Source organism: Aestuariivirga sp. (assembly GCF_020252395.1).
In the GTDB taxonomy this organism is placed as follows: domain Bacteria; phylum Pseudomonadota; class Alphaproteobacteria; order Rhizobiales; family Aestuariivirgaceae; genus Aestuariivirga.
Genome location: NZ_JADCDB010000028.1, coordinates 1 through 56812, shown reverse-complemented (window position 1 = coordinate 56812; position 56812 = coordinate 1). Strand labels below are relative to the sequence as shown.

The following is a 56812-nucleotide window of genomic DNA, read 5'->3' as shown; positions in this document are numbered from 1 at the left end:
CCAAGTTCCAGCGTAGTAGGCGTCCAAGATCTTTGACTGCGCCGCGCTGTAGGCGGGAGTTTCCGCGCGCCGGTGCTGCAGGTCCGAGGGGTTGGCGATCATCGCCGCGACGTTCTGCTGGAAGGCACAGCCGAAGTTGGGACCTGAAAGGTTCCGCTGATTGCCACGCAGATTCTCCGAGAAGTCCCCGCAAGGCTTGGTCTCCGCAACCTTGGTCCCAAAGGCGAGGGTGACCACATTTCCGGGGCTGTCCTGCGGCGTCACGAGAATGGACGGCCGCGCCACGCCCTGCCGGGCGAGAACCTGGGCAGCCTGGTTGGCGGCCAGATGCGCCGGTTTGCTGCGGGCCGCATAGGCGACGGTGACCGGCGTATTGGCGCGCGAGGACGCCTGTTGCGCAAAAGACGTGACCTGGTCGAAGTCAGAGGGGCGCAGACCGCCAGGCGCAGCATCGAAGGTGAGCTTGACAGGCCGCTCGGCCACCTTGATAGGATAATTTTCGCCCACGCTGTCCGGCACATGAACGTCATCGAAGCTCGCAAGCTCGGTCGACGCGCATCCGGCGCTCAGGACTGCCGCGGCAGCGAGCAGCGCCGCGCCGAGCGGCCGCCGCCACTGCGGCTTAATCCGGGAATGCTTCATATCGCTGTGCACCTTCATTCGATGATGTGTCCGATTTCGCCATGATAGCTGCCTGCCGGGTTCCCTTCGCTGCCGGGGGGGCCGAAAACACGGTTAAGGCGCCCAAGGAAGATTTGCTGCAGATCGGTGGCGTGGTTGAAGCGGTCGATCGGCGTGGCCATTTGATCCGCGTTGGCGGCGCCGACCACATAGGGCGTCACGATGACCACCAGTTCGCTCTGGTTGCGCTGGAAGCTCTGGCTCGAGAACAGCGCGCCCAGAACGGGAAGCGCACGGAGACCAGGCGTTGAGTTGATTTTCTGCAGCGAGACGTTCTTGATCAGACCGGCAAGCATCATGGAGCCGCCGGACGGAAGTTCGATCGACGTCGATGCGTTGCGGAAGTCGATGACCGGCTGCGCGCCCGGCCCGCCGTACGGATTGTCCGCCAGATCGCTGACTTCGGTGAAGATGTTGAGGGCAATCCGCCCTTCCGACAGCACTGTTGGAGTGAAGTCGAGCGTTATGCCGTATGGCTGGAACTGCACGTTGCAGATATAGCTTAGCGTGGTCGTGTCCGGCAGGTTGCACTCGGAATAGGGATATTGGCCACCGGCATGGAACTTGGCCTTTGCGCCCGAAAGGGCGGTGAGGGTGGGTTCCGCCAGAACCGTCGCCAAGCCGCTCGCTTCCAGCGCGCGGACGGTGGCGTCGATGGTGACAGGCCCGCCGGGAATATTCAGTAATCCATCGAGCGTCCGTTGACTGCTGATCGGATAGGTGTTGTTGACCCACTTGAAATTCACCGGGCCGGCAGTGATGCTGCCGTCGAGGTTAATGCCGAGCTGCTTTAGGATCGTTCGCTTGAGCTCGACGACGCGAACCTTGAGCATCACCTGATTGCTTTCCGTGATCGTGAGCAGATTGACCACGGAGTCAGCTCCGCCTTCGTAGGTGGTCATGAAGCGCGCGGCGAGATTCTCCGCCGTCTTGCCCTGCTGAGCATCGGCCACGGTGCCCCTAAGCACAATGTTGCGGCCGCTGCTGTCGACGGTGATTGCGCTGCCGGGCAGTGAGCGCTCAAGCAACGATTTCAGGCTCGACGTATCGAGTGTGACCTCGAGATTGAGCTGCAGAAGCTGGCGCCCGGCTTCGTCCAGAAAGAACACGTTGGTCTGGCCGGACGACCGGGCGAAGAGATAGGCCGTGTTACGGTTCTTGAGAACAACATCGACCATGTCGGGGTTGCCGACAATCACATCCTTCACCACGGTGGGAAGCTTCAGAACCGCGCTCTTGGACAGCCCCAGCCGCAATGATCGCACCGCTTGCGGACTGCTGAGGTCGATTTCACTTCCGGTTTCATTGGCATGCCCAATCCCGGTCAGTGAGCCGGTCAGACAAAGCTGACCGAACATGAACGCAGCGGCCAGCAGGGTGCGGAGCATGCGGCGCGGATGCCTTTTACAGAAATGTCTAAAATGGGGATGAGTATTGTGCATCATCTCTCTTTTCACCGGGAAGGTACCGTGCGTTCGACGCCGTAGCGGATCACCAGCGTACCGCTTGCGTTACGAGGCGTGAGAAAGCTGTCCGAGATCGTCGGGCGGTCGTCCGCCATTCCCTCAGACCCGCCCTCGGCCAGCGACCGAAGAACCAGCGTCAGCGTGCCGGATGAAATGAGGCCGGTGACGATTTCCGTCTGCAGCGGATCGAGTTCGAGAACGGCGGTGCGTCCGGCAGGAATCGCGGCTTGGTCATCCCCGGCGCTCATCGATTGATTGATAGCCAGAACCTTGACATTGTTGAGCACGGTTTCGGAATACGAAACCTTTTCTCCCGAGGCCGGGTCAGTCAACTGGCGGGCCAGGAGAACATCCACCCGGTCATTCGGCAGAACGAAGCCACTCACACTTGTGGTTTCGCCAATCGGCACGGCAACCGCGCGCATGCCTTGCGGCAGAATTGCGCTCATGAAGCTCCGGTCGCCGGGCCGCACAATCTTGGCGGATACGATCAGCTCTCCTGCAACTATCGGCAGTTTGGCGCGGGCCTGCTGCATCTGATCCAACGCATCGGGCATCGACTCCTTGGTGATCATTTGCGGAGTAATGCCATTCTTCGGCCAAGACCGCCATTCCAAAGAAAAACCTCCAAGCTGTTCGCCCTGCGCCAAATCCTTCGCGGCGACAAGAACGTCCACCGTGTCGTTGTTCTGAATAACGACAGGTCCAGGCGCCTGGGGCGCAGGCTGGCGTGACAGGATGACGGTTGAAAGATACGCAGCAACAAACGCCGTTACGAGCGCCACTGTCAGGAGAATGAGCCGCGTTCTGTTCATTAATCAGGTCCCAGAGCAAACCAAAATGACAACAAGGCCATCATGGGGCGAAATCGTCAAATTTGCGTTAACTATGTTTGCCCCGCAGCGGCCACAGTCATCCAACTGTAAGGAGTGGCGAGAATAGCGCCGGCAGCAAAAGCAAATCCATAAGGCACGTCGGGAGCGACCCGGCTTAACATCCGGTCTGCCGTACGACTCCTCATACCGATCTCACCGCGTGCCATGAACCAGCACCCGATAGCTGCCGCAAGAACGCCGCCGCAAAGCGTCGTGAAAAGTGTAAAAACGACTGACGGCAGCGGACCGAGCCAAAGCCCGGCCGCTGCCATCAACTTTGCATCTCCCCCGCCCATGAAGCCAAGAGAAAAAAGACCGTAGCCCAACAACAACAGCACACACGATGCGAGCATATGCTGAAGTAATTCCCAGCCCGTCAACCCACTTGAAGGAGCCAAGAGCAGGAAACCGAGAACCATCCCTAATGTCAACGCATTCGGAATACGCCTTGAAAAAACATCTTCCGCACCCGCCAAAATCAAAGCGAATGTGAAAAGAAGTACTGGTAGTTCTCCAATCGGCAAATTGGCCATGTCTGCAGGAAATCCGAAATTCTATCCTACAGAGCGCAAACGAACCCTGCTGCTTAGGTTGCGTTGATCGCGTTCGCGATCGCCGAGAACTTCGAATTGAGTGTGTTTCCGAGAAGCCTGACAGACGTGATGATCACGACTGCAATAAGGGCCGCCAGGAGACCGTATTCAATCGCGGTGGCCCCCGACTCGTCTTTGAGGAATCTTACGATGTTGTTCATATCGAACTCCGTTCAGTTATGACATGGTCCAGAATACCGGACGTTAGCCCTTATCCGAAACCACCATTTGCATATTCGCGGTCATCTTTTAAGGAGAAATGAAGCCGTCCGTCAAGTGAACTTAGCGAGAGAATCGACGCGAACGGGCACGCGGGGATTTCAATTTACTTTAATACTCACAACATCCCCTCCGGATATGGCAATAAATCCACTTATATACTGCCCTATACGCGCATACCCATGATGGAAATAAATAGTACAGCATCAATTGCAAACAACAATTTCATTAATTTTCGATCTAATTGCTGTTTCGGGATTCTATTATATTTCAGTCCATGTTTTCAGTACGTGATCTTACAAGATTCTACTTGCTTATGTCTCCCAAGGGCAGGGACTATTCATTCACGAAGATGAGGAAGTGGATGTTGGTGTAGCCTGAGGGCGCTTAAGGGAAGATTCACCGGTTCCCTGTTATGGGTTAGACAACCGTAGGACGAGGATTTGTCATGTTTAGTCTGCTGCGTTATCGATTTCATCGGACATTGTCATTCGTCGCCCTCGGCATGGCCACCTCAATCTCCGCTGCGTCGGCCGTGCACGCGGCGCAGGAAATCGTACTGATCGCCGATCAGTCGAAGATTGTAACCCTGCCCGAAGCTCCGGCAACGGTGGTCATCGGAAATCCTTCAGTGGCTGACGTCACTATGGACGGCCAGTCTCTGTTCTTTCATCCCAGGGCCTGGGGTCTGACCAATGTCGTCGCGCTGGACGCCAAGGGCAGGAAACTCGGAGACTACTTGGTGCGGGTAATCTTCGAGGACCGCTACAGCGTCTCGATGTATTCGCCGGCCGGGCGAAAGACCTATACCTGCCCGAGGGACTGCGAACCGGCTCTGCGGATCGGCGACTCAGCTGAGTTTTCCGGAAACTACGTCGGCCAAGCCGGTCAAAAGTCCGGCCTCGCGTTGGGTCAAGTCATTGGCGACGCTATGACGGCGCAACAAACGGGTGCACAACAAGTAACTACTCAACCCATGGTTACGCAACCGGTGGTGACACAGCCAACAGTAACAACGATCACCATTCCAACATCCCCCCTCCCTCAGTAAGGATCTTGTCCTTCCTTTAATCATTGCTCTGCACCGAAATGCTCTGTAGAAGTCATATCCGGTTATCGGATTGGCTGAAGCGGAGTCCAATTAATGGCAAACTTGGCGCGGTCATTATCACCGGGGAGGTTGCGGCGGGGCGAGGCGGGCGTCACCGCCATCGAATTTGCCATCGTCGCCCCCATTCTCATACTGTTGTTCGGCGCGATCTTCGAGATCGGCACATTTATCTTCATGCAGAACCGGCTTCAATTCGCAACGGAGAAGGCCGCGCGGAGCATTTGGCTTTTGAAAGTAGGGCCGCCCGATAACACAAATAACACGCCACAGATGAACATCTCCGCTTTCAAGACCTTGGTTTGCTCGGGAATGCAAATGACAACCTGCACGGACCTCAGTGTGGACGTCCGGAACGGCAAGAAATTTGCAGACATCAAAACAGCCATTCCCAATCCGGCGACAGGTGTTGGAAAAACGAATAACCAAGCGGGATATACCGAGACATACGAACCGGGTGGGCCAGGCATGGCGGGGTCTCTGATCGTCACCTACGACTGGAAATTCGCCTTTCCCGGACCTGCGCTTTTATTCGGCAATGTTAGCACATATCCAGGCATCAGGCGTCTTGTGGCAACCGCCGTTTTCAAAAACGAGGGACAGCAATGACGGTCGCAGCCACTCGTCACACCCGGACAAGGTCACGCGGGGACCGGGGCGTCGCTGCAATTGAGTTTATCATCGTCTTCCCGATGCTGCTGTTGCTGTTCATCGGCACGATCAACATAACTAAGTTTATGAATGTAAACCTAAAGGTGAAGGCGGCGGCGGAACTGGCCGCAGATCTTGTCACCCGTCATAAAGACACAATTAAAACCTCGGACATCGACGACTACTTCACCGCCGCCGAGTTGTCACTCCGGCCAATCGACGCCACGAACGTCCGGGTCGACGTATACAATTTTTATCTAAAAAACAAGACAGACACGCAGGCGACCCTACGCTGGAGCAAGTCGTCGTCAAATGGCACGGCCTGTAGTGAGCCCGATACCTCCAGTACCTCTCCTATCAGCAAACTGGTTGTTGCCGGACAGACCACCGACGTGGTGCTGGCCGTCGTGTGCGTGCCATTCTCCATGCCCGGTATTCCGTGGTTGGGCACTGCGTTCAATAACAAGGTTATCGAAAGGCAGATGTTCATGGCACTTCGTGAGTCGCAAACGCTTTGCATTTTGACCCCATGTCCATGAACTGACGACCGAAGCGCAGTCTGCCGGGCTTGGAGCATCGTGAGAGCAAGTGTAATTGCTTGCGAAGCGAAAGATGCTCCCGATTTCAAAGCGACAGATCGGCGAGAGCGAGGATTTCCTGTTCGGTGAGGCCGGAGAAGCCTTTCACTGCTGGCTTTGCCCCTTCACTCTGGCCATCAGGCTGGAATTATTCCGAAATATGGCCCAGCCCCGCTTCCGGATGACCCTGCAATTGCTTGTTTAAACCAGACAAACCGCAGAGCTCGAGCGCGGCTTCGGACTTCAGGTCGGCGTCGATGGAGACCGGCACGCCGCCTTCATTCATCATCATCATGGCGGCCAGCGGATCGCCGGTCGTCATGGCCTTCCACAGGGGATCGCCATGGTCGAGCTGCGCCACGAACTGCTGCCCGCGGTGCGCCTTAAGGCCGAGGAAACCCAAACCGAAGCCGCTGTCGCTTGAAAAAATGTGCGAAAGAATCTGGACACTACCCCCGTTCGTCAGTTCTCGTCCATCTTGAGGGCGGAGATGAAGGCCTCCTGCGGGATATCGACCTTGCCGAACTGCCGCATCTTCTTCTTGCCCTCCTTCTGCTTGTCCAGAAGCTTCCTCTTGCGGCTGATGTCGCCGCCGTAGCACTTGCTGGTGACGTCCTTGCGCAGCGCCGAGAGCGTCTCGCGCGCAACGATCTTGCCGCCGATCGCCGCCTGAATCGGTATCTGGAACATGTGGCGCGGGATCAGCTCCTTCAGCTTCTCGCACATCGCGCGGCCGCGCTGTTCGGCGCGGTTCCTGTGCACGATCATCGCCAGCGCATCGACCGGCTCGGCATTAACAAGGATTCCCAAGCGCACGAGGTCGCCCTTTTCATAGCCGGTCATCCTGTAGTCGAAAGAGGCATAGCCGCGGGAAACGGACTTCAGGCGGTCGTAGAAGTCGAACACCACCTCGTTGAGCGGCAATTCATAGACCACCATGGCGCGCGAGCCGGCATAGGTAAGCTGCTTTTGACGGCCGCGGCGGTCCTCGCAGAGCTTGAGGATGGAACCGAGGTAGTCGTCGGGCACGAGGATCGTGGCCTCGATCCACGGCTCCTCTACCGATTCGATCAGCGTCTGGTCGGGCAGGTCGGCCGGGTTGTGCAGGTCGATATGCGTGCCGTCGCGCATGTTGACCTTGTAGATGACCGACGGCGCTGTGGTGATGATATCGACGTTGAACTCGCGCTCGATCCGCTCGCGGACGATTTCGAGGTGGAGAAGGCCGAGGAAGCCGCAGCGGAACCCGAAGCCGAGCGCCGCGGAGGTTTCCATGTCATAGGTGAAGCTCGCGTCGTTGAGGCGGAGCCTGCCCATCGCCTCGCGCAGCTCCTCGAAGCGCGCCGCGTCGACAGGGAAGAAGCCCGCGAACACGACGGACTGCGCGGGCCGGAAGCCCGGCAACGGCACGACGTCCATGTTCTTCTCGTCGACGACGGTGTCGCCGACGCGCGTGTCGGCCACCTGCTTGATCGAGGCGGTGAAGAAGCCGATTTCGCCGGGGCCAAGTTCGTCCACATTCTCCTTCTTTGGCCTCGATACGCCCACGCGGTCGAGCTGGTAGACGGCGTTGGTGGAGACGAGGCGGACCTTCTGGCCTTTCCTCATCACCCCATCGACGATGCGCACCAGCACGACCACGCCGAGATAGGAATCGTACCAGGAGTCAACGAGGAGCGCCTTGAGGGGTTTGCCGCGGTCGCCCTTGGGCGCCGGCAGGCGGTGCACGATGGCTTCCAGCACATCGGGCACGCCCACGCCCGTCTTGGCGGAGATCGGAATCGCATCGGAGGCATCGATGCCGATCACGTCCTCGATCTGCTGGCGCACGCGGTCGGCATCGGCAGCCGGCAGGTCCACCTTGTTGAGGACCGGCACGATCTCGTGGTTGTTGTTGATCGCCTGGTAAACGTTGGCGAGCGTCTGAGCCTCGACGCCCTGGCTGGCGTCGACCACCAGCAGCGAGCCCTCGCAGGCGGCGAGCGAGCGGGAGACTTCGTAGGCGAAATCGACGTGGCCGGGCGTGTCGATGAGGTTCAAAACGTATTTCTCGCCGTTCTTCGCGGTGTAGTCGAGGCGGACGGTGTTGGCCTTGATGGTGATGCCGCGCTCGCGCTCGATGTCCATCGAGTCGAGGATCTGGTCCACCATCTCGCGGTCGGAGACGGCGCCGCAGAGCTGGATCAACCGGTCGGCAAGAGTCGATTTGCCGTGGTCGATGTGGGCGATGATGGAGAAATTCCGGATGTGCGCGGTGTCGATCATGATTGCGGGCTGTTTGGCATTGGGGGTGGGCAAGGTCAAGCTTTGCCGGGTCGCAGGCACGGAGCCGACTTTGCGGAGTTGGAGATGGCCCCCCGAGGGTCGAAAGCGGAGGCGCGGGCGCTGCCCGGCGCGGGGGCCGCAATGCTCACGGGTCTCACTCCCGGCTCCGGGGAGTGCGGACTACATTGAGCCACACCCGCAGGCCTGCCCTCCACCCCGCCCGAGCTCACCGTGGCGAGCAGGACATAGATGGAAGGAGTGGTAAATGCGCATCATAGATCAGGAATAAAGGCACGCCTAAAATTCCTGGGAGTGTTTGGGTGGACCGCGCCTTTTCATCGCCGGCATGACGGTTGCCGCGGATACGACGGCTGCAAGGGGTATGATGACGGGTTTAAGAGGGATGCCGGCCGCAAGGGGGCATGACAGTCGAAGGGCGTGTTCCTCAAGCCAACTCATCGCCCTCCTCCACGATCCGGAGCCACGGCCACCTGGCGCGGTAGCTCTGCGCTTTCGTCTGCCATTTGCCTGGCTGCGGGATGAGCGGGTTGATGCGGAGGATGCCGGCCGCGAGGTCGGCGAAGCCGTCAGGAGCGAAAACCTCGCCCGTCGCCACATCGATGCCGGCACAGGTGCAGCGCACGAGGTAGCGGGAGATGCCATCCCGCGCCGAATGGAGCTGCGGGTAATCGCCGCCGAAGCGTTGACGGTACCAAAGGTGGACGCGGGCCTGGTTCTTCACCTCGACCGGCAGGCCGAGCCGTTCAGCGAGCGGCGCCACGCGGCGGATGACAGCGTCCTCCGCCTCCCACGAGAGGTCTCCGCCATCGAAATAGAAAACATCATAGTCCTTGATGTTCTCGGGCGGCGGGCGGCTGGAGAGGACGTTCCACAGGGTTTGGAACAGGCAGCCGGCGGTGAGGTGGCACTGCGGCAGGGCGAGTTCCGCAAGGCCTTCGAGGAGCCGGCGATTGTGCGGGTTCGAGAGAGCGATCTCACGGAAGGCAGCGGCATCGAGCATGGGGCGAAGTTAGAGTGAGTCGCGGTGCAAGGGAATGAGACAGGGCCAGCGTCCCCGTCACCTCATCGGACAGCCGGGGCCGGCCCCGGCTGTCACCGCGACGGGGATGATCCGAGTAGCGCCGCCTCGCGCGCCAGCTTTTCGATCCCTGCCCAGTCCTTCGCCTCGACGAGTTTCCTCGGCGCCATCCACGAGCCGCCCACGGTGATGACGTTGGAGAGCTCCAGGTAGGACACCGCCTTCTCCGGCGTGATCCCGCCTGTCGGGCAGAAGCGGATGCGCGGCAGCGGTGAAGCGAGAGACGAAAGATAAGCCGTCCCGCCCGCGGGTTCCGCGGGGAAGAACTTCTGGATGGAGTATCCCCACTCCAGCAGCGCCATGCATTCGGAGGCCGTCGCACCACCGGGCAGCAGCGCGATGTCGTAGTCTTCCGCGGCGCCCAGCAGCCGGCCGGTGGACCCCGGCGAGACCGCGAACTTGCAGCCCAGCCGGTCGCAGTCGCGCAATTGCTCCGGCGCCAGCACCGTTCCGCAGCCGACGATGGCGCCCTCGACTTCCGCGACGATGGCGCGGATGCAGTCCATCGCTTTCTCGGTGCGCAGGGTGATCTCGAGAACGGGGAGCCCGCCCTTCACCAGCGCGCGTGCCAGCGGCACGGCGTCCTCCACCTTCTCGATCACCAGCACCGGAACGGCCGGCGCCAGCGCCAGCGCCTCGGCGAGGCCCTTTTGATAGACTTTGCTCATCACGCAGCCTCGCTCATCACACAGCCTCGCTTATCACACAGCCTCGAAAATGGATGCGCCCTGGTCGGCGCGGCCCGCATTGCGGCGGAACATCTGGAACAGCTCGCGCCCGGTGCCCTGATTGTTGGCGGAAAGATCGGCCTTCACCGCCTCGCGCGCCGAGAGATCGGTCAGCACCTCCAGAGTGCCTTGATCGGCATCGAGGCGGATCAAGTCGCCATCGCGGATCTTGGCAATGGGGCCGCCGTCGGCCGCTTCCGGTGTTAGGTGAATGGCCGCCGGCACCTTGCCCGATGCGCCCGACATGCGGCCGTCGGTGACGAGCGCCACCTTCAGGCCGCGCTCCTGCAGCACGGCGAGCGGCGGCGTGAGGCGGTGCAGTTCCGGCATGCCATTGGCTTTCGGCCCCTGGAAGCGCACGACGGCCACTACATCGCGGTTCAGCTCGCCCGCCTTGAAGGCCGCCTGCAGCTCTTCCTGCGAATGGAACACTTTCGCAGGCGCCTCGATCACATGGCGATCCGCCGGGATGGAGGAGGTCTTGATCACCGAAGTGCCGAGATTGCCGGTAAGCACGTTGAGGCCGCCCGCTGGCTGGAAGGGATTGGCCGCCCCGCGCAAGACGGCCTCGTCCTGCGAGGCAGTGACGGCATCGGCAAAGACCAGTTCGCCGCCAGCTCCGAGCCTTGCTTCTCTGGTATAGCCGGAAAGCCCGGTGCCCATGATGGTGGATACATCCTCATGCAGCAGGCCGGCGCCCAGAAGCTCGCGGATCAGGAAGCCCATGCCGCCCGCCGCATTGAAATGGTTCACGTCGGCCTTGCCATTGGGATAGATGCGCGTCATCAGCGGCACAACGCGGGAGAGTTGGGCGAGGTCTTCCCAGGTCAGCGAGATTCCCGCCGCCGCCGCCATGGCGATCAGGTGCATGGTATGGTTGGTGGAGCCGCCAGTCGCCAAAAGGCCCACAACACCGTTCACCACCGCCTTCTCGTCATAGATCCGGCCGATGGGACGGTAGTCGTTGCCGAGTGCAGTGATGGCCAGCGCGCGCTTCGCCGACTCGCGCGTGATCGCGTCGCGCAAGGGCGTTCCGGGATTGACGAAGGTCGAGCCCGGCAGGTGCAGGCCCATGATCTCCATCAGCATCTGGTTGGAATTGGCCGTGCCGTAGAAAGTGCAGGTGCCAGGGCCGTGGTAGGAGCGGGCCTCAGCTTCGAGAAGCTGGCCGCGCCCCACTTTCCCTTCCGCATAGAGCTGGCGGATCTTGGCCTTCTCGTCGTTCGGCATGCCGCTGGTCATCGGGCCCGCCGGAATGAAAACCGCCGGCAGGTGCCCGAAGGAAAGTGCGCCGATGATGAGGCCCGGCACGATCTTATCGCAAACGCCGAGATAGACCGCGGCATCGAACATCTGATGCGAGAGGGCAACCGCGGCCGAGAGCGCGATCACGTCGCGCGAGAACAGCGAGAGTTCCATGCCCGTCTCGCCCTGGGTCACGCCATCGCACATGGCGGGAACCCCGCCCGCCACTTGCGCCGTGCCGCCCGCGGCACGCGCCGCCTCGCGGATCGTCTCAGGATAATGCTCGAAGGGCTGGTGCGCCGAGAGCATGTCATTGAAAGCGGTGACGATGGCAAGGTTCGGCGCATTGCCGTTCCTCAGCGCGTTCTTGTCATGCGGGCTGCAGGCGGCGAAGCCATGCGCGATGTTGGCGCAGCCCAGCGCCTTACGCTTCGGCGTCAGCGCGATCGCCGCGTCAATCTTGTCGAGATAGCGACGGCGTGGCACGCGGCTGCGCTGGATGATCTTCTCGGTGACGGCGGAAATCGTCTCGTTCACGGCCATGGATCTATCTCAAGGGCACCAGTAGAGTGTCACGGGAGTCGCACTGCGCAGCACCGCGCGCACCGGCATGTCTTCTTGCGGGCCATCGCCCAGAGCATGCTTCAGCACCTGCTTCTTCTCGGCCCCTTCGATGTGGAGCGCAAGCCTGGCGGCGGATTCGAGCACGGGCAGCGTGAAAGTGAGGCGCGGCTCGCCTGCCCCCGGCGCACTGATGGCAATGAGGCGCTTGCTTGTCCCGGGATCAATGGCCTCGGCCAGCGTGTCGCCGCCGGGGAAGAAAGAGGCCGTGTGGCCGTCATTACCCATGCCCAGCACGGCAACGTCGAAGGCCGGCAGCTTCTCGGCATCCGGGTTGCCTACCAGCGGCACGAAGCGCGCGGCGGCCGCCTTGTTCTGCAGGAGATGTGCGCGCACCAGCCGGGCGTTGGAACGCCCGGAGCTCTCCGGCACCTGGCGCTCGTCGACCAGCGTCACCGACACGCGGCTCCACGGAATATCGATCTGCGACAGCTTTTCGAAGAACAGCTTTGGCGTCGTGCCGCCGGAGACGGCCAACGTCGCCTTGCCCTTGGCCTCGATGGCGCGGGCCAGTTCCTCGCCCACGTCGCGGGCAAGCCCTTCGGCCAGAGCCTCGCGGGCTTCGAAGATACGTTCGGCTTCAATCAATGTCCTGGTCCTCGTACCATGTGCGGCCGTCGCGCTCGATCAGCGCCACGGCGGAAGAGGGGCCCCATGTGCCCGCAGTATAGGGCTTCGGCGTCTCGCTGGAAGCGGCCCAGGCTTCGAGCACCGGATCGATCCAGGCCCATGCCGCCTCGACCTCGTCGCGGCGCATGAACAGCGCCTGGTTGCCACGCACGACATCCATGATGAGGCGCTCATAGGCATCCGGATTGCGCACGTTGAAGGCATCCGCGAAGCTCATGTCGAGCGGCACGTTGGAGAGCCGCATGCCGCCCGGACCGGGGTCCTTGATCATCAGCCACAGCTTCACGCCCTCGTCGGGCTGGAGGCGGATGACGAGGCGGTTGGGCGCAATCGGCCCCGCCTGCCCGTCGAAAACCGAATGCGGGATGGGCTTGAAGGTGACGACAATCTCGGACACGCGCGAGGGCAGCCGCTTGCCGGTGCGGAGATAGAAGGGCACACCCGACCAGCGCCAGTTGTTGATCTCAGCCTTCAGCGCCACGAAGGTTTCGGTCCTGGATATCGAAGAGCCCAGCTCCTCGAGATAGCCCTTCACCGCCCCGCCATTGGCCGCACCGGCGCGGTACTGGCCGCGCACGGTGACGTTGGGCACGGCCTCCGCGGTGACCGGCTTCAGCGACTTCAGAACTTTGAGCTTCTCGTCGCGCAGCGCGTCGGCCTGGGTCGACGTCGGCGGTTCCATGGCGACCAGACACAAAAGCTGCAGCATGTGGTTCTGCACCATGTCGCGCAGCGCGCCCGCAGTGTCGTAGTAGCCCGCGCGGCCCTCGACACCCAGCGTCTCCGCCACGGTGATCTGCACATGGTCGACGTGGCCGGAGTTCCACACGGGCTCGAACAGCGCGTTGGCGAAGCGCAGCGCCATCAGGTTCTGCACCGTCTCCTTCCCAAGGTAATGGTCGATGCGGTAGATCTGCGGTTCCTTGAACACTTTGCCGACTTGCTCGTTCAGCGCATGTGCGGACGCGCCCGACTTGCCGAGCGGCTTCTCGATGACGACGCGCGTCTGCGGGGTGACGAGGTTACAGGCGCCCAGCCTGTCGCAGATCGGCCCGAACAGGTCCGGCCCAACGGCCAGATAAAAGACACGGATGCGATGCGACTCGGGTCTCAGGACCTTGCCGAGTTCGGCCCAGCCGGCATCCCGCGCGGCATCCGCCGTCACATAGCTCACCCGCTCGAGGAAGCGGGCCATCACGTCGGCGGGTCGATCGGTCTCCGGCACGTGGTCTTCGATGGCCCTGCGGGCAAAGGCCTGGAACTCTTCACTGGTCATGGCCCGGCGCGAGCAGCCGATGATGCGCGAGCCGGGCGGGATCTGGCCCTGCAGATCGCGGTGGAACAGTGCGGGCAGCAGCTTGCGCTGGGAAAGGTCGCCCGTGGCGCCGAAGACCACGAGGTCGAACAGCTCCACCGGGATAATGCGCGGGGTCATTGAAAATCTTTTCGCCGAGTTTGATGTGCGCCACTCAAATAGCGGCTTCCAATAGTGAGTCAATGGAGGCGTCAATACGTCAGGGCAAGTGATTTATTGCAATCCTCAACGAAACGGCTCATGATTCCTGAAAAATCAGCAGGTTGGGAGGGTGGCATGATCCTGTGTTGCGGCGAGGCCTTGATCGATTTCCTGCCTGGAAAAGCGGCAGATGGGTCGGCTGTCTATGAACCGGTCTGCGGCGGCTCCGTCTACAACACGGCGATCGCACTTGGCCGCCTCGGCGTGTCGGTGGGCCTGTTCACCGGGTTGTCGACCGATTTCTTCGGCGACATGCTGCGCGATGGCCTCAAGGCCTCGAAGGTAAGCCTCGCCTTCATCAAGGAACGGGACAAGCCCTCGACGCTGGCCTTCGTCAAGCTCAGCAAGGGCCACGCCCGTTATTCCTTCTTCGACGACAATTCAGCGGGCCGGATGCTGACCAAGCGCGACCTGCCGAAGCTTGAGAAGAAGATCCAGGCGCTGCACTTCGGCTCGATCAGCCTGATCCCGGAGCCGGGCGGCGGCACGCTGGAACAGATGATGAAGCGCGAGGCGAAATCGCGCGTCATCTGCCTCGACCCCAACATCCGCCCGGGCATGATCAAGGACAGGCGGAAGCACATGGCGCGCCTCACCCGCATGATCGCTATGGCCGACATCTTGAAGGTCTCGGACGAGGACGTGGCCTGGATGACGGCTAAGGACGATGCCGCGGCCGCAGCCAGGAAGTGGCTGAAGCTCGGCGCCAAACTGGTCGTCGTCACCCGCGGCGCAAAGGGTGTAGAGGCCTTCACCGCGCAAGGGTCCATGAGCATGGCGGCGCAGAAAGTGAAGGTCGCCGATACGGTGGGCGCGGGTGACACCTTCACCGCGGGCCTCCTCACGGCACTCCGCGCCATGAAGCTGCTGGACAAAAGGAAGCTCACGGCACTCAAGGCCGAAGACCTTGCTCTGGCGCTGGGCTTTGCCGCCAAGGCTGCGGCGATCACCTGCTCCAGGCCGGGTGCCAACCCGCCCTGGGCGCGGGAGATGGTGTAACGCATCAATCACCTGACCCCACTTTCTTATCAAATCCTCATCATCATCGCCGGGCTTGTCCCGGCGATCCTTTTTGGTGGTCTGGCAAGGATGCCCGGGACATGCCCGGGCATGATGAGGCAGCGCGGGAAGGGAGGGCGGCACAAGAGGTATGCACACATCAAATCACCCTCCCTTGACATTCCTGCGCGCTCCGCCGACGTGATCCCCCCATGGATTTCCCCGTCGACCAAATCATCCCGCAGCTCTTGGACGCCCTCGCCAAGGGGCCCGCAGCGCTCCTCGTCGCCGAGCCCGGCGCGGGCAAGACCACGCGCGTGCCGCCGAAGCTGCTCGATGCACCTTGGCTCGGACGCAGCAAGATCGTGATGCTCGAACCCCGCCGCCTCGCCGCGCGCAATGCCGCGCACCGCATGGCGGAGACGCTGGGCGAGAAGGTGGGCGAGACCGTGGGTTACACCGTCCGCCTCGAGCGCCGCGTCTCGGCCAGGACGCGCATCGAGGTCGTCACCGAAGGCATTCTCACGCGCCGTTTGCAGCAGGACCCGGAACTCGCGGGCACCGGCCTCGTCATCTTCGACGAATTCCACGAACGCTCCCTCGACGCCGATTTAGGGCTAGCGCTTACCCTCGACATCCAGCGGGGCTTGCGCGACGACCTGAAGATCCTTGTCATGTCAGCGACACTCGATGCCGCGCGCGTTGCGGCACACTTAGGTGACGCCCCAATCATCGATGCGCCGGGCGGCGTCTTCCCCGTGGAGACGCGTTACCTTGACAAGGCGCAGCGCCAGACCATCTCGGCCGATGCCGTCCGCGCTGTGCAGCGCGCGCTGGACGAGACGGACAAATCGATCCTCGTCTTTCTGCCCGGCGAGGCTGAAATCCGCCGCACCAAGGACGCGCTCAACAATTCGAATCTGCCGCGCAACACCGTCGTGCGCCCGCTCTATGGCGCCATGAGCTTCGCCGAGCAGGACGCGGCGATAAGGCCGTCGCCTGCGGGCGAGCGCAAGGTGGTGCTCGCCACGACGATCGCCGAAACCAGCCTCACCATCGACGGCATCGGCGCCGTCATCGACACCGGCTTCAAGCGCGTGCCGCGCTTCGATCCGGCCTCGGGCATGACAGCACTCGAAACCGTGCGCGTGTCGCTCGCCTCCGCCGACCAGCGCCGAGGCCGCGCGGGCCGCCTGGGGCCGGGCATTGGCTATCGCCTGTGGCCCGAGTCTGAATCGCGCGCCCTGAAACCGCATGACGAGCCAGAGATATTCGTCGCCGACCTGGCGCCCCTGGTGCTGGAACTCGCCGCCTGGGGCGTCACCGATCCGAAATCGCTGCCCTGGCTCGACCTGCCGCCAGCCGCCCCTTTTGCGCAAGCCCAGGACCTGCTGCGGCGTCTCGAAGCGCTCGATCAGGAGAACAAGATCACCGCCATGGGCAAGCAGATGGTGCGCCTGCCGCTCCACCCGCGTTTGGCCCACATGGTGGTGAAGGGCAACAATGCGCTCGCCGCCGACCTCGCCGCCATGCTGTCGGAGCGCGATGGCCTGCCGCGCGATGTGGGCGTCGACATCACGTCCCGCCTCGCGCATCTCCGCGGCGGCGCACGCGACCGCATGCGCCAGTCTGCAAGGCAGATCCGCCAGATCGCCGGCATCAAGGATGAGGCGAGCGACGTCAGCCCCGGCGTGCTCGTCGCCTACGCCTTCCCGGACCGTATTGCGCAGGCGCGCAGCGGCGACCGCCGCTATCGCCTGTCGGGCGGTGGCGGCGCGGTGCTGCCCGAGCATGATGCACTGGTCACGCAGGATTTTCTTGCGGTGGCAACGACAGACGGCGCCTCGGGCGACCAGAAGATCTTCCTCGCGGCTCCGCTGTCGCTGAAGGAAATTGAGGAGCATTTCAAGGATCAGATCGAGGCGCGCGACGGCGTGTTCTGGGACAGCCGCGCGAAGGCCGTCAGCGCGTCGAAATCCCGCCGCCTCGGCGCGCTGGTGCTGGAGGAGAAGCCGTCCACCAACGCCGACCCCACGCTCATCGCCGAAGCCATGACGCAAGGTGTGCGCGAGATGGGCTTTGCATCGCTGCCATGGACGGAAGCTTCGAAAATCCTCCGCGCCCGCGTCCTCTTCCTCCGCCGCCTGTTCCCGGAAGACGGCTGGCCGGACCTCTCCGACGAAGCGTTACTCGCTAATCTTTCCGAGTGGCTCACGCCCTACCTCGCCGCCATCAGCCGCAAAGCCCATCTCGACCGCCTGGACATGCACCAGATCATCCAGTCGCTGATCCCGCACGAGCTGGCCCGCAAGATGGATCGCCTCGCCCCCGTCCGCATCGAGGTGCCTTCCGGCGCCGCCGTCCGTATCGACTATGAGACGGAAGGCGATCCCGTTTTGCGCGTGAGGCTGCAGGAAATGTTCGGCCTCGCCAAGACCCCCGCCATCGCCGAAGGCCGCAGCCCTTTGCGTATCGAGTTGCTGTCACCTGCAGGCCGCCCCGTCGCCGTCACCCAGTCGCTCGAAACCTTCTGGACCAACGGCTACCCAAGCGTTCGCTCCGACATGCGCGGCCGCTACCCCAAGCACGCCTGGCCCGAGGACCCGCTGGACGCCGAGCCGGTGAAGCCCAGAAGACTGAGATAAAGAGGCCAGGATCCAGATTTCATCGCGTCCGCTCCAACCCGCAACGCCGTCATGTCAGCGAAAGCTGGCGCCCGGCTTTCCGCGTCGCCAATGCCCGAGGTTGGGTGCCCCCGGACTTCGCCAGGGTGACGTGATGTCAGGGTGCGGTTTTCGCATCATCCAGTCAGCAACCGTCGGCGTTCATGCCCTTCGCCCATCCCTTCAGGGCGGGAAAAGGACTTGCGGCAGTTACCCCTTCACGCTCTTCAGCACGTCCACATATCTCGCGATCGCCACCGCCGTCGGCGAGAAGAGCTGGCGGTAGTAGAGCAGCGCGGTGATGACCAGCGTCGCGGCGATGCAGGCCCAGGGGCCAGCGAAGAGGAACAGCGCCGCCACGGCATAGTAATAGCCGCGGATGCCGGTGTTGATCGAGCGCACGGCCTCCGTCAGGACCACCGCTGACTGTTCGCCCATGATGCGGGCCTGCGGTGAATCCGCCTTGGTCGACTGCAATCCGCCCAACATGGCGAAGGTATAGGCCATCTTGCGCAGCGCATAGGTGAACGAGAAGAAGCACTGTGCCAGGATGGCGGTGAGCAGGAAGACGCAGAGCGTGAAGAGCTGCAGCGACATGGAATGGTCGGTAAAGGCGAGGCCGCGGGTTAACAGGAAGACATTGTTGACGTTGGCCAGCGCACCGACGAGGCCCGCCAGCACCAGCAGCGTGCCCGAGCCGAAATAGGAAATCGAGTTCGAGATGTGGCCAAGCAGGATTGCGTCGAAGACGCGGTGCTCACGATCCGTATCCTGATGGACCTCGAACCAGCGGAGCCGCACAGAGTGGAGCTGCGAGTTGAGCGAGCCGCGGCCGAGAAGCCCGAGGATGGGCGTATAGAAGCCCCACAGCGCGAGGATCAGCACGATGGCCGCGGCGTGGGCGAAGCCAAACCCCAGGGGCAAGTACTCGGCGGCCAGCGCGGTCATTGCGGCTTGTGCATCTCCTTGATCTCGGTCGTGCGGATCTCCGGTGCGCGCTCGAGCGTGTAGTTCAGGTTGAAGGCCGATTGCGCCATGAAGACCGGGTCGCCATCAAGGTCATGGGCGATCGAGAAGCGATTGTTGGTAATGAACTCGTCGAGCTTCTTCGCGTCGTCGCAGAAGATCCAGCGCATCACCTCATAGCGCGCCGGCTCGAAGCTGACGGGCACCCCATATTCATTGGCCAGCCGGTCCGCCAGCACGTCGAGCTGCAGGGCGCCGACGACGCCGACGATAGCCGGCGAGCCATCGGCCGGGATGAAGAGCTGCACGACCCCCTCTTCCGCCAGCTGCTCCAGCGCCTCGCGCAGCTTCTTGGCCTTCATCGGGTCGCCGAGCTTCACGCGCCTCAGGATTTCCGGCGCGAAGCTGGGAACGCCGGTGAAGACCACGTCTTCGCCCTCCGTCAGCGTGTCGCCGATGCGCAGCAGGCCATGGTTCGGAATGCCGACAACGTCGCCTGCGAAGGCCTCATCCGCGATCGAGCGGTCCTGCGCGAAGAAGAATTGCGGCGCGTTGAGCGCCACCGTCTTGCCGGTGCGCACGAGCTTGGCTTTCATGCCGCGCGTGAGCTTGCCCGAGGCAAGGCGCATGAAGGCGATGCGGTCGCGGTGGTTCGGGTCCATGTTGGCCTGGATCTTGAAGACGATGCCGGTCATCTTCGGCTCGGTGGCATGCACAACGCGGCCAGCCGCCTGCTGATCACGCGGCGGGGGCGCATAAGCGATCAAGGCCTCCAGCAGATCGCGCACGCCGAAATTCTTGAGCGCCGAACCGAAATAGACGGGCGAGAGATGGCCTTCGAGAAAGGCCTGCCGGTCGAAGCTGGTGCAGAGGTCCTTCACCAGCTCGATCTCGTCGCGCCACTTGGCGAAAGTGTCCGGTTTGATGAGTGTGGGGATCAGCGGATCGTCGGGGCCGGAGACGGGAACCCCCTCGGGGTCCTGCTCGAGCTGGCGGACGCGCGGAGCGTTGAGGTCATAGGTGCCGGCGAAGTCCTTGCCCTGGCCAATGGGCCAGACCATGGGAGCAACACTGAGCGCCAAACCCTTCTCGATCTCGTCGAGCAAGTCCAGCGGGTCGCGCGCCTCGCGGTCCATCTTGTTGACGAAAGTGATGATCGGAATGTCCCGCAGGCGGCAGATCTCGAACAGCTTGCGGGTGCGCGCCTCGATGCCCTTGGCGGCGTCGATGACCATGACGGCGGCGTCGACCGCGGTGAGGGTGCGGTAGGTGTCTTCCGAGAAGTCCTCGTGGCCCGGCGTGTCGAGCAGGTTGAAGACCGTGCCGTCATATTCGAAGGTCATGACGGAGGTGACGACCGAGATGCCGCGGGCGCGCTCGATCGACATCCAGTCGGAGCGGGTGCGGCGGCGGTCGCCCTTGGCGCGCACCTGGCCGGCAAGCTGGATGGCGCCGCCAAACAGCAGCAGCTTTTCGGTCAGCGTGGTCTTGCCGGCGTCCGGGTGGGAGATGATTGCGAAGGTGCGCCGGCGCGCCACTTCCTGTTCGAGCGGGTTGGTCACTTGAAACCTGAAAAATGAAGGGTGAGGCGCTTCCTAGACGGCTTTTGTGGCAGGGTAAAGCTTGCCGAAAACGCGCCTTCATGGCAGTTGAGGGGCCGGGGGAAAAGCCATGACGGAACTGGCACTTGTCGGCGATATCGGAGGCACCAATTCGCGCTTCGGGCTGGTTGAGCCCGGAACCACGCGGGTGGCTGAGGTCGCCGTGCAGAAGAACGACAATTTCGCCTCTTTGGAGGACTCGATTGCCGCCTATGTGATGGCCAAGGGCGTTTCAAACCTGGCGGGCGCTGCTATCGCCGTGGCCGGTCCGGTCGAGGGCGAGGTGGTGCACCTCACCAACCGCAACTGGAGCTTCACCCGGGAGTCGCTCCGCAAAGCGGCGGACGCACGCCAGTTCCGCCTGCTCAATGATTTCGAAGCGCTGGCTTTGGCGCTCCCTCATCTCGATGGCGAGGACGTGGTGCAAATCGGTGGCGAACTGCCGCAGAAGCCGGCGGTGAAGATCGTGCTGGGCCCCGGCACCGGGCTTGGCATGGCCACACTGGCGCCGCTGCCGCAAGGCGGCTGGATGGCGCTGCCGGGCGAGGTGGGCCATATCACCCTGCCCGTCGTCACGCAGGAAGAGTTCGACTGGCGCGAGAAGATGTCGAAGCCCGGCGTGCTGTTCGAGTCGGAAGATGCGATCACGGGTGGCGGGCTCTTACGCATGTACCGCGCCGCTACCGAAAGGCCCGTGCTGGAGACGCCCGAGGCCGTGCTGCAGGCCGCCCTTGCCGGAACCGATCAGGCCGCGGTGAAGACGCTGGACCAATTCATCGTGTGGCTCGCGCGCGTGGCGGGCGATGCAGCCATGACCATGCAGGCCAAGGGTGGGGTCTATCTCGCGGGCGGCATTGCACCTTCAATCGTGGGCAAGTTGAAATCCGGACCCTTCAGGTCCATCTTCGAGGAGAAGGGACGGCTGGCCTTCGTGATGAAGCCGATCCCGATCTATGTTATCGTCGACAAGTTCCCGGCCTTCAAGGGCTGTGCCGCCGCCATTGCCGGCATGAGGTGAAGCCATGTGGAAAGACACCGACATCCTTCTGGTCATCGACGTGCAAAACGACTTCTGTCCGGGTGGCAAGCTGGCGGTTCCCGGCGGCAACGAAGTGGTGCCGCTGATCAACCGGCTGGCCAAGGGCTTCCGCCACGTGGTGCTGACGCAGGACTGGCACCCCGCCGAACACAAGTCCTTCGCGACCCAGCACCCCGCCAAGAACCCATTCGAGACAGCCATGATGCATTACGGCCATCAGACGCTGTGGCCCGACCACTGCATCCAGGACACGCCGGGTGCTGCCTTCCACAAAGACTTGCACATTCCCAACGCCGAGCTGATCATCCGCAAGGGGTTCCGCGAGGAGATCGACAGCTATTCGGCCTTCTTCGAGAATGACCGTAAGACGCCCACCGGGCTCGGCGGTTACCTCAAGGAGCGGGGTATCGAGAAGGTGGTCTGCGCCGGCCTCGCCTTCGACTATTGCGTGCGCTTCTCGGCCGAGGATGCCAGGCGGCTGGGCTTCGAGACGGAGGTGATCGAGGCGGCCTGCCGGTCGATCGATTTGGACGGCTCGGCGGCGGCCGCGCGCAAGAGTTTCGCCGAACACGGCATCGCCCTGGCCTAAGGCCCGGTCTCACCCCCCATGCGTGCCGCGCAGGTAGGCTCGCGGCGAAGACGGATGCGCATGCGGCCGCTTCGCGCTAAGCGCAGGTCATGACACCACGCCTTACAGGCATCCTACTGATGGTGACCTCCATGGTCTTCTTCACGCTGCTCGATGCCACCGCCAAGCACCTGGTGCAGAGCCTGCCGCCCGTGGTGGCGGTGTTCGGCCGATACATCGTGGCGCTGGGCCTGTCGCTCGCTGTCATCCTGCGGAAAGGGAACATGCAGCTGATGATCACCGGCTATCCGGTGCTGCAGGTGCTGCGCGGGCTGCTGCTGGTGACCTCAACTCTGCTCAATTTCGTGGCCATCATGTATCTGCAACTCGCCCAGACGGCGGCGATCTTCTTCTCCATTCCGCTGTGGGTCTGCGCGCTCTCCGTGCCGATCCTCGGCGAGAAGGTGGGCTTGCGCCGCTGGATCGCGGTGGCCGTCGGCTTCTGCGGCGTGCTGTTGATCATGCGGCCGGGCACGGGCTCGTTTCACTGGGCCATGATCCTGTCAGTCTCCGCCTCGCTGTGCGGCGCCGTCTACAACATTGTGACGCGCAAGGTGGGCGGGCGCGACCGGGCGGAGACCTCGCTCTTCTACGTGGGCTTCGTCGGCGCGCTCGCCGCCGCCACGCCGCTGCCCTTCCTGTGGAAAACGCCTGACGGCCTGCAATGGGTGATGCTCGGCTTCATGGGACTGGCTGGGACGATCGGCCACTTCATGCTGATCCAGGCGCATCGGCTGGCGCCCGCCAGCGCGCTGGCGCCTTACATGTATACGCAGATCGTGTGGATGATCGCGGCCGGCTACCTGTTCTTCGGCCACCTGCCGGACCTGTGGACGCTTGTGGGCGCGGCCATCGTGGTGGCGAGCGGACTCTTCGTCTTCGCGGGCGAGGCGGGGGCATTCAAGGCCCGCGCCCCTGCTGCGTGATCAGGCCTGCGTATAGGCCGTCTTGACGGCGGTGTAGAACTCCGCCGCAAAGCGGCCCTGCTCGCGTGCGCCGTAGCTCGAACCTTTGCGGCCGCCGAAGGGCACGTGATAGTCCACACCCGCGGTGGCGAGGTTCACCATCACCATGCCCGCCGCCGACTTCTTGCGGAAGTCGGAGGCATGATTGAGCGAGGTGGTGACGATGCCCGAGGACAGGCCGAAGGCCGTGTCGTTGGCCACGCTCAGCGCCTCGTCATAGCTGTCGACCTTGATCACCGAGGCGACGGGGCCGAAGACCTCTTCGCGGTTGATGCGCATGCCGTTCTTCGTGCCCACGAAGAGCGCGGGGCTGAGGTAGAAGCCCTTGGTATCGCGGTTCAGCCGCTCGCCGCCCCAGACGAGTTCGCCGCCCTCGCCGCGCGCGATCTGGATATAGCGCTCGTCCTGCGCCATCTGGTTCTCGTCGACGACGGGGCCGATCACCGTGCCCTCCTTCAGCGCGTGATCGACCTTCAGTTTCTTCATGCCCTCCACCATGCGCTCGACAAAGGCATCGTGAACCTTCGACTGCACGATGAGGCGGGAGGAGGCCGTGCAGCGCTGGCCGGTCTGGTAGAAGGCGCCGTCAAGCGCTGCCGCCACCGCGATGTCGAGGTCGGCGTCGTCCAGCACCACGAGCGGGTTCTTGCCGCCCATTTCGAGCTGGAACTTGGCGCCGCGCGCGGCACAGGCCATGGCAACCTTGCTGCCAGTCTCGACCGAGCCCGTGAAGGAGATGGCGTGCACGTCCGCTGAATCGAGCAGCGTCTGGCCCACCACCGAGCCGCGGCCCATCACCAGGTTGAACACGCCCTTGGGAACGCCGGAGCGCGAGATGATCTCGGAGAGCGCCCAGGCCGAGCCTGGAACGAGATCGGCGGGCTTGAACACCACGGCGTTACCGAAGGCCAGCGCCGGCGCCATTTTCCAGGCGGGAATGGCGATCGGGAAGTTCCATGGGCAGATGAGCCCCACCACGCCCAGGGGCTCGCGCGTGATCGTCACATCGACGCCGGGGCGGATGGAGGAGATCGCAACGCCTTCGACGCGCAGCGCCTCCTGCGCGAAGAACTTGAAGATCTGTGCGGCGCGCATGGTTTCCGCGATGCCGTTGGCGAGGGGTTTTCCCTCCTCGCGCGACAGCAGCCGGCCGATTTCGTCCTTGCGGGCCAGAAGCTCAACACCGATGAACTCCAGCGCGTCAGCACGCAGCTGGGGCGTGGCGGCAGCCCAGGCGGGTTGCGCGGCGCGTGCCGCGGCGATAGCGGCCTCGGTCTGCGCCTCGCCGGCCTGGGCATATTCACCGACGATATCGCTGAGGTCGGAGGGATTGACGTTCTCGCGGACCCCTTTGCCTTCCAGCCATTCACCATTGATGAAATTGCGGTGCAGCGCCATGATGCGGATAACTCCCTGATTTTCGGGGCGGACCATAAGGACGCGGGACCGTTGAGGCAAGCATGCATGTCGGGCTGATCGGGGCGGGGATGATGGGCCATGGCATGGCAGCCAACTTGCTGAGGGCTGGACATCGGGTGACGGTGATCGCGCATCGCAACCGGGCGCCTGTCGAGGATCTCGTGGCGAAAGGCGCCGTCGAGGCAAAGACACTGGCGGAGATCGCGCAGGCCGAGGCGATCTTGCTCTGCGTCACGACGTCGAAGGTGGTGGAGCACACCATTCGACAGCTTAGGTTTCATCTGCGGCCGGGCCAGATCATCATGGATGCCGGCACCTCCGCTCCCGCCGCCACCAAGAAGCTGGCGCATGAGCTGGAGGGGCTGGGCGTCGCCTTTGCCGACATTCCGCTCACCGGCGGGCCGGAACAGGCGGAACAGGGCGTGCTCGGCGTGTTGTGCGGGGCCAGCCCCGAGACCTTCGTGCGGATCGAGGCTTTGCTCTCTTGCTTTGCCACCACCATCCGGCATGTGGGGCCGCCGGGATCGGGACACACGGCAAAGCTCATCTCCAACTATCTCGTCACCGGCATGGTGGCGCTTGTGGCGGAGGCCTTCGGCGCCGCGCGGCGCGCCGGGATCGGCTGGAAGGACCTGTACGAGGCGATGCTCAATGGTTCCGGCAATTCCGGCGTGCTGCGCAAGATGGTGGAGCCCGCCTTGAGGGGCGATTTCGACGGCTACCGTTTTGCAGTTGCGAATGCGGCGAAGGACATCGGCTATTACGCCGAACTGGCGGAAGGGCTGGGTTGCAGTTCCCAACTGACGGAAACCGTTGCGGAGATCTTCGCCCGCGCCGTAGAAACAGGCCATGGCGGACGAAACGTCAGCCACCTGCTTGACCCTGCAATCGACGATGTGAGCTGATGCTGAAAATCAATCCTGCCGTGGCGGCGATCGAAGAAGAGACCGCCTTCACCGTCCTCGACCGCGCCAACGCGCTGAAGGCCAAGGGCCATCCGGTCATCAATCTGGGGATCGGCCAGCCGGACTTCACGCCGCCGAAACACATCCTCGAGGCAGCCGGCAAAGCGGTGCGCGACGGGCCGCATGGCTATACCAGCCCGCAAGGCCTGCCCGTGCTGCGCGACGCGGTTGCGCAATATGTGGGCGGACGCTTCAAGGCGCCGGTCTCGGGCGATGAGGTGGTGATCGTGCCGGGCGGCAAGGTGACCTTCTATTTCGCCTGCCAGATATTCGGCGGGCCCGGAGCGGAAATCCTCTACCCCGATCCGGGCTTCCCGCCCTATCGCGATGCCGCGCGCTCGAGCGGGGCGAAGGCGGTGGCCTACCCGATCCGCGAGGAGAAGGACTTCGGCTTCGACGCGGAGGAAGTGTTGTCGCTGATCACGCCGGCGACGCGCCTCATCATCATCAACTCGCCCGCCAATCCGACGGGCGGGGTCGTCTCGCGCGCGGAGATCACCAAGCTTGCCCACGGGCTGGCAAGGCATCCGGACGTTGCGGTGCTCTCGGACGAGATTTACAGCCACCAGGTCTATGACGGGGTCGACTTCGTAAGCTTCCTCTCCTTCCCGGAGCTCAGGGACCGCACCATCATCCTCGACGGCTGGTCCAAGACATTTGCGATGACGGGCTGGCGTCTGGGCTTCGGGATCTGGCCCAGGCATTTGATCGATTATGTGAAAAAGCTGATCACCGTCGATCATTCCTGCACCAGCGTTGCCACCCAGATGGCGGGGCTTGCCGCCATCACCGGGCCGATGGACGAGATCGAGGGTTTCCGACAGAGCTTCCAGCGGCGGCGGAATATGGTGGTCAAGGGGCTCAATGACATCAAGGGCGTGCGCTGCCGCGTGCCCGGCGGCGCCTTCTATGCCTTCCCCAACATCTCGGGCACCGGCTGGCAGTCGCGCGATCTGGCGCGCGAACTGCTCGACAAGGCCTATGTGGCGCTGATCTTTGGCGACAGTTTCGGCGTTAACGGCAAGGGCTTCATGCGCCTTTCCTATGCGGCGAGCGAGGCTGATATTACGGAAGCGCTGAGGCGCATGAAGGCCTTCATAGAGGCATGAGCGGCGGGAATCTCTACCTCCGCTTCGAGCAGGCCTTCGCGGCTCATGCGGAGCGCATAGCCATCCGCACCGCCGATGGGCGCGAGTGCCTCACCTTCGGCGAACTGGCCCGCGGTGCTGCGCGCTATGCCAATGCGCTCGCGGCGCTGGGCGTCACGCCCGGCGACCGGGTGACGGTACAGGTCGAGAAATCCGTGGCCAATGTGTTGCTCTATCTCGCCGTGATGAAGGCGGGCGCGGTCTACCAGCCGCTCAACACGGCCTACACCGCAGCGGAAGTCTCCCACTTCGTGGAAGATGCGCAGCCGAAGCTGATCGTCTGCGATCCGTCACGCCAGGCCATGATGCGGGCGCTGGCCGACGCGGCGAAGGTTTTCGCCGTGGTGAACCTCAACGCCGAAGGCAACGGCTCGCTCGCCACCATGGCCGCAACAATGGACGACCGGCACGAGACGGTGACGCGGGACGGCGATGATCTTGCAGGCCTTCTCTACACCTCCGGCACCACCGGCCGCTCCAAGGGCGCGATGATCACCCATGCCAATCTGGAGTCGAACGCCAGAGCGCTGGTTGACCTGTGGCGCATGACACCGGACGACACTCTGCTCCATGCGCTGCCGGTCTTCCATGTGCATGGGCTTTACGTGGCGCTGAACACGGCCTTTCTCTCTGCCGCATCCATCATCTGGTTCAACAAGCTCGACACAAAGGCGATGATCGCGGCGATGCCGCGGGCGACGCTGATGATGGGTGTGCCCACCTTCTATACACGGCTGCTTTCGGAACCTTCATTCACCCGGGAAACGGCGCGAAACATGCGGCTGTTCATCTCGGGCTCGGCCCCGCTGCTCGCGGAAACCCACACGGCCTTCGCGCAGCGCACTGGCCACGCCATCCTCGAACGCTATGGCATGACCGAAACGGGCATGATCGCGTCCAACCCCTATGACGGCGCACGTCTGGCCGGCACGGTGGGCTTTGCCCTGCCGGATGTTTCCGTGCGCGTCAGGGGCGAGCAGCCCGGCGTGCTGGAGGTGAAGGGCCCCAATGTCTTCAAGGGTTACTGGCGCATGCCGGAGAAGACGCGTGAAGACTTCACGCCAGACCGCTGGTTCATCACCGGCGACGTCGGCTCCATCGACGTGGAAGGCCGCGTATCGATCGTCGGGCGCGCCAAGGACCTCATCATCTCCGGTGGCTTCAACGTCTATCCGAGGGAGATCGAGGAGGTGCTGGATGCCCTGCCGGGGATCTGCGAGAGCGCCGTCATCGGCGTGCCGCACCCGGATTTCGGCGAAGGCGTTGTCGCGGTGGTGACCGCCGAAGCCAAGCTGCCGCCGGAGGCGGAGATCGTCTCCGCGCTGTCGTCATCACTCGCCAAGTTCAAGGTGCCGAAGCGCATCTTCGAAGTGGCCGAGCTGCCGCGCAACGCCATCGGCAAAGTGCAGAAGGCAGAACTGCGCAAGCGGTATGCGGGGACGTTCGGCTCCCCGATCATCGTGTGAGCAAGTGGATTGGCGGACCCGGACACGGCCCTTCGCCACGGGGCACGGGGGAAGCCCCATGGGTTCGATTGACGGCACAATCCTTCAGTTGACGGTCTTGCGTGTTTCGGCGAACGGGCGCTCCTCGGCAGACAGGAGCGGCTTGTCGATGAGCGTGTCCATAATGTGGCTCAGCACCTCGGCGCGGTTGCGTGCGTTGGCCTTGCGGTAGATGGCGTTGAGGTGGGCCTTGACGGTGCCCTCCGCCGAGCCACGGACCCCTGCAATCTCGGAAATGGACAGGCCCTTCACCATGAGGGCGGCCACGTCACGCTCGCTGGCCGTAAGTTTCCATGCGTCGAAATGGTTCTCGATCACCCCTTGCAGCGCCGAGGAGGCGAGCCCCACGCTGCGCTCCAGGCTTGCCTTGCGCCGCAGCAGGTGCGCGAGGCAGACCGCCTCGAAGGCGATGCCGACGAACAGGGCGAGGCTCGCCAGGGCTTCCGGCAGCAGACCCCAGCCGACCCTCCCGGGATCCGCGGCGTCCCGCATGACGTCAACAAAGAAGACAACAGCGCAAATGACTTGCGCCGCGATCAGGGCCATGATCAGGACTGGAAGGCGGTGTTTCATCAAAAGGTCCGGTTCAGACTTGTAGCAGTCAGCTTAGTCATCGATTATGTCGCCCGGAAGGTTGCGCAGGGCGCCATACCGTCGCGCCCTCGAAACATATGCGCGGCCGGCGCAACCTCACTTTGGCATTGGGTCGCGGCGGGCTGACGCAACTGGCCGTCAAGTGCCGCCGCACATGCGAGCGGAAGGTTGCGCCGGCATTCCACTCTGGAGCATCTCTCGCGCCGCGGGCGATTCCGCTTGCCCGGCCAATGCTCCAGGAAATGTTCATGTTATCCACTCCCGAAAACCTCGTGCTCGAATCCTTCGGCCTGTGCGTGCTTGCCTTCGTGGTGATCGTGGCGCTCCACCTGATGGGCCTTCACGCCTCGATCCGGCTGTTCCGCGTGAAATTCAAGGTCGGTGAAACCCATTCGCCGGTCTACCACAAGGCGGTGATCGTCATTCTTTCGGCGATGATGCTTCTGTTCTGCCTTTACATGATGACCGATTTCGCATGTGGCCTGTTCATGTACCTGGCTGGCGCCCTGCTGGCCTATCGTGAGGGCGTCTACTATTCCCTCGAGAACTACACCTCGTTAGGCCTTACGCGGGTCAATGTCGATGACCGCTGGCGCATGCTGGCGCCGATGATCTCGATGTCGGGCGTGTTCTGTCTAAGCTGGTCAACCGCCGTGCTGGTCAGCTTCTTCGGCCAGCTCTACCACATTAAGCTCGACGACTGACGAGGGATCGCACTCAGATGGCCTTGGGCTGCGCCCGCGCCGCGTGGCATGGCGGTGACATTGTGCGGCCAGGCGCGCGGATTGGCGCGCCTCAGAAATAGCCCTGGCGCTTCTTGTCCTCCATGGCGGAGGCGCCGTCCTTGTCGATCATGCGTCCGGCGCGTTCGGAGCCCGACGCCTGCACCGTTTCGAGGATCACCTCGCGCACGTTCTTCGCCGATGACTCCATGCCGCCGGTCAAAGGATAGCAGCCGCAGGTGCGGAAGCGCACCGACAGCGTTTCGGGTGTCTCGCCAGGGTGAAGCCGCATGCGCGCGTCATCGACGAGGATGATCTGCCCGTCGCGCCGCACGATTGCGCGCTCGGTCGCGAAATAGACAGGCGGCAGGGGGATATCCTCGCGCAGGATGTAGAGCCACACGTCGAGTTCCGTCCAGTTGGAGATGGGGAACACGCGCATCGTCTGGCCGGGGGCGAGGCGGCCATTGTAATTGTCCCACAGTTCGGGCCGCTGGTTCTTGGGGTTCCAGCCATGGTTCGCATCGCGCACCGAGAACACGCGCTCCTTGGCGCGCGACTTCTCCTCGTCGCGGCGCGCACCACCCACCGCCGCATCGAAGCCGAGCTCCGTGATCGCCTGCTTCAGCGGCACGGTGCGCATGATCTCGGTATAGAGGCTCGAGCCGTGATCGAAGGGATTGATGTTCTTCCGAACGCCATCCTCGTTGCGATAGACCACGAGCTCCACGCCATAATGCTTCACCACCCAGTCGCGGAAGGCCAGCGCATCGCGGAATTCCCAGGTCGAGTCGATGTGGAGGAGCGGGAAGGGAGGCTTCCCCGGATAGAAGGCCTTGGCGCAGAGGTGCAGCAGCGTGGTCGAATCCTTGCCGATCGAATAAAGCAGCACGGGCTTCCTGAACTGTGCGGCCGTCTCGCGGATGATGTGGATGGCCTCGGCTTCGAGGCGGTCGAGATGGGACAGGCTCATGGATTGCACTCCGGGCATTCGGCAGGCGTTGCGGCCGTGCGGCCGTCGGGACGGGCCGAGCTTTGTTCATATCCGCACAGCGCGCAGCCCGAGATCAGGCTGCGCACCTGCGCTGTTGGGGTTTCGCACGCCGCGCAGGGCAATCCCGCCTCGCTGCGGACCGTGCCGAAGCCGGGCGCGGCGCAGGCGGGGCAGGGGGTTGCGATCCTTGCGGCGAGCTTTGCTGCCAACTTCCCGATTTCGGCCATGCGCGTGGGGTTCACATGGGCCCGCATGTCGGTCTCGAGCCATCCCTCACCCCGGCCGGCGGAAAGCAGGCTCTCGAGCGCAGCGCGATCGTTGATGCCCTTCGTGATGTGTCCACAGCGGCGCAGCACCAGCGCATGCGACGGAAAACCGGCGCGATCGAGAAAGCCCTCGATATCTGCCCCTTCAGTCAATTCCAGCGCGGCGAAGTTGGTCGTCTCGGAAACGCATTCCTCCACCACCTCGAGCCCGCGCGTGACGTCGATGAAGATCATCATCTCGCGGCCCGCCGCGATGAAAGGCATGAAGGGATGCGGCCCGAAACTGCCCTCGCTGGCAATGCCCATGGGCAAGCCTGTGGCCTGCATGCCGAGCCGCGCCTTGGCCCGCGCTGCCTCGCGCATCGAGCCCGCGCGCGGAACTTCGCCGGTGAAGGTACCCAGCGCATCGGTGTCGATGCTGGACGCCACCCGCACGGCAAGCCCCAGCCGCTCCGCGAAGGCGGGTGCTATAGCGCGCTCCTTCGCATGCTGGGTCGCCAGCGCTGCCGTCAGCCCGCGATAGCTCATGCCGCGCGGCGGGTGTCGGTCAGCTGCTCCCACGTGCCGCCCGGACGGTAGCGCGCGCTCACCGCGCCATCTTCGAGCGCGATGAGGTGCAGCCAGCCATTGTCGAAGAGGGAGGCCACCTGCGGGTGCTTGGCCAGCACCGCGCCGATTGCCTCCTGTGGCGCCTCGATCATCACGGAGAGGCGCAGCGGCTCATGGACCAGCCTTGTCCCATCATGCACCGCTTGCCAGGGTAGCCCGGCACGGAGCGTGCCGCCATTGCCCTGCAGCACGCCGATGCCGCCCACCACATTGTGGATCAGCTTGTTGCCGCCGCCGAACACCTCGGGCGCGACCGCCGAACCGTAATACTGCAGACTGATCCAGCTGGCGACGACGACGGGCGCGGTGACGATCAGCTCCAGCGTGGCGAAGTCCGTGTCGGCGGTCCAGTCATAGCTGTGCAGGAAGCTCCTGCCGCCGAGATCGGCTTTCGAGGTTACGCGGCGCGGCGCGGCGATGAAGGCGGAGCAGCCGGCGAGCCCCCATTCCGGCCGCACCTCGGCCCAGTTGACCGCGCGTTGCGCGATCGTGCCGGCCGTCGAACCGGGCAGCCGCAGCGCCCGCTCGGCCCGTGTCATCTGGGCTGCGCGCGTCAGCAGCTGCCGCGCGGCGGCGAGCCGTGCGCACTGCTGCGGCGAGAAGCCATCCTCGTAGAGCGTCACCTCATCCGTCGTCGTGTCATGGAGGCCCGCCACGAAGAGCGTGTCCTGCGGCAGGCTGATGCCGTGCTGCGCCAGGCCGCTTTGCGTCTCCGGGTCGTTCAGCAGCTGCGCCAGCAACCGGGCGGAAACTTCGCCCGTATGCCCGCCGCAGGCGCCGCAGTGATAGGCGCTCTCATGCGGATTGTTGGTGACATGTGCGCCATGGCCCAGCAGCAGCACCAGCGGCGCGTGGCCGGTGGTCATGCTCATCGCCTTCAGCACCGCCGCGGCTGTCGCAGCCTTGGCTTCCGCCGTCAGTCCGCCTTCGATGCGCGGGGCGGGTTCCGGCGTGTCTCTCTTCCTGACGAGGGCGAGCGCGTCCTTGACCAGCTTCAGCGCATAGCCGGGCCCCGCCGCCTCGACGAAGGCGAAAGACGAGACCGCCGCCTGCCGGAAGCGGCCCCAGGCCCTGACCGTGCGCGCCGCAATGCGTGCGTCCTCTTCGGACTTCGCACTCTCATGCCCGGTCGAGGTGAGTGCGGGGTTGAGCAGCACGGGCAGATGCGCCTCCGTCAGCTCCGTGCCATGCGGCCGGTGCTTGACGGACAGGCCGAAGAAACCGGCGAAGCCGATGGTCTCGACGGTGGGGTCCACCGCCTCCAGCGCGCGGCGGACCACCTCAGAGCGCACATCGATGCAGAAGGCCGCCTGCAGGCTGGGACGTCCCTTCGGTGCGTGACCGCTCTCCAGCTTCAGCGCCAGCTTCCGCTGCTGCGCCCGCTCCGCTGCCTCCTGCAGGACGGCGTCGGCGACGTCGTCGGCCGAGGCCGCCACCGGTGCGGCATGGGCTTCCACCACTTGCTGCCAGGTGCCGGAGAGATAGGGCCGGTGCGCTAGCATCGCCTCCTCCCAGACGAGGCGGATGGCGAGAAGGTCGGTGAGCGTTGAATCGGTCTCGCCCTTGAGCTCCGCCTCCCACAACAGCCAGCGCGCATGCTGCGCCCAGCCGCCCAGATCGATCATCAGCCGGTGGAAGGCCGTGCCCGCCGCCGCTTCGTTCAGGCACAGCGCTTCCGCCGCGCGCAGGATGGCGCGCTCGGCGGTGTCGGGGGCTTCCGCCACATGCGTGCAGAAGCCGGTGAGGCCGGCGATCTCGGGCGTCAGGTCATGCACCGCCCAGGCCCGCCAGGCGGCATAGGTGCTGCGGCCGGGGGCGGGCGACCACAGCGCCTGGCCGCGGTCGAAGTGCCCTGCCGCCCACAGCCCGATGGCGCGTGCGATGACGCCCGGCCAGTCGGTACCATCGTCCCGCGCGGCGAGTTCCGCCACGGTGGGCAGCGCAGCCGAGGGCGCGCGCTCCTGCGCCAGCAGGGCCTTCAGCGCCGTCACGTCCCTGGGCTTCAGCGGCGAGGTTGATGCATCGAGGGCCGCGGCGAGGTCGCCCTCCGTCATCTCGCCGCCGCGCAGCTTCGCGGCATAGTCGCCGCGCGGCAGCGTGACGCGCGTGCCGGCGACGCGTGCCAGAAGCGCCGCGGTGGTGGCGAGGTCCTGGCCCGTCTGGCCGAGGAAGGGATTCACCGCCACGGTCGCGGTGAGCGGGAAGGCGGGCGGAATGGCGCGCACGGCATCTTCCGCGGCCTTGAGCGTGCTCGAGATCCGGGCGGCGGGAAACTGCGGATGCATCATGAACATGTCTCTCTCCTGTAAAGGTCAGGCGGTGCGGGTGGAGCGGAAGCCGCCGGTCGCCCGGTCGAGCAGCGCATTGAGGTAAAGTCCGTTGGCGAGGTGGACGCGCAGGCCCGCGGTCGCCGGGTGGTGCGCCCAGAGCGGGAACAGCGCCTGCGCCACCGCGACGATGCCGAAGGAGAGGAGCGCCAGCACGATCAGCGCCCATTCCAGCGGACCAGCCTCCGGCGGGTTCGGTAGGCTCGATCCCCACAGCGCATGGGCGATTAGCTGGAAGCTGAAGTAGGCGATGGCCGCTGCTGTCGAGGCGAGAGCGGTGCGCAGCGTCAGCGCGCGTGGCGCGGCATCGGCAAGGCCCTGCGCCACCAGATAGGCGACACCGAAGATCAGGATCGCGCCGAGGGCAAGCGACTGCGGCGACTTGGTTACGACGAGCGAGAACAGGCTCGCCACGATGGCGAAGAGCGCGAGCGCCAGAAGGAAGGCCTTGGCCACCGCCGCGACACCGGGCACCGCGACGGGCCCCGGCCGTTTCACCGCCGCCACGGCGCGCACCGCACCGCCGGAGGACAGGAAGGCATGCGCCTTGTAGAGCGAGTGCGCCACGATGTGCAGCAGCGCCAGCGTCCAGAGGCCTAAGCCACATTGCAACAGCATGAAGCCCATCTGAGCGACGGTGGACCAGGCGAGTGCTGTCTTCACCGCACTCTGCGTCAGCATCACCGCTGCGCCGAACAGCGCGGTCAGACCGCCGATCATCACGAGCGCGGCCATCGCACCGGTGCTCGCCTGCACCAGAGGCGCAACGGCGATCAGCAGCACGCCGCCCGAATTGATGATGCCGGCATGCAAAAGGGCTGAGACCGGCGTCGGCGCCTCCATCACCTCGGTCAGCCAGCCATGGAGCGGGAAAGCCGCGGTCTTGAGCGCCGCGGCGACCACCAACAGCGCCACGCCGATCTCGGCGGCGAGTGGCATGCCTTGCGCCGACTTGGCGCCAATTTCCGCCATGCTCGCGGAGCCGATGCTCCAGCCGATCAGCAGCGAGGCGATCACGAGCGCCACGTCACCCGCGCCCCAGACCAGCGAGAACTTCGCCGCCGCCCGCCGCGCCTCGGCACGCTCGGGGTAGAACAGCAGGAGCTGCCGCAGCACCACACCAATGGCGATGAAGCCGAGCACCACCATTGTGAGGCTGCCCGCCTGCACCAGCACCAGCACCGCCGCCAGTGTGGCCAGCATCAGCCCGTGGAAGCGCCCCTCGCGCGCCTCGCCGTCGAGGTAACTCCGCGAGTAGCGCACCACGATCCAACCGACGAAGCTGACGAGAAGCGCCATGCTCACGCTCACCGCGTCGAGCCGCAGCGCCAACAGTGCTGCTCCGCTGCCAATGCTAAACGAGGCGGGGCCCGTCCACAGCAGCGGCACCAGCCCGGCAAGCGCTAGGCCCAGCGCGGCGAGACTTGCCCCTTCTGCGACGCGCGGCAGCAGGCCGGGGCGGCGGCCAGGGTTGATCAGGCTCAGCGCGGCAACCGCCAGCAACACAAGCGGGGCAAAGGCAGAGAGCGGGGGAAGCGCGTTCATCGGTCGACTCCGTTCCGGGCATTTCCGGACGCATAAGGGGATTCACTCTTCCATAAAATTACATCTTTTGCAGCGTATCGTTCTATTTTATAGAAGTGATATGAATCTGCATCACCTCCGCCTCTTCCGCGCCGTGGCAGCGGACGGCACCCTCACCGGAGCCGCCAGGCGGCTGAACCTATCGCAGTCGGCCTTGTCCACCCAAATCAGGGCGCTGGAGGCCTCGCTCGGGCATGCGCTGTTCGAGCGCCGGGGCCGCAGCCTCGTCCTCACCGAGGCGGGCCGCATCGCGCTTGACCATGCCGATGCCATCTTCCGCACGGCGGAGGACCTGGCCGCCGTGATGCGCGAGACCGGCAATGTCCGCCGCGCACTGCGTGTCGGCGCGCTCGCCACCCTGTCGCGCAATTTCCAGATGGAGTTCCTTCATCCGCTGGTCGGCCGCCGCGATGTCGAGGTGATCCTGCGCTCCGGCAGTCAGGCGGAGCTGCTTCGCGAGCTGGACTCGCTCGCCCTCGACGTGTTGCTCACCAATCTCGCACCACCGCGCGAGGCGGACACGCCCTGGCTCGTGCACCAGATCGGCGAACAGCCGGTGAGCCTCATCGGCACGCCGGCGCGCATCGCCGGCCGGCCCATGCAGGCCCTTCTGCGCGAGGAAGCCCTCGTGCTCCCCGCCAAGGACTCAGCCCTGCGCTCCGCCTTCGATGCCCTGATGGCGCGCTATGCCCTCACTCCGCACATCGCGGCTGAGGCCGACGACATGGCCATGCTTCGCCTTCTGGCGCGCGAGGATGCGGGGCTCGCCGTCATCCCGCCGATCGTGGTGCGCGACGAGCTGTCCTCAGGCCTTCTCGTCGAGGTGGCGCGGCTTGACGGCATCCGCGAACACTTCCTCGCGGTGACGCGGGAGCGGCGTTTTCCCAATCCGCTGCTGGCCGGCCTGCTGGCGGCGGCGCATTAGCTCCGGGCCACGGCGGCCAGTGCCGCGGCAAGACGCGCCGCCCAAGTGGCCGCGCCCGCCGCATCGCCGATGAGATCCTGCCGGATTTCCACCAGCACCGCATCGAGGCCGCGCGCCTCGCCGTGGACGGGCACGGTGTAGTCGCTGCCATCCTCAATCTGATAGGGTTGGTTTTCGGCAATGGCCTGGCCGGGCCCTCCCAACGCTTGCGCCAGCGCATGGCCGAAGTCCTGCGCCCGGCGGTAGAGAACGCCCGCATGCCAGGGCCGCGCCACGCCCTTGAACACCGGCGTGAAGCTGTGTACGCCGACGATGACGGTTGCCCTGCCCTTCTCCAGCCGGGCATCGAGCAGCTGCCGCACAGCTGCCTGGAAGGGTTCAAAATAAAGCGCAACGCGCCGCGCGCGTTCCTCTGCCCCAAGGTTCAGGTTACCAGGGATCACCGTGGTCTCGCTCACCTCGGGGATCGAGGTGGCGCTGTCCAGCGGCCGGTTGAGGTCGATGAGCAGGCGCGAATAGCCCGCCATCGCCAGCGGCGCATCGAGCGCCTGCGCCAGCGCTTCCGCCACCTGAGCCGCGCCGATGTCCCAGGCGATGTGACGCGTCAGATCGGCCTCGCCGAGGCCAAGCCCCTTGTGCTCATCGGGAATGAAGCGCGAGGCATGTTCGCACAGCAGCACATAGGGCGAGGACCCTTGCGCATTGATGACGCGCACCGGCGGCGGCAGACGTGCGGTGGAATCCATCAATAGATCTCCGCATAGCGCTGGCACATCGCGGCATCCACCATATCGCCTGCGAGTTCCAATTCCCTGAGCTTCATGCCGGCATAGGTTTCGATGGCGACTGGCGCAAACCAGCCGCGCACGGTCTCGTCCGCCAGCATGGTGTCGAGCGCCTCCGCCAGCGACTGCGGCAGGCGCCTCAGCCCCAGCGCGGCTCTCTGATCGCCGTCGAGGAGCGCGGGGTCGCCGGAGAACAGCGGCGGTGCAGCCAGCTTCTGCTGGATGCCCTCGAGACCAGCGCGCACCATGACGCCGAGCGCCAAGTGCGGGCAGGCGCAAGCATCAGCCGGGCGATATTCGATGTTGAAAGCCTTGGCGGGATCGGTCTTGCCCACCTGGCTCACCGGGCAGATGCGCAGGCTCGCCTCGCGGTCACGCTCGCCGAACCAGGTATAGCTCGAACTCCAGTGATGGGGCTTGAGCCGCAGGTAGGAGATAGGGCTCGGCGCGGTGAAGGCGGTGAGTGCGGGAAGGTGCTTCAGGATACCCGCGACGAAGCTGCCGGCCATCTCCGAAACGCCGCCGGGGCGCGCGGGATCATGCGTTGCAGGCGCGCCCTCAGCATCGCGGAACGAAAAATGGATGTGAACGCCATTGCCCACGCCGTCCACTGCCGTCTTGGGTGCGAACGAACAGCGCCAGCCGCGGTTGCGGGAAAGCTCGCGCACCGTCTCCCTCAGCACCACGGCGCGGTCGGCGGCGGCGAGCGCAGCGGCGGGCGCGAGCGTTATCTCGAACTGGTCCTTGCCATATTCGGGGATGAACACTTCCGGCGAAACCCCAGCGTCGCGCAGCGCACCCACCAGCGCGGGGCCGAAGGGATCGGCGCGGCGCTGCGCCTGCAGCGCGAAGGCGGGGGCCGCGGGCCAGGCGGCGTCCAGCATCTGGAACTCGTGCTCGAAGGACACCAGCATGGCGAGCCCCGTCTCGCGCTCGAGATCGGCCAGCGCCTGTTTCAGGAAGCTACGCGGGCAGCACACCCAGGGCGTGCCGTCGAGCTCCACGATGTCGCTCATGATGATGTCGAGCGGTGTTGCCGAGCCCTCGATGGCGAAGCGGAAACGCGCAGTGTCGTCGGGAAGCAGCCGCAGGTCGCCGGAGGAGCCCCAGGGGTTGGGGTCGGCAATGAGATCGAAAGGCGTGAGCGACATGTTGGCCGGCACCCACCCAACCGTCTTCGTCTGCCCCGGCACATAGGACGAGGCGGCGATGGAGCGCCCGCGGGTAATGCCCGCATAATCCGTCGTGACGAAGCTGATCAGCGGCTCGTGCAGGGGGTTGCCGCTCATGCCGCAGCCTTGGCGATGGCGTTGATGCGCCCGACAACCGTATCGGTGTCGGTAATCCAGCAATAGCCGGCATAGGCCTTCAGCGCATTGTCATGCCGCTCCTGCGTGTAGGTGGCGCAGGCATCGCCCGGCACCGAAACGAGATAGCCGCGGTCGGCCGCATCGCGCACCGCCATGTCCACGCATTGGTCGGTGACCACGCCCGACACGATCAGGTAGCGAATGCCGAGGTTCCGCAGCACATAGTCGATGTTGGTGGAGTTGAAGACGCCGGACGACGTCTTGGGCAGCACAATCTCGTTGCGGATGGGAGAGAGCTCGTCGATGGGCGGGGCCAGGGGATGGCCCTTGGGCACGAGCAGGTTCGACAGCTTGTGGTCGAGCGAGGCATCGCGGCAGTCCTCCGTCAGCGCCTCGATGATGGTGTGCATGACCTGCACGCCACGTGAGCGCGCCGCTTCGAGGATGCGCATCTGGTTGGGAATGACGACCTCGCGCAGGCGGCGGAAGTAATAGTGCCCGGCGTCCATCTCCGGGTGCGCGGGATCGAGCCCCGGCGCGCAGAACATCTTCTGCATGTCGACGAAGAGCACGGCCGTCTCGCCCGCCGTGTAATGTGCCTCGCGCCTGTCCGGCTTGCTCATCGTTCTATCCCTTGCGTTGGCGTTTGCGTCCGGAGAGGCCGGAGGGTGAGTCCAGCGTCACGCTGTGATCGTTGCGCACCTCTTCGAGCAGTGCGGCGCGGCTGCGCCAGTCGGCCCCCAGCCGCCCGGCCACGCCCACGGCGACGGCCTCCACTTGCAGCAATGGCGTCACCAGCGTGTCGAAGGGCGAGGAGGTGGCGGTGGGCGCGATGATGACCACCTCGGCGAATTCGGCGATGGGCGAGGACCACTGGTCGGTGAACAGGATGATGTGCGCGCCGCGCGCTGATGCTTCCGAAGCGAAGCGCACCACGTCGGTCTGGTAGCGGCGATAGTCGAAGACGACGAGTACATGGCGCTTGCCGAGCGAGGCGATCTCGTCCACCAGGTCGGCGGCCGTGCCGTCGAGCAGCCTTGTGCCTTCCCGCAGGTGATGCAGGCAGCGCTGCAATATGCCCGCGAGAAAGCGGCTGAAGCGGCCGCCGAGGCACAGCACTTCCATGCGCGCATCGGTGAGCAGCGCCACGGCGCGCTCGTAATCCGCCGTCGCCGTCTCGCGCACCACCGCCTCGCATTGGCTCAGCGTCTCGGCGAAGAACGCCTGATAGGCATTGGGTTTCTTGCGCGAAGGCGCGGCGGCGGGCAGCGTCAGCGGCGAGCGCATATGCGCCTCGACCTCGGCCAGCAGCGCCTCTTGCATGCCGGCAAAGCCGTCGTAGCCCAGCCGCTGCGCCAGGCGCAGCACGGTGGGGTCGCTCACCCCCGCCTGCTTGGCGAGCTTCGACACGGTGGTCAGTCCGGCCGCGGGGTAATTGGCGAGCAGCACGCGCACTGCCTTCATTTCCGAGTTGGAGAACTTGCGGTTGGGCTCGAGCAGGCGGTCACGCACGCTGCGGCTGGGCTTTCGCGCGGGTGAGTCGCGGTAAACTGTGGCCTCAGTGCTGGTCATCGACTCGAGCTCGGATGGGTGATGTGGAATTCATTACAACAACTCCTGAGGTGCGCGCAAATTGAAACAAATATTGACACCTCCTCCAAACCCCATGTTAGGCTTCGCCCTCGAACACCAAGGACACCCGATGCTGCCCTGGACCGGCGTTCCGCCCCGAGCATGGACCAGCGCCCTGTTGCTTATTGCAGGCGTGGGCGGCCTTGCGCTCGCGGTATCGCTCGCCTTCGGCAACACCGGCGTCAACATAGCGACCCTGGCGCTGCTGCAGGTCGCCGCCGTGCTGGCGCTCGCCGCCTTCAGCGGCAATTCAGGCATCGTCTCCTTCGGCCACTCGGCCTTCATGGGCATCGGCGCCTATGTGTTCGGCGTGCTGGCCATGCCCAGGGATATCCAGGCCTCCGCTCTTCCCAACCTGCCCCAATGGCTGCAGGGTCATCAGCTGTCGCTCGTTGCAGCCCTGCTCGTCGTCGTGGCGGTTGGCCTCGTGGCCGGTATCCTGTCGGGCTTTCCGCTAGCCAGGCTGTCCACGGGTTCGGCGGCGATCGGCACGCTCGCCTTCCTGATCATCATTCATGTGACGCTGATCGGGGCGCGCGATTTCACCCGCGGCAGCCAGACCTTCTATGGCGTGCCGCGCCTCACCACGGTCTATGTGGCCTTCGTGGCGGCGGCCCTGTTCATCCTCATCGCCCGCATCCTCAAGGAGACGCCGCTGGGCCTCCGCCTGCGCGCCGCGCGCGAGAACGAGGTGGCGGCGGCGGCCTCGGGCGTCGACGTCCGCCTGTCGCGCCGCAAGGGCTGGGCGGTGAGCATCGCCATGAGCGTGCTGGTGGGCGCACTCTATGGCAGCTTCCTCGGCGCCTTCTCGCCCAAGGATTTCTACTTCGACCTGATCTTCACGCTCGTTGCCATGCTCATCGTCGGCGGCATGCTCACCGTGAGCGGCGCGGTGGCGGGCACGGTGCTGCTGGCTGGCGTGGTGCAGATCCTGCGCCAGGCGGAAACCGGCATCGACTTTGGTTCATTCCATATTCCCGGCATCTTCGGCCTGCCGCAGCTCGGCATGGGCCTCGCCCTGCTGCTCACCATCTGGCGCCGCCCGCTGGGCCTCCTCGGCCTGCGCGAGATCGGGCCAGACTGGCCGAGACGCAAGCTTGAACCGATGCCGGCGAAGGCCCTCCACACCGCCCCCGCGGGTGCCCCGCTTGAGGTGGCCAACATCACCATGCGCTTCGGCGGCTTGGTGGCGCTCGACGACATCAGCTTCAGCGTGCCGTGCCGCCAGGTGACGGGCCTCATCGGCCCCAATGGCGCGGGCAAGACCACGCTGATCAACATCATCTGCGGCCAGACGAGGCCGACCTTGGGGCGCATCGTCATCGGCGGTGCGGACATGACGGGCGAGGCGCCGCACCGCGTTGCGGTGGCCGGCCTTGGCCGCACCTTCCAGAACATCCGCCTCTTCGACCGCATGACCGCGCTGGAGAACGTCACCATCGCCGCCCTGTCCAAGAGCCATGACGCGGCCACGGCGCGGCGGATCGCGCTCGCCGAATTGGCTCGCCTCGGCCTCGCAGGCCGCGCCGAGGACCTCGCTGGCTCCTTCGCCTATGGCGACCGGCGGCGCCTCGAGATCGCGCGGGCACTGGCCCTCGAACCGAAATTCCTGCTCCTCGACGAGCCCGCCGCCGGTATGAACCCGGCGGAAACCGATGCGCTTATCCGCGTTCTGGAATCGATCCGCTCCGAACACGAGATTGGGCTTCTCGTGGTGGAGCATGACATGCGGCTCATCATGCGGCTGTCCGACCGCATGGTGGTGCTGAACAAGGGCCAGAAGATCGCCGAGGGCACGCCGCAGGAGATCCGCGGCGACCCCAAGGTGATCGAGGCCTATATCGGGACCAAGCGTTCAAGACACTGAGAAAACACAACTGGAGGAAACGACCATGAAGAACTTCCGTTTCACCGTGCTTGCAGGCGCCATGAGCCTCGCCGGGCTCACCACCGGGGCCTTCGCCGAAGATGTGACCATCGGGCTCGCCACCGCCCAGACCGGCGGCCTCGCCTATGCCGACCAGCCTTCGCTGGCCGGCTTCAAGATGGCGGTCGATGAAATCAACGCCGCCGGAGGCCTTGGCGGCAAGTACAAGATCGTCCTCGACATCAAGGACACGCGCACCGATACCGCCGCCACGGTGCAGGCGGCGCAGGAACTGGTCGCGGACGGCGTCAAGGTCATGATCACGCCTTGCGACGCGGACCCCTCGATCGCCGCAGGCCAGATCAGCCAGCCCGCACAGATCCCCACCCTCACCTTCTGCGGCACCACGCCCACCATCACCGAAGCCGTGGGCGACTACATGTTCGGCACCTACCCCGCTGACAACGGCCAGGCGGCGCTGCTTGCCGATTATGCGGCCAGCAAGGGATACAAGAACATCTACATCCTCAAGTCCCCCGACAGCGCCTATACGCTGCGCTTGCCGGAGTATTTCGAGGAGGTGTTCAAGAAGAAGGGCGGCGCTATCGTGGGCGAAGGCACCTACACCATGGGCCAGCAGGACTTCGCCGCCGAGGTCACCAAGATCAAGGCGATGAACCCGCAGCCCGACGCCATCATGACGGCTGCCTATGAGCCGGACTTCCCGGCCTTCCTGCAGCAGCTGCGCGGCGCGGGTGTCGCTGCTCCGGTCATCGGCTCCGACGGCATCGACAGCCCGACCATCACCGGTCTGGGCGCCATCGCCAACGGCATCGTGCACACCACGGCGGGCTCGCCCGTCGCCGGTTCGAAGCTCGCGGCCTTCTATGACAAGTTCAAGGAGAAGACGGGCGCCGCCCCCGAGACCGTCTATGTCGCCACCGGCTACGAGATCCCCTACATCCTCGATGCCGCAGTGAAGGCTGCTGGATCGGTCGACGGCCCGGCCCTGCGCGATGCGCTGGCCAACCTCAAGGACGTCGAGGTGCTCACCGGCAAGGTGACCTATGCCGGCACCAACCGCATGCCGATCCGCGACATCACCATCGTTGAGATCGAGGACGGCAAGCGAAAGCCCATCCTCACCGCCATGCCGGACCCGGCCGACGTGCCGAAGCCCTGATCATGAGCGGCAGCGCGCCAGTGATGCCCGATGCTTGAGGTCTCTGGCCTGAAGGTGAAGTACGGCGAGGTGACGGCCGTGAAGGGCGTCAGCTTATCCGTATCCAAGGGCGCCGTCGTCGTGCTGCTGGGCGCCAATGGCGCGGGCAAAAGCTCCACCCTCAACGCAATTGCGGGTCTCGTGGCCTCCACGGGGTCCATCAGCTTCGAAGGAAAGCCCCTCTCCGGCCAGCCGGCAGAGGATATCGTCAAGCGCGGCATTGCGTTGACGCCGGAGGGGCGGCGCGTCTTCCCGTCGCTGTCGGTTGCCGACAATCTGCACCTCGGCGGCGCGGCCCATGCCTCGGGCGACGAGCTCAAGAAGCGGGTGGAGGCGGAGCTCGACCGCTTCCCCATTCTGCGCGAGCGCTATCGCCAGAAGGCGGGCCTCCTCTCGGGCGGCGAACAGCAGATGCTGGCCATCGCCCGCTCGCTGATGGCGGGCCCGCAGCTTCTCCTCCTCGACGAGCCCTCGCTTGGGCTTGCGCCGCTCATCGTCGACAAGGTCTTCGACCTGATCCTCGGCCTGAAGCAGCGCGGCCTCACCATTCTGCTGGTCGAGCAGAATGCCGAGCGCGCCCTCGAGATCGCCGATCACGGCTATGTGCTGCAGACGGGGCAGATCGTGCTTGAAGGCTCAGGCCCGGAGCTCGCCCGCAGCGATCTCGTCAAACAGGCCTATCTGGCGGAGTGACCCCATGGACATCGTCCTGCAGCAGATCGTCAACGCCATCAGCCTCGGCGGCATCTATGCGCTGCTGGCGCTGGGCCTCGCGGTGGTCTTCTCCATCGTCTCGCTCATCAACTTCGCCCATGGCGAGCTGATGACGGTGGCGGGCTATGGCATGTTCTTCGCCGCTGCCGTGTCGCTGCCATTCCCCTTCGCCGTCTGCGCCGCCGTTCTCTTCGCGGTGATCGCGGCACTCCTCACCGAGCGCTTCGCCTTCCGCCCCATGCGCAAGGCCGATGCGACGGGGTTGCTGCTCACCAGCTTCGCCGTCTCCGCCATCCTGCGCGTCATCTTCCAGAACGGCATCTCGGCCAGGCCCAAGCCCGTGCCGCTGCCATCGGGCTTCGCCGGCGTCATCGACCTCGGCGTCCTCCATGTCGGCATCGTGCCGCTGCTCTCGATCGTCATGACGGCGCTGTCATTGGTGGCTCTCACGCTCTTCCTCAACCGCACCACGCTGGGCAAGGCAATGCGCGCCGCGGCGGAGGATTTCCAGGTGCTGCGCCTCATGGGCATCAAGGCCAACCGGGTGATCGCGGTGGCCTTCGCCGTGTCCGGCGCGCTGGCCGGCATCGCAGCCGTATTGTGGATCGCGCAGCGCGGCTCGGTCGATCCGCTGATGGGCTTCGTGCCGGTGCTCAAGGCCTTCGTCGCGGCGGTCATCGGCGGGCTCGGCTCGCTCACGGGAGCTGTGGCGGGCGGTTTCGCGCTCGGCATCCTCGAAGTGCTGTTCCAGGCCTTCCTGCCCGATGCGGCACTCCCCTTCCGCGATGCCTTCGTGCTGGGCTTCGTGATCCTCATTCTCATCTGGCGGCCGGACGGGCTGATCCCCGCCCCGGCCGCGCGGCGCAGCTGATGACGACTGGGAATTCCATCTATGCCCGGGACGGACAACTCATCGCCGGCCTGCAGAAGCTACGCTTCTTCCCGCTGGCGATCGAGGGTGGCGACGGCGCTTACGTCATCGACGAACAGGGCCGCCGCCTGCTCGACCTCTCCGCCGCCTGGGGTGCCGCAAGCCTCGGCTATGGCCATCCGGCCATCGTCGAGGCCGTCACACAGGCGGTGAAGAATCCCGCGGGCGCCAGCATCCTGTCCGCCACGCATCGCCGCGCCGTTGACCTCGCTGAGCGGATCCTCGCCACGCTGCCGGAGCTCGCTGACCACAAAGTGTGGTTCGGCCATTCGGGCTCGGATGCCAACGAGACGGCGTTCCGCGCCATCGCGGCCGCGACCGGCCGGCCGCGCGTCATCGCCTTCCGCGGTGCCTATCACGGCGGCACGGCGGGCTCGATGGCGATCTCGGGTCACGCCGTCCAATCCCATGCCGCCCGCGCCGAGGGCCTGACGCTCATCCCCTATCCCAACCCCTATCGCGGCGAGGATGGCGCGGCCGTGCTGGCGCATCTGGCCGGACTCTTCGCCACCACCCTGCCGCCCGCCGAGGTGGGCGCGCTGTTCATCGAGCCGATCCAGTCCGACGGCGGCCTCATCATGCCGCCGCCGGGCTTCCTGAAGAAGCTCGCCGGGATGTGCCGCGCTCATGGCATCCTTATCGTCTGCGACGAGGTCAAGGTCGGCCTCGGCCGCACGGGGCAAATGCATTGCTTCCGTCACGAAGGCTTCACGCCGGACCTCGTCTGCCTCGGCAAGGGGCTGGGCGGCGGTCTCGCCATATCCGCCCTCGCCGGTCCCCGCGCGGTTATGGACCACGCCACCTCCTTCGCCATGCAGACATTGCACGGCAATCCCGTCTCCGTCGCGACCGCGTCGGCCGTGCTCTCCGCGATTGAAGGCGAGGGTCTCGCAGAAAACGCCGCCACGGTCGGCACTTTCTTGCGCGAAGGCCTCGAAGGCCTGAAAGCCCGCCATCCCTCGATCGGCGATGTGCGCGGCCGGGGCCTTGCGATCGGGGTGGAACTGGTGTCGGACCGCATGGCGAAGACGCCCTCCAAGCTGCTGGCCGCCAAGACCGTCTACCGCGCCTTCGAGCTGGGGCTCGTGCTCTATTACGTCGGCCTCAACTCCAACGTGCTGGAACTTACCCCGCCGCTGGTCCTGACGCGGGCGCAAGCCTCCGATGCCATCTCCCTCCTCGACAGGGCGCTCTCCGATGTGGAACAAGGCCGCGTGAGCGATGACGCCGTGAAAGAATTCGTGGGCTGGTAGCCCGCGCGCCGAAGGATAGACCCGTGAACCAGATCTCCGTCTTCGACTCCCCCAAGCCCGCCTTCTCACCAGAAGAGGCACGCCACCTGCTGGCGCGTGACTACGGGATCGACGGCACGCTCAAGGACCTGGTGAGCGAGCGCGACCAGAACTTCCTCGTCGACTCCCCCGCCGGAAAATTCGTGCTGAAGATCGCCAATGCGTTGGAGGATCACGCCTTCCTCGCACTGCAGAACGCCGCGATGAAGCATGTGGCGCAGGCCGACCCCACGCTCGGCCTGCAGCGCGTCATCGCGGCCAACTCCGGCGATGGCATCGTCCGGTGGGAAAACGGCACGTCGCGCCATGCCGTGCGGCTTCTCTCCTATCTGCCGGGCGAACTCTATTCGGCGGCCGGCAGTTTGCCCGCCCTGCTCGCAAGCCTGGGCGCCTTCATGGGCCGCCTGTCGCGCGCCCTGAAAGGCTTTAGCCGCCCCGCCGCCTTCCGCCCCGGTTTCCTGTGGAACCTCGACGAGGCCATGGCGGTGAAACCGTGGCTCCCCGACATCGTGGCGGAGCGGCGCGGCCTCGTGGCCCGCATCTTCGCGCGCTACGAGAGCCGCGTGCTGCCGCGCCTTCCCCTGCTGCGCGGCGCCGTGCTGCACCAGGATGCGAACGACAACAACATCGTAGTGGACGCCTCAACCTGCACCGTCACCGGCCTCATCGACTTCGGCGACATGACGCATGGCCGCCAGATCAACGAACTCGCCGTGACGCTGGCCTATGCGCTGCTCGACGTGGAGGACGTCTACAAGTCTGCCGCCCCGCTCATTTCTGCTTATGCGCAGCAATTCCCGATCGAAGCGGAGGAAGCGGATATCCTCTTCGACCTCCTCGCGGCGCGGCTTGCCATGAGTGTCTGCATCTCGTCTCACCGCGCCAAGGACTTCCCCGACAACGGCTACCTGCTCGTCTCGCAGGCACCCGCCTTCCGCCTGCTGGACCGGCTGGACAAGACCAATCCAAACTTCCTCGCTGCCTTCACGCGGCAGGCCGCCGGCCTTGCACCGGTGCCGGCCAGCTCTGCCGTGGTACAGTGGCTGGCCTCGCCAGACTGCCGGCCGCACCCGATTTTCGACATCGACCTCGACCGTTCGGGCCGCATCCTGCTCGAACTGCAGGAGGGTGCGCCCGGCATGGAACATGCCTCCGACGCCGAGGCCTACTGGAGCTGGATCGAGAGCCGCTTTCGAGCCGAAAACGCACAGTTCGCAATCGGCCTCTATGGCGAGGTGCGCAATGTCTACAAGGGCGAGCAGTTCGCCAGTGCCGCCTCGCCCGAATGGCGCGCGCAGCACCTGGGGCAGGACATCTTCATCGCCGCCGGAACGCCGCTCTATGCACCGCTTCCGGGCAAGGTGCTAAGCGTCGCCGACAATGCACTGCCCTATGACTACGGCCCGACCGTCATCCTCGAGCATCGCGCCGGCGAGACCGGTCCCGTCTTCTGGACGCTCTACGGCCACCTCTCGCGCGAGACGCTGGGCATGGTGAAGGCCGGACAGGAGATCGCGGCGGGCCAGCAGATCGCGACGATCGGCGATCGCACGGTGAATGGCGGCTGGGCGCCGCATCTTCATTTCCAGATCATCACCGACAGGCTCGGCCAGTCGGGCGAGTTCCCCGGCGTTGGCCAGCCCTCCCTGTGGCCCATCTGGCGGGCGATCTCGCCCGACCCCAACCTCATCCTCCGTCTCGCGCCCGAAAGCTTCAGCCGCGACGCAACACCGCCTGAGGTGCTGCTGAAGCGCCGCCAGCAGGTGCTGGGCCCCTCACTGTCCATCAACTACCGCAAGAAGCTCAAGATCGTGCGCGGGCGCGGCGCCTATCTCTATGACCACACCGGCCGCGCCTTCCTCGACGGCGTCAACAACATCTGCCACGTCGGCCACAGCCACCCGCATGTGGTGGATGCCCTCGCACGGCAAGCGGCGATCCTCAACACCAACACGCGCTACCTGCACGACACAATCCTCGACTATGCGGAGCGGCTGGGCTCCTATTTTCCCAGGCCGTTGTCCGTCGTCTATTTCGTGTGCTCGGGTTCGGAGGCCAATGAGCTGGCGCTGCGCATGGCGCGCACGGTGACGGGGCGGCGCGCCACCATCACGCTGGACTGGGGCTATCACGGCAACACCAACGGCCTCATCGACGTCAGCCCCTATAAGTTCAACCGCAAGGGCGGGCGCGGCAAGCCGGATTACGTCGAGATTGCCGAACTGGCTGATCCCTATCGCGGCCGCGTCAAGGGCACCGGGGAAAACAGCGGTATCGCCTATGCGGCCTCCGTTGCCGAGAAGGTGGAGCTGATCCGCGCGAAGACGGGTCAGGGCCCCGCCGCCTTCATCGCAGAGGCGATCTCGGGCTGCGGCGGCCAGGTGTTCTTCCCGCAAGCCTATCTCCGCACCGCCGCCGAACATGTGCGGAAGGCCGGCGGCCTGGTCATTGTCGACGAAGTGCAGACGGGTTTCGGCCGCGTGGGCAACCACATGTGGGCGCACGGGCCGCAAGGAGTCGTGCCGGATATCGTGACGCTTGGGAAACCCATCGGCAACGGCCACCCCATGGCCGCCGTCGTCACCACGCCGGAAATCGCCAAGGCCTTTGCCAACGGTATGGAATTCTTTTCCTCTTTCGGCGGCAATCCCGTCTCCGCCGCCGCCGGCATGGCGGTGCTCGACGTGCTCGAGCAGGAAGGTCTGCAGCAGAAGGCGCGCATCACCGGCGATCACCTCAAGGCGCGCTTCCATGCCCTTGCGGAAAGATACCCGCTCATCGGCGACGTGCGCGGCGAAGGCCTGTTCCTCGGCGTCGAGCTGGTGCAGGACCGGGAGACGCTGGAGCCCGCGACAGACAAAGCAAACCTCATCGCCAATGACATGCGCAATCACGGCGTGCTGATCTCCACCGACGGGCCCTTCGACAATGTGCTCAAGATCAAGCCGCCCATGGCCTTCGGCCTCGCCGAGGCAGACATCATGGCGGATGCGCTGGACGCGGCGCTGGGGCGCATATGAGCACCCGCCTCGCGCTTGACGCCTTCTCCAGCGCACATATAGTCGTGCATTTGTGTGGGGCGGGCTTGCGATGGGTCTTTTGAACGGCCAGATCTGCATTGTAACGGGCGCGGGCCAGGGCCTTGGCCGCGCCATCGCCCTCGAGATGAGCCGCGAAGGCGCCACCGTGGTCCTCATCGACCGCAACCCCAATACGCTCGTCGATGTGGCCGAAGAGATCGCACGCGGTGGCGGCAACTGCAGTGTCCATGCCTTCGACGTCACCGACTATGATGCCTATGCGCGCACCATCGCCGATGTCGAGGCGCGCCATGGCCGCATCGACACGCTGGTCAACAATGCCGGCATCAATCCGGCGACCAAAAGCATCCTCGACGACACGCTGGAGGAATGGCGCCGCACCATCGCCATCAATCTCGAGGCGGTCTACATGGGCTCGAAACTGGTGGCGCCGATCATGGCGCGTCAGAACAGCGGCCGCATCATCCACATCTCGTCGATCCAGGGCTTCGCCTCGAGCGGCCTGTGCGGCTCCTACAATGCCGCCAAGGGTGCCCTCATTGCCTATACCAAGTCCATGGCGGTGGAGCTGGCGCCCCACAACATCCTGGTCAATGCGGTGGCGCCCGGTTTCATGGTGACGCCGATGTCGGTCGTGAACGGCGTCGACGAGACCACCACACCCGAATTCGTCGACTGGTACATCGACAGGCGCAAGATCGCGCTCGGCCGCAGCGGATTGCCGGAGGACGTGTCCGGCACGGTGGTGTTCCTCGCCTCGGATTACTGCCGCTACATGACGGGTCAGCTCCTCGTCGTCGACGGCGGCCTGATGAGTACGTTCTGAGCGATCATAAAAGCCAACTGGAAGATGACAGGAAGGAAACGACATGGACGAACGAGCATTGCCAATGTTCACTCGCCGCAGCCTAATGCTCACCTCCGCCATGCTGGCGGGCGGCGCGGCGCTCGGCGGTCTCTCCAGGGGAGCCGCCGCACAGGTCAAGGACATGGACATGTGGTACTGGGGCGAACAGGAGCTCCCCGGACTGCAGAAATACGTCAACGACTCGGTGGCGAGGTACAAGGCCGCCAATGTGAAGCCCATGCTGCAGGACACCGCCGTGGTGATCTCGCAGTTCCAGACAGCGGCCGCCGCCGGCAATGCGCCCGACGTGCAGTATCTGTGGAACGGCATCTACCACATGGAAAGCGTCTGGCTGGGCTATCTTCGCGGCCTCAACAACCTGGTCAAGCCGGAGGTGCTGGCGGCCTCGAACCCCACGCTGCTCAGCCACTTCGGCGGCGACGTCTATCGCACCGGCTGGTATCCGTTGCCGATGTTCTGGTGCTACAACAAGGCGCTGTTCGAGAAGGCGGGGCTTGACCCCGAAGCGCCGCCCAAGACCTGGGACGAGCTGCTGGTTGCCTGCGACAAGCTCAAGAGCTCCGGCGTCGAGGCGCTGGGCGGCGGCATTCAGGATGGCTACTGGAGCGAATGGTACATCACCCACTCGCTGCCCCAGCAGCTCGACAGTTTCGGCGAGGCCGTGGAGCTCTTCATCGGCGACCGCGACTTCCGCGACCCCAAGTATCACGAGCACTGGGTGAAGCTCGAGGAGCTGAAGAACAAGGGCTTCCTCAACAAGGACATGTCGTCCCTCGAGCTTTACCCCGGCATCGACCTCGTGGTGGCGGGCAAGCTCGGCATCGGCCAGTCGATCGGCACCAGAATGCCAGCCGACAGCAAGGCGACCGGCGGCAAGATCGGCTATATGACCATGCCGGTCTTCGGCAAGGGCAAGCTGGCGGCAACGCCGGTGGTCGATGTGCAGGGCCTCGGCATCTCGAAGGACGCCGAAGACCCGGCGGCCGCGGCGGCCTTCCTCGAGTTCCTGCAGTCACCGGACCAGCTCAAAGCCTTCTGGGAGGCGACCAGCTGGCTTCCCTCCAACACCACCTTTGATGCCAGCGTCATCCAGGATCCTTCGGTGCGCGGACTGTGGCAGAACTGGGGGCTCACGCCCAACATTTCCAACGTCACCAATCTGGTGCCGGGTCAGTTCTACGAACGCGCCGCCATCCCCACCGGCCAGCAGATCGTGGCCGGTTCGATGACCGGCGAACAGGCAGGCGAGCTCGCCGCCAACACGGCCAAGGAATGGAAGGACTTCAATCCCGACATGGTCGAGAACTACCGCAAGTGGGCGAAGGACCTCGCCTCCCCCACCTGATGCAACCGGCCGGGACCGATGCGCATGCGCTGGCTCCGGCCTCTCACTCTCGCGCGGCTTCATGACGCCTTCATCCCGGCTCACACCCTATCTCTATGTCCTGCCGCTCGTTGCTCTGCTGGGCTTCGTCTTCGGCTATCCGCTGCTGAAGATTTTCGAGTTCAGCTTCAAGATGGTGCGCGGCATCGACGGGCCGTGGATCGGCTTTCGCAACTATCAGCTCATCCTCGGCCAGTCGCTGTTCTGGGAGTCGGTGCTGCACAACCTGCAGCTCCTGCTCGCCATTCCGGTGATGGTGGCAATCTCGCTCATCGTCTCGGTGCTGCTGGCGGAGCGGGTGGCGGGCTGGAAGCTCTACCGCATCATCGTCTTCGTGCCCTTCGTGCTGGCCATTCCCATCGTCGCGGTGGTGATGAAGCGCATGTTCCAGTTTTCAGGCCCCGTGAACGAGATGCTGCGCTGGATGAGCCTCGACTTCATGGCGCTGGATTGGATCGGCTCTTCCAGTGTCGCGCTGTGGACGGTGATGATCCTCATCATCTGGCGCGAGTCGGCCTTGGGCATCATCCTGTTCCTCGCCCGCCTGCTGAGCCTCGATGAATCGGTGACCGAGGCCGCCAAGATCGACGGTGCCGGCTGGTGGCGCCGGCTGTGGCACATCATCATCCCCGAGATGCGCGGCGTCATCGAATTCTACGTGGTGGTCAGCGTCATCACCATGCTGGCGGCGGTGTTCTCCTACATCTATATCATGGGCGGCGGGCGCGGTGGCCCCGGCACCTCGACCGAGGTCGTCGAACTCTACATCTTCAACGCGCTGATCCGGTCGAGCCTGCCCGGCATCGCGGCGGCCGCCTCGGTGATGCTGTTCCTCGTCACCGGCATCCTTATCTTCCTGCTGTTCAATGTGCGCCAGCGGGCGGAGGCCACACAATGAGCGCGCAGGCCCTGCAGCCAGGCGCCGTGGTGAAGCAGGCCGTGCTGCTCATCGCTTCCTTCCTTGCCCTCGTGCCCACGCTCTACATGGTGCTCACCGCGCTGAAGTCGGACGCCGGGTATGCCGTCGATAAGCTGGGATTCCCGCGGGCGCCGGTCATCGACAATTTCCGCTCCGTTCTGGTCGATAGTCCCTTCCTGCACTGGATGCTGAACAGCGCAGTTCTCGTGGCGGGCTCAGTCATCCTCTCCACCGCCATCTCGGTGCTGGGTGCCTATGCCATCGCCACAATGGCGTTCCGCGGGCGGAACACGCTTCTCGCCGTCTCCACCTCGCTCATGGCGGTGCCGCCAGTCGTCATGATCGTGCCACTCTTCGTGCTTTACACCCGGCTCGGCATGGTCAGCACCTATACGGGCGCCATTCTGATCTATGCCGGCCTCATCACGCCCTTCTCGGTCTATCTGCTCACCACCTTTTTCCGCACCGTGCCGCGCGAACTCTACGAGGCCGCCCACATCGACGGGGCGGGACAGTTCACCATCCTGACGAAGGTGGTGCTGCCACTGTCGATGCCGGCACTCGTCACGCTGGTGGTGGTCAACTCGCTCTATGTGTGGAACGACCTGCTGATCGCCATCATCTTCCTGCAGGATGATGCCAAGCGCACGCTGATGGCCGGCATCAGCGTGTTCTCCGGCCGCTACAACAACCAGGTACCGCTCACCATGGCGGGCATGGTGATTGCCAGCGCGCCGATGTTCATCCTCTACGTGCTGTTCCAGAAGCAGTTCATCCGCGGCCTCATGTCGGGCGCCATAAAGTGAAGCGGGTGACGCTCGAAAGCCCGTCGCTGGAGGTGACGGTCAACCCGCAGCTGGGCGGCGCCATCACCGCTGTGCGCCACAAGCCGACGGGCCTGTCGGTTCTCGGCACCGTGCCGTGGGACGTCATCGAAGCACCCTTGCCCAGCCTCGCCGCGCGCGACGAGCCCGAATGGCTGACGCGCTATAGCGGCGGCTGGCCGCTGCTCTTTCCCAATGGCGGCGATGCCTGCACGGTGGACGGCGTGTTCCACGGCTTCCATGGCGAAGCCTCGCTCGCGCCGTGGGAGGCGGAGCAAGCCGGGGGCGCGCTCGTTCTCACCCGCCGCTTCGCCACGCTCGCCGCCACCATGCGCCGCAGGATGCGCGTGGACGGCGAGACACTGACCATCGCCGAAGACCTCAGCTATGACGGCGATAGGTCCGCCGAGGTGATGTGGGGCCACCATCCAACCTTCGGCGGAGACCTTCTCGCGGCGCCCGTCGAAATCACCTGCGCTGCGCAACACGTCCAGTGTGAAGCGCAATTTGATCCGCCCGCCAACCCGATTGCGCCCGGCGCCGGCGGGCTATGGCCCATGCTTCCCGCGAAGACAGGAGGCCGCATCGACCTCGCTCATCCGCAGCAGCCCTGGGCCTGCGTCGCTTATCTCACCGGTTTCGCCTTCCCCTGGGCCGCCATCCGCCGGATGGACGATGCCATCGCCGTGTTGCTCACATGGGACGGCGCGCGCTTTCCCTGCGCCTGGCTGTGGTACGAACTCGAAGCGACGCCTGACGCACCGTGGAACGGCCGCACCCGCCTCATCGGCATCGAGCCCAACACCACGCCCTGCGCGCTGGGCCTCGGAGAAGCCATCAGACGCCGCGCGCCGCTGCTGCGCCTCAAACCCGGCGCGCACCTTTCGGCGTCGATCACGCTCCATGTCTTCAAACCCAGGGGGCCGGTCAACGGTCCCGCCGGCATCGGCACCCAGCAAGGAACCAAGCCATCATGACCATCGACGCCGTCGACTTCTTCTATCTCTCCATGCCGAAAGTCGAGGATATCGGCGACGGCAGCCAGGATGCGCTGGTGGTGCGCGTCAGCGCCGATGGCGTCGAGGGCTGGGGCGAATGCGAGGCTTCGCCGCTCGTTTCCATCGCGGCCTTCGTGACGCCCATGTCGCATGGCGCCTGCAAGCCCGTGCGCGACGTGGTGCTGGGAAAGCCCATCGGCAGCGCGGCAGACATTGCGGCGCTCCATGCCGCCGTCGAGATGGAATGCATGGACCTGCTGCAAGCTGCCCACACCTTCTCCGGAATCGAGATGGCGCTCTGGGACCTGCTCGGCCGCAAGCGCAACGCGCCGGTCTATGAACTTCTCGGCTACCGCAAGGCCTATCCCAAGCTGCCCTATGCCTCGCAGCTCTTCGGCGACACCCCGGCGGAGACTCTGGCCGGCTGCCGCCGGGCGCGCGAGGCGGGCTACCGCGCGGTGAAATGCGGCTGGGGCCCCTTCGGCCGCGGCACCCTGGCGGAGGACCGGGACCACCTTCACGCCGCCCGCGAAGGGATCGGCCCCGAGGGCACGCTGCTGATCGATGCCGGCCAGATCTTCCGCGAGGATGTAGACGCCGCGGCTCTGCGCATTCCCCTGCTCGAGGAAGTAAACACCTTGTGGTTCGAGGAGCCCTTCCTCGGCGGTGCCTATGGCGCCTACGCGGGGCTCGCCGCGCGGAGCGGCGAGGTGACGCTCGCCGGCGGCGAGGCCTCGCATAACTTCTACATGGCCCAGCAGCTGATCGAATATGGCAAGGTCGGCTTCATCCAGATCGACTGCGGCCGCATCGGCGGCATTGGCCCCGCCAAGCGCGCAGCAGACTATGCGGCGGCGCGCGGCGTCATCTATGTGAACCACACCTTCACTTCCCATCTGGCGCTGTGCGCATCGCTGCAGCCCTATGCCGGGCTCGAGAGCCACCGCATCTGCGAATATCCCTTCGCACCGAAGTCCGTCGCCTGGGAGATGAGCGAGACTCACCTTACGCCCGATGCCAACGGCCTCGTCAACATTCCAGCAACCCCCGGCCTCGGCATCGCCATGAGTCCTGCCGGGATGCGCAAGTACATGGTAGATGTAGAAATTAGCGCCCATGGCAGGGTGCTTTACCGCAGTCCGCCGCTCTAACCCCGGAGAGGATTATCCGCATCATGGCACTTGTCCCCCGCATCGTGGCACAGACGCGCGACCGGCTTGGCGAGAGCCCACTGTGGCATGCGGGCGAACAGGCGATCTACTGGACCGACCTCTATGGCCCCACCATCCACCGCCTGCGGGAGGGCGGCGCGGTGGAAAGCTGGAGGGTGCCCGGGACGAAGCACCTCGGCTCCTTCGTCTTCGTCTCCGGCGGCTGGCTGCTGCTGGCGATCGATACAGGCCTGGTGCTGTTCAACCCCACCACCACCGCCTTCACGCCCTTCGGCGATCCCAACGAGGGCCGTGAGGGCGTCATTTATAATGACAGCAAGCTCGACCGGTCGGGGCGCCTGTGGGTGGGCACAGCGGACCTCGCCGAGGTGGCACCGCGCGGCATCCTCTATTGCGTCGATGCCTCAGGTCGGCCGCACGTCGGCGACAGCGGCTTCGCCGTCTGCAACGGCCCCGCCTTCTCGCCGGACGGCGGCACTCTCTACTTCAGCGATTCGATTGGCCGCAGGTTGATCGCCTATGATCTCGCGCCCGGCAGCTCACGGCTGCGCAATCGCCGCCTCTTCGTCAGCATGGGGCCGGAGGATGGCGTGCCCGATGGCCTGACCGTCGATGCTGAAGGCGGCGTTTGGTGCGCGCATTATGGCGCAGGCCGCCTCACCCGCTTCGCGCCCGACGGCCACGTGCTGACGACGATTGACGTCCCCTGCCCCATCGTCACGTCCATGGGCTTCGGCGGCCCTGACATGACCACGCTCTATGTCACCACCGGCTGGACGCCGGGCGTCGCACGCGCGGAGGATGAGCCGGGCCCGGGAGGCGCCCTTCTCGCCTATGACACCGGAATCCACGGCCTCGCCGAGCCCGAATTTCCCATGCCGCCGCGCTGAGCCGGCGGCCGGCCTTCACCTCCAGAACCTGCACCACGCCCGGGGACACGACCCACGGCAAGCGCCGCAATCAGGATGGCTGCACTTGCGGCGCGACCGATCAAGGCCACGCTGATCTGCCCCATTCCGGAGGCTGCGGCCTGCCCCATAATTATCAACAGGGCGTAGGCAAGGCACGCTCCAAGCGCCAATAGAAGCGTGGTGCTCTTTCGGCGGTCTGGGATTTCCGGCCGATTTTCAGGAGCGGCATGCTGCCAAAAGCTGAAGACACTCGTGCCCACAACACCGGCGATCACCAAAGCTGCGGCCATGACCTGCCCAGCCGACAGGCTGAATGCCCCGAACGCAACCGCATAGAATAAGATCAACACAGGGTGTGCAGCCACGACCGGGGCTACCAAGCTCACGGGCCCCCGGACCAGGGCCGCATAGAGCATCACGGACATCGCCGTAACGCAGAGTCCATGAAGGCAGGACATCACCAGTCCGAACCCGGTGACCCTCAACTCCTCGCCAGTGATGAACGTGAAACCAGTCATCATAAGTGTGCGGAGCATCACGACATAGGTGAAGGCCGTGATGGGCCCTACCGCGTTGCTGGTGGACCGTGCCAGATTGTCCGCCGTCCCTAGAGCATCGGGCGGTCAGATTGAATCTGAAGTCTTCCCAAATCAGTTCTGGAGTGATTCAAGGTAAGCGGAGGTGACCGCCATGCCTAAACCGCTATCGAACGATCTGCGCTTGCGTCTGGTTGAGTGTGTTGAAGCCG

The 56812-nt window shown here is 64.8% G+C and carries 51 protein-coding genes (1 of these 51 cut by a window edge); 26 read left to right on the top strand and 25 right to left on the bottom strand.

Annotated features, from left to right (window positions below; all coding sequences use genetic code 11):
* The 5 genes from IOC82_RS13075 to IOC82_RS13055 form a co-directional block, all read right to left on the bottom strand.
* Positions 1-642, bottom strand: partial view of a CpaD family pilus assembly lipoprotein gene (locus tag IOC82_RS13075; RefSeq protein WP_290546639.1) — the 5' portion only. 45 nt of this gene lie to the left of the window's left edge; the window shows 642 of its 687 coding nt (coding positions 1-642); the start codon lies at positions 640-642; its stop codon lies off the left edge, out of view.
* 14 nt (positions 643-656) lie between these two features.
* On the bottom strand, positions 657-2069 hold the full coding sequence (locus tag IOC82_RS13070) for a type II and III secretion system protein family protein (protein ID WP_290546638.1): 1413 nt from the start codon (positions 2067-2069) through the stop codon (positions 657-659).
* 65 nt (positions 2070-2134) lie between these two features.
* Positions 2135-2962, bottom strand: coding sequence for a Flp pilus assembly protein CpaB (gene cpaB, locus IOC82_RS13065; protein WP_290546637.1), 828 nt, complete (start codon positions 2960-2962; stop codon positions 2135-2137).
* 71 nt (positions 2963-3033) lie between these two features.
* Positions 3034-3555 carry a prepilin peptidase gene (locus IOC82_RS13060; RefSeq protein ID WP_290546636.1) on the bottom strand — a complete coding sequence of 174 codons (522 nt, stop codon included), beginning with the start codon at positions 3553-3555 and terminating at the stop codon, positions 3034-3036.
* A gap of 53 nt (positions 3556-3608) precedes the next feature.
* Positions 3609-3776: a Flp family type IVb pilin gene (locus tag IOC82_RS13055; RefSeq protein WP_290546635.1), complete on the bottom strand. Its 168-nt coding sequence runs from the start codon at positions 3774-3776 to the stop codon at positions 3609-3611.
* Between the two features lie 506 nt (positions 3777-4282).
* On the opposite strand from IOC82_RS13055, the gene IOC82_RS13050 reads away from it, so the two are divergent.
* The 3 genes from IOC82_RS13050 to IOC82_RS13040 all read left to right on the top strand — a co-directional run bounded on the left by IOC82_RS13050 (position 4283) and on the right by IOC82_RS13040 (position 6132).
* Complete coding sequence (locus tag IOC82_RS13050) at positions 4283-4885, top strand: pilus assembly protein N-terminal domain-containing protein (protein WP_290546634.1); 603 nt, start codon at positions 4283-4285, stop codon at positions 4883-4885.
* 93 nt (positions 4886-4978) lie between these two features.
* The gene (locus tag IOC82_RS13045; protein ID WP_290546633.1) at positions 4979-5551 is read left to right on the top strand and encodes a TadE/TadG family type IV pilus assembly protein; all 573 of its coding nucleotides are present in this window, start codon (positions 4979-4981) and stop codon (positions 5549-5551) included.
* On the top strand, positions 5548-6132 hold the full coding sequence (locus IOC82_RS13040; protein WP_290546632.1) for a TadE/TadG family type IV pilus assembly protein: 585 nt from the start codon (positions 5548-5550) through the stop codon (positions 6130-6132). Before IOC82_RS13045 ends, IOC82_RS13040 begins: the two co-directional genes overlap by 4 nt.
* A gap of 187 nt (positions 6133-6319) precedes the next feature.
* On the opposite strand, the gene IOC82_RS13035 is transcribed toward IOC82_RS13040, so the two are convergent.
* The 7 genes from IOC82_RS13035 to zwf all read right to left on the bottom strand — a co-directional run bounded on the left by IOC82_RS13035 (position 6320) and on the right by zwf (position 14194).
* Positions 6320-6532, bottom strand: coding sequence for a hypothetical protein (locus IOC82_RS13035; protein ID WP_290546631.1), 213 nt, complete (start codon positions 6530-6532; stop codon positions 6320-6322).
* A 101-nt stretch (positions 6533-6633) separates the two neighbouring features.
* The gene (gene lepA, locus IOC82_RS13030; RefSeq protein WP_290546630.1) at positions 6634-8436 is read right to left on the bottom strand and encodes a translation elongation factor 4; all 1803 of its coding nucleotides are present in this window, start codon (positions 8434-8436) and stop codon (positions 6634-6636) included.
* Between the two features lie 445 nt (positions 8437-8881).
* Positions 8882-9457: a nucleotidyltransferase family protein gene (locus IOC82_RS13025; RefSeq protein ID WP_290546629.1), complete on the bottom strand. Its 576-nt coding sequence runs from the start codon at positions 9455-9457 to the stop codon at positions 8882-8884.
* Between the two features lie 92 nt (positions 9458-9549).
* Positions 9550-10203 carry a bifunctional 4-hydroxy-2-oxoglutarate aldolase/2-dehydro-3-deoxy-phosphogluconate aldolase gene (gene eda, locus IOC82_RS13020; RefSeq protein ID WP_290546628.1) on the bottom strand — a complete coding sequence of 218 codons (654 nt, stop codon included), beginning with the start codon at positions 10201-10203 and terminating at the stop codon, positions 9550-9552.
* A gap of 33 nt (positions 10204-10236) precedes the next feature.
* On the bottom strand, positions 10237-12051 hold the full coding sequence (edd, locus tag IOC82_RS13015; protein ID WP_290546627.1) for a phosphogluconate dehydratase: 1815 nt from the start codon (positions 12049-12051) through the stop codon (positions 10237-10239).
* 9 nt (positions 12052-12060) lie between these two features.
* A complete protein-coding gene (locus tag IOC82_RS13010) occupies positions 12061-12714 on the bottom strand; it encodes a 6-phosphogluconolactonase (RefSeq protein ID WP_290546738.1) in 654 nt (217 codons plus the stop codon).
* Complete coding sequence (gene zwf, locus IOC82_RS13005; protein ID WP_290546626.1) at positions 12710-14194, bottom strand: glucose-6-phosphate dehydrogenase; 1485 nt, start codon at positions 14192-14194, stop codon at positions 12710-12712. The genes IOC82_RS13010 and zwf overlap by 5 nt, the downstream gene beginning before the upstream one ends.
* 156 nt (positions 14195-14350) lie before the next feature.
* Here zwf and IOC82_RS13000 point away from each other — a divergent pair, with 156 nt between their 5' ends.
* Entirely contained in the window at positions 14351-15274 is a 924-nt protein-coding gene (locus tag IOC82_RS13000; RefSeq protein ID WP_290546625.1) for a carbohydrate kinase, read from the top strand.
* Between the two features lie 212 nt (positions 15275-15486).
* Positions 15487-17919 carry an ATP-dependent helicase HrpB gene (gene hrpB / locus IOC82_RS12995; RefSeq protein ID WP_290546624.1) on the top strand — a complete coding sequence of 811 codons (2433 nt, stop codon included), beginning with the start codon at positions 15487-15489 and terminating at the stop codon, positions 17917-17919.
* Positions 17920-18147: 228 nt separating this feature from the next.
* On the opposite strand, the gene IOC82_RS12990 is transcribed toward hrpB, so the two are convergent.
* Positions 18148-18885, bottom strand: a complete 738-nt coding sequence (locus tag IOC82_RS12990) for a DUF599 family protein (protein ID WP_290546623.1) — start codon at positions 18883-18885, stop codon at positions 18148-18150.
* Positions 18882-20465 carry a peptide chain release factor 3 gene (locus IOC82_RS12985; protein ID WP_290546622.1) on the bottom strand — a complete coding sequence of 528 codons (1584 nt, stop codon included), beginning with the start codon at positions 20463-20465 and terminating at the stop codon, positions 18882-18884. The genes IOC82_RS12990 and IOC82_RS12985 overlap by 4 nt, the downstream gene beginning before the upstream one ends.
* Positions 20466-20574: 109 nt before the next feature.
* Between IOC82_RS12985 and IOC82_RS12980 the strand changes: the two genes are divergently transcribed.
* The 3 genes from IOC82_RS12980 to IOC82_RS12970 all read left to right on the top strand — a co-directional run bounded on the left by IOC82_RS12980 (position 20575) and on the right by IOC82_RS12970 (position 23097).
* Entirely contained in the window at positions 20575-21522 is a 948-nt protein-coding gene (locus tag IOC82_RS12980; RefSeq protein WP_290546621.1) for a glucokinase, read from the top strand.
* Between the two features lie 4 nt (positions 21523-21526).
* A complete protein-coding gene (gene pncA, locus IOC82_RS12975; protein WP_290546620.1) occupies positions 21527-22132 on the top strand; it encodes a bifunctional nicotinamidase/pyrazinamidase in 606 nt (201 codons plus the stop codon).
* A gap of 89 nt (positions 22133-22221) precedes the next feature.
* Positions 22222-23097, top strand: a complete 876-nt coding sequence (locus IOC82_RS12970) for a DMT family transporter (RefSeq protein ID WP_290546619.1) — start codon at positions 22222-22224, stop codon at positions 23095-23097.
* On the opposite strand, the gene IOC82_RS12965 is transcribed toward IOC82_RS12970, so the two are convergent.
* Complete coding sequence (locus tag IOC82_RS12965; protein WP_290546737.1) at positions 23098-24537, bottom strand: aldehyde dehydrogenase family protein; 1440 nt, start codon at positions 24535-24537, stop codon at positions 23098-23100.
* A gap of 59 nt (positions 24538-24596) precedes the next feature.
* On the opposite strand from IOC82_RS12965, the gene IOC82_RS12960 reads away from it, so the two are divergent.
* The 3 genes from IOC82_RS12960 to IOC82_RS12950 are packed head-to-tail and all read left to right on the top strand — an operon-like array spanning position 24597 to position 28134.
* Positions 24597-25460, top strand: a complete 864-nt coding sequence (locus IOC82_RS12960; protein WP_290546618.1) for an NAD(P)-dependent oxidoreductase — start codon at positions 24597-24599, stop codon at positions 25458-25460.
* Entirely contained in the window at positions 25460-26629 is a 1170-nt protein-coding gene (locus IOC82_RS12955) for a pyridoxal phosphate-dependent aminotransferase (protein ID WP_290546617.1), read from the top strand. The genes IOC82_RS12960 and IOC82_RS12955 overlap by 1 nt, the downstream gene beginning before the upstream one ends.
* Positions 26626-28134: an AMP-binding protein gene (locus tag IOC82_RS12950; RefSeq protein WP_290546616.1), complete on the top strand. Its 1509-nt coding sequence runs from the start codon at positions 26626-26628 to the stop codon at positions 28132-28134. The genes IOC82_RS12955 and IOC82_RS12950 overlap by 4 nt, the downstream gene beginning before the upstream one ends.
* 84 nt (positions 28135-28218) lie before the next feature.
* On the opposite strand, the gene IOC82_RS12945 is transcribed toward IOC82_RS12950, so the two are convergent.
* Complete coding sequence (locus IOC82_RS12945) at positions 28219-28746, bottom strand: helix-turn-helix transcriptional regulator (RefSeq protein ID WP_290546615.1); 528 nt, start codon at positions 28744-28746, stop codon at positions 28219-28221.
* Positions 28747-29015: 269 nt separating this feature from the next.
* Between IOC82_RS12945 and IOC82_RS12940 the strand changes: the two genes are divergently transcribed.
* Entirely contained in the window at positions 29016-29471 is a 456-nt protein-coding gene (locus IOC82_RS12940) for a hypothetical protein (protein WP_290546614.1), read from the top strand.
* A gap of 91 nt (positions 29472-29562) precedes the next feature.
* Here IOC82_RS12940 and cysD read toward each other — a convergent pair whose 3' ends face one another.
* Genes cysD through IOC82_RS12920 form a run of 4 tightly spaced genes read right to left on the bottom strand, consistent with a single transcriptional unit; the run spans position 29563 to position 35230 of the window.
* Positions 29563-30462, bottom strand: a complete 900-nt coding sequence (cysD, locus tag IOC82_RS12935) for a sulfate adenylyltransferase subunit CysD (RefSeq protein ID WP_290546613.1) — start codon at positions 30460-30462, stop codon at positions 29563-29565.
* Positions 30459-31277 carry a DUF6671 family protein gene (locus IOC82_RS12930; RefSeq protein ID WP_290546612.1) on the bottom strand — a complete coding sequence of 273 codons (819 nt, stop codon included), beginning with the start codon at positions 31275-31277 and terminating at the stop codon, positions 30459-30461. Before IOC82_RS12930 ends, cysD begins: the two co-directional genes overlap by 4 nt.
* The gene (locus IOC82_RS12925; protein ID WP_290546611.1) at positions 31274-33652 is read right to left on the bottom strand and encodes a YbcC family protein; all 2379 of its coding nucleotides are present in this window, start codon (positions 33650-33652) and stop codon (positions 31274-31276) included. Before IOC82_RS12925 ends, IOC82_RS12930 begins: the two co-directional genes overlap by 4 nt.
* An 18-nt stretch (positions 33653-33670) precedes the next feature.
* A complete protein-coding gene (locus tag IOC82_RS12920) occupies positions 33671-35230 on the bottom strand; it encodes a proton-conducting transporter membrane subunit (protein WP_290546610.1) in 1560 nt (519 codons plus the stop codon).
* 100 nt (positions 35231-35330) lie between these two features.
* On the opposite strand from IOC82_RS12920, the gene IOC82_RS12915 reads away from it, so the two are divergent.
* Entirely contained in the window at positions 35331-36194 is an 864-nt protein-coding gene (locus IOC82_RS12915) for a LysR family transcriptional regulator (protein ID WP_290546609.1), read from the top strand.
* On the opposite strand, the gene IOC82_RS12910 is transcribed toward IOC82_RS12915, so the two are convergent.
* From IOC82_RS12910 to IOC82_RS12895, 4 genes are read right to left on the bottom strand one after another with little or no spacing between them, the layout of a single operon-like run.
* Positions 36191-36940, bottom strand: a complete 750-nt coding sequence (locus tag IOC82_RS12910) for an N-formylglutamate amidohydrolase (RefSeq protein ID WP_290546608.1) — start codon at positions 36938-36940, stop codon at positions 36191-36193. The genes IOC82_RS12915 and IOC82_RS12910 overlap by 4 nt on opposite strands.
* Positions 36940-38268: a glutamine synthetase family protein gene (locus IOC82_RS12905; RefSeq protein ID WP_290546607.1), complete on the bottom strand. Its 1329-nt coding sequence runs from the start codon at positions 38266-38268 to the stop codon at positions 36940-36942. Before IOC82_RS12905 ends, IOC82_RS12910 begins: the two co-directional genes overlap by 1 nt.
* On the bottom strand, positions 38265-38912 hold the full coding sequence (locus IOC82_RS12900; protein ID WP_290546606.1) for an isochorismatase family cysteine hydrolase: 648 nt from the start codon (positions 38910-38912) through the stop codon (positions 38265-38267). The genes IOC82_RS12905 and IOC82_RS12900 overlap by 4 nt, the downstream gene beginning before the upstream one ends.
* Before the next feature lie 4 nt (positions 38913-38916).
* A complete protein-coding gene (locus tag IOC82_RS12895) occupies positions 38917-39861 on the bottom strand; it encodes a MurR/RpiR family transcriptional regulator (RefSeq protein ID WP_290546605.1) in 945 nt (314 codons plus the stop codon).
* 130 nt (positions 39862-39991) lie between these two features.
* On the opposite strand from IOC82_RS12895, the gene IOC82_RS12890 reads away from it, so the two are divergent.
* From IOC82_RS12890 to IOC82_RS12830, 13 genes are all read left to right on the top strand, one after another.
* Positions 39992-41788, top strand: coding sequence for a branched-chain amino acid ABC transporter ATP-binding protein/permease (locus IOC82_RS12890; protein ID WP_290546604.1), 1797 nt, complete (start codon positions 39992-39994; stop codon positions 41786-41788).
* 25 nt (positions 41789-41813) lie between these two features.
* Positions 41814-42971 (top strand): ABC transporter substrate-binding protein, encoded by a 1158-nt coding sequence (locus tag IOC82_RS12885; protein WP_290546603.1) that lies wholly within the window; start codon positions 41814-41816, stop codon positions 42969-42971.
* Between the two features lie 30 nt (positions 42972-43001).
* Positions 43002-43703 carry an ABC transporter ATP-binding protein gene (locus IOC82_RS12880; RefSeq protein ID WP_290546602.1) on the top strand — a complete coding sequence of 234 codons (702 nt, stop codon included), beginning with the start codon at positions 43002-43004 and terminating at the stop codon, positions 43701-43703.
* 4 nt (positions 43704-43707) lie between these two features.
* Positions 43708-44595 (top strand): branched-chain amino acid ABC transporter permease, encoded by an 888-nt coding sequence (locus IOC82_RS12875; RefSeq protein WP_290546601.1) that lies wholly within the window; start codon positions 43708-43710, stop codon positions 44593-44595.
* The gene (locus IOC82_RS12870; protein WP_290546600.1) at positions 44595-45908 is read left to right on the top strand and encodes an aspartate aminotransferase family protein; all 1314 of its coding nucleotides are present in this window, start codon (positions 44595-44597) and stop codon (positions 45906-45908) included. The genes IOC82_RS12875 and IOC82_RS12870 overlap by 1 nt, the downstream gene beginning before the upstream one ends.
* Before the next feature lie 23 nt (positions 45909-45931).
* Positions 45932-48967 (top strand): aminotransferase class III-fold pyridoxal phosphate-dependent enzyme, encoded by a 3036-nt coding sequence (locus IOC82_RS12865; RefSeq protein ID WP_290546599.1) that lies wholly within the window; start codon positions 45932-45934, stop codon positions 48965-48967.
* A 70-nt stretch (positions 48968-49037) separates the two neighbouring features.
* Positions 49038-49814 (top strand): SDR family oxidoreductase, encoded by a 777-nt coding sequence (locus tag IOC82_RS12860; protein WP_290546598.1) that lies wholly within the window; start codon positions 49038-49040, stop codon positions 49812-49814.
* A gap of 64 nt (positions 49815-49878) precedes the next feature.
* Positions 49879-51201 (top strand): extracellular solute-binding protein, encoded by a 1323-nt coding sequence (locus IOC82_RS12855; RefSeq protein ID WP_290546597.1) that lies wholly within the window; start codon positions 49879-49881, stop codon positions 51199-51201.
* Between the two features lie 61 nt (positions 51202-51262).
* Positions 51263-52138 carry a carbohydrate ABC transporter permease gene (locus tag IOC82_RS12850; protein ID WP_290546596.1) on the top strand — a complete coding sequence of 292 codons (876 nt, stop codon included), beginning with the start codon at positions 51263-51265 and terminating at the stop codon, positions 52136-52138.
* Positions 52135-52965: a carbohydrate ABC transporter permease gene (locus IOC82_RS12845; protein WP_290546595.1), complete on the top strand. Its 831-nt coding sequence runs from the start codon at positions 52135-52137 to the stop codon at positions 52963-52965. The genes IOC82_RS12850 and IOC82_RS12845 overlap by 4 nt, the downstream gene beginning before the upstream one ends.
* Positions 52962-53960: a hypothetical protein gene (locus IOC82_RS12840; RefSeq protein ID WP_290546594.1), complete on the top strand. Its 999-nt coding sequence runs from the start codon at positions 52962-52964 to the stop codon at positions 53958-53960. The genes IOC82_RS12845 and IOC82_RS12840 overlap by 4 nt, the downstream gene beginning before the upstream one ends.
* Positions 53957-55132 (top strand): enolase C-terminal domain-like protein, encoded by a 1176-nt coding sequence (locus tag IOC82_RS12835; RefSeq protein ID WP_290546593.1) that lies wholly within the window; start codon positions 53957-53959, stop codon positions 55130-55132. The genes IOC82_RS12840 and IOC82_RS12835 overlap by 4 nt, the downstream gene beginning before the upstream one ends.
* 23 nt (positions 55133-55155) lie before the next feature.
* On the top strand, positions 55156-56043 hold the full coding sequence (locus IOC82_RS12830) for an SMP-30/gluconolactonase/LRE family protein (RefSeq protein ID WP_290546592.1): 888 nt from the start codon (positions 55156-55158) through the stop codon (positions 56041-56043).
* Here the strand turns inward: IOC82_RS12830 and IOC82_RS17185 are convergent.
* The gene (locus IOC82_RS17185) at positions 55986-56657 is read right to left on the bottom strand and encodes a DMT family transporter (protein ID WP_366935684.1); all 672 of its coding nucleotides are present in this window, start codon (positions 56655-56657) and stop codon (positions 55986-55988) included. The two genes, IOC82_RS12830 and IOC82_RS17185, sit on opposite strands and share 58 nt — an antisense overlap.
* Positions 56658-56812 lie beyond the last annotated feature (155 nt).

Bases quoted from the DNA above. Each gene is read 5' to 3' on its own strand.
- IOC82_RS12835 (WP_290546593.1), top strand. From the start codon at position 53,957: ATGACCATCGACGCCGTCGACTTCTTCTATCTCTCCATGCCGAAAGTC.
- IOC82_RS12880 (WP_290546602.1), top strand. From the start codon at position 43,002: ATGCTTGAGGTCTCTGGCCTGAAGGTGAAGTACGGCGAGGTGACGGCC.
- IOC82_RS12900 (WP_290546606.1), bottom strand. From the start codon at position 38,912: ATGAGCAAGCCGGACAGGCGCGAGGCACATTACACGGCGGGCGAGACG.
- IOC82_RS12945 (WP_290546615.1), bottom strand. From the start codon at position 28,746: ATGAAACACCGCCTTCCAGTCCTGATCATGGCCCTGATCGCGGCGCAA.
- IOC82_RS12990 (WP_290546623.1), bottom strand. From the start codon at position 18,885: ATGACCGCGCTGGCCGCCGAGTACTTGCCCCTGGGGTTTGGCTTCGCC.
- zwf (WP_290546626.1), bottom strand. From the start codon at position 14,194: ATGACCCCGCGCATTATCCCGGTGGAGCTGTTCGACCTCGTGGTCTTC.
- IOC82_RS12875 (WP_290546601.1), top strand. From the start codon at position 43,708: ATGGACATCGTCCTGCAGCAGATCGTCAACGCCATCAGCCTCGGCGGC.
- edd (WP_290546627.1), bottom strand. From the start codon at position 12,051: ATGGCCGTGAACGAGACGATTTCCGCCGTCACCGAGAAGATCATCCAG.
- IOC82_RS13045 (WP_290546633.1), top strand. From the start codon at position 4,979: ATGGCAAACTTGGCGCGGTCATTATCACCGGGGAGGTTGCGGCGGGGC.
- IOC82_RS12925 (WP_290546611.1), bottom strand. From the start codon at position 33,652: ATGTTCATGATGCATCCGCAGTTTCCCGCCGCCCGGATCTCGAGCACG.
- IOC82_RS12960 (WP_290546618.1), top strand. From the start codon at position 24,597: ATGCATGTCGGGCTGATCGGGGCGGGGATGATGGGCCATGGCATGGCA.
- IOC82_RS12940 (WP_290546614.1), top strand. From the start codon at position 29,016: ATGTTATCCACTCCCGAAAACCTCGTGCTCGAATCCTTCGGCCTGTGC.
- IOC82_RS12950 (WP_290546616.1), top strand. From the start codon at position 26,626: ATGAGCGGCGGGAATCTCTACCTCCGCTTCGAGCAGGCCTTCGCGGCT.
- IOC82_RS12920 (WP_290546610.1), bottom strand. From the start codon at position 35,230: ATGAACGCGCTTCCCCCGCTCTCTGCCTTTGCCCCGCTTGTGTTGCTG.
- IOC82_RS12980 (WP_290546621.1), top strand. From the start codon at position 20,575: ATGACGGAACTGGCACTTGTCGGCGATATCGGAGGCACCAATTCGCGC.
- IOC82_RS13060 (WP_290546636.1), bottom strand. From the start codon at position 3,555: ATGGCCAATTTGCCGATTGGAGAACTACCAGTACTTCTTTTCACATTC.
- IOC82_RS13025 (WP_290546629.1), bottom strand. From the start codon at position 9,457: ATGCTCGATGCCGCTGCCTTCCGTGAGATCGCTCTCTCGAACCCGCAC.
- IOC82_RS12955 (WP_290546617.1), top strand. From the start codon at position 25,460: ATGCTGAAAATCAATCCTGCCGTGGCGGCGATCGAAGAAGAGACCGCC.
- IOC82_RS12860 (WP_290546598.1), top strand. From the start codon at position 49,038: ATGGGTCTTTTGAACGGCCAGATCTGCATTGTAACGGGCGCGGGCCAG.
- IOC82_RS12890 (WP_290546604.1), top strand. From the start codon at position 39,992: ATGCTGCCCTGGACCGGCGTTCCGCCCCGAGCATGGACCAGCGCCCTG.
- IOC82_RS12870 (WP_290546600.1), top strand. From the start codon at position 44,595: ATGACGACTGGGAATTCCATCTATGCCCGGGACGGACAACTCATCGCC.
- IOC82_RS13050 (WP_290546634.1), top strand. From the start codon at position 4,283: ATGTTTAGTCTGCTGCGTTATCGATTTCATCGGACATTGTCATTCGTC.
- lepA (WP_290546630.1), bottom strand. From the start codon at position 8,436: ATGATCGACACCGCGCACATCCGGAATTTCTCCATCATCGCCCACATC.
- IOC82_RS13070 (WP_290546638.1), bottom strand. From the start codon at position 2,069: ATGCTCCGCACCCTGCTGGCCGCTGCGTTCATGTTCGGTCAGCTTTGT.
- IOC82_RS12845 (WP_290546595.1), top strand. From the start codon at position 52,135: ATGAGCGCGCAGGCCCTGCAGCCAGGCGCCGTGGTGAAGCAGGCCGTG.
- IOC82_RS13055 (WP_290546635.1), bottom strand. From the start codon at position 3,776: ATGAACAACATCGTAAGATTCCTCAAAGACGAGTCGGGGGCCACCGCG.
- IOC82_RS13040 (WP_290546632.1), top strand. From the start codon at position 5,548: ATGACGGTCGCAGCCACTCGTCACACCCGGACAAGGTCACGCGGGGAC.
- IOC82_RS12915 (WP_290546609.1), top strand. From the start codon at position 35,331: ATGAATCTGCATCACCTCCGCCTCTTCCGCGCCGTGGCAGCGGACGGC.
- IOC82_RS12895 (WP_290546605.1), bottom strand. From the start codon at position 39,861: ATGACCAGCACTGAGGCCACAGTTTACCGCGACTCACCCGCGCGAAAG.
- IOC82_RS12830 (WP_290546592.1), top strand. From the start codon at position 55,156: ATGGCACTTGTCCCCCGCATCGTGGCACAGACGCGCGACCGGCTTGGC.
- hrpB (WP_290546624.1), top strand. From the start codon at position 15,487: ATGGATTTCCCCGTCGACCAAATCATCCCGCAGCTCTTGGACGCCCTC.
- IOC82_RS12910 (WP_290546608.1), bottom strand. From the start codon at position 36,940: ATGGATTCCACCGCACGTCTGCCGCCGCCGGTGCGCGTCATCAATGCG.
- cysD (WP_290546613.1), bottom strand. From the start codon at position 30,462: ATGAGCCTGTCCCATCTCGACCGCCTCGAAGCCGAGGCCATCCACATC.
- IOC82_RS13000 (WP_290546625.1), top strand. From the start codon at position 14,351: ATGATCCTGTGTTGCGGCGAGGCCTTGATCGATTTCCTGCCTGGAAAA.
- IOC82_RS12930 (WP_290546612.1), bottom strand. From the start codon at position 31,277: ATGAGCTATCGCGGGCTGACGGCAGCGCTGGCGACCCAGCATGCGAAG.
- IOC82_RS12970 (WP_290546619.1), top strand. From the start codon at position 22,222: ATGACACCACGCCTTACAGGCATCCTACTGATGGTGACCTCCATGGTC.
- IOC82_RS12885 (WP_290546603.1), top strand. From the start codon at position 41,814: ATGAAGAACTTCCGTTTCACCGTGCTTGCAGGCGCCATGAGCCTCGCC.
- IOC82_RS12855 (WP_290546597.1), top strand. From the start codon at position 49,879: ATGTTCACTCGCCGCAGCCTAATGCTCACCTCCGCCATGCTGGCGGGC.
- IOC82_RS12905 (WP_290546607.1), bottom strand. From the start codon at position 38,268: ATGAGCGGCAACCCCCTGCACGAGCCGCTGATCAGCTTCGTCACGACG.
- eda (WP_290546628.1), bottom strand. From the start codon at position 10,203: ATGAGCAAAGTCTATCAAAAGGGCCTCGCCGAGGCGCTGGCGCTGGCG.
- IOC82_RS12850 (WP_290546596.1), top strand. From the start codon at position 51,263: ATGACGCCTTCATCCCGGCTCACACCCTATCTCTATGTCCTGCCGCTC.
- pncA (WP_290546620.1), top strand. From the start codon at position 21,527: ATGTGGAAAGACACCGACATCCTTCTGGTCATCGACGTGCAAAACGAC.
- cpaB (WP_290546637.1), bottom strand. From the start codon at position 2,962: ATGAACAGAACGCGGCTCATTCTCCTGACAGTGGCGCTCGTAACGGCG.